The organism is Paraburkholderia nodosa DSM 21604 (assembly GCF_000519185.1).
GTDB classification, from domain to species: domain Bacteria; phylum Pseudomonadota; class Gammaproteobacteria; order Burkholderiales; family Burkholderiaceae; genus Paraburkholderia; species Paraburkholderia nodosa.
This window is the reverse complement of the sequence record NZ_JAFA01000017.1, coordinates 1-57,463: the sequence shown is the minus strand read 5'-3', so window position 1 is coordinate 57,463 and position 57,463 is coordinate 1. Positions and strand designations below refer to the sequence as shown.

Annotated in this window: 48 protein-coding genes and 5 pseudogenes (1 of these 53 cut by a window edge); 23 read left to right on the top strand and 30 right to left on the bottom strand. The window is 64.2% G+C overall.

From position 1 onward, the window contains the following. The 4 genes from A3CW_RS0123965 to A3CW_RS0123950 form a co-directional block, all read right to left on the bottom strand. Positions 1–260, bottom strand: the 5' portion of a protein-coding gene (locus A3CW_RS0123965) for an ABC transporter permease (RefSeq protein WP_028205828.1). It extends 628 nt beyond the left edge of the window; only the first 260 of its 888 coding nucleotides appear in the window; it begins with the start codon at positions 258–260; the stop codon falls past the left edge of the window. After that, positions 257–1,099, bottom strand: a complete 843-nt coding sequence (locus A3CW_RS47410; RefSeq protein WP_245623730.1) for an ABC transporter ATP-binding protein — start codon at positions 1,097–1,099, stop codon at positions 257–259. The genes A3CW_RS0123965 and A3CW_RS47410 overlap by 4 nt, the downstream gene beginning before the upstream one ends. Before the next feature lie 245 nt (positions 1,100–1,344). Further along, positions 1,345–2,400: an ABC transporter substrate-binding protein gene (locus A3CW_RS0123955; protein ID WP_028205827.1), complete on the bottom strand. Its 1,056-nt coding sequence runs from the start codon at positions 2,398–2,400 to the stop codon at positions 1,345–1,347. Positions 2,401–2,462: 62 nt separating this feature from the next. Further along, entirely contained in the window at positions 2,463–3,368 is a 906-nt protein-coding gene (locus tag A3CW_RS0123950; protein ID WP_028205826.1) for a TauD/TfdA dioxygenase family protein, read from the bottom strand. Between the two features lie 208 nt (positions 3,369–3,576). Between A3CW_RS0123950 and A3CW_RS0123945 the strand changes: the two genes are divergently transcribed. Together A3CW_RS0123945 and A3CW_RS0123940 are read left to right on the top strand one after the other, a co-directional pair. Further along, positions 3,577–5,025: a DNA-3-methyladenine glycosylase 2 family protein gene (locus tag A3CW_RS0123945; protein WP_028205825.1), complete on the top strand. Its 1,449-nt coding sequence runs from the start codon at positions 3,577–3,579 to the stop codon at positions 5,023–5,025. Next, positions 5,022–5,513: a methylated-DNA--[protein]-cysteine S-methyltransferase gene (locus A3CW_RS0123940; protein WP_028205824.1), complete on the top strand. Its 492-nt coding sequence runs from the start codon at positions 5,022–5,024 to the stop codon at positions 5,511–5,513. Before A3CW_RS0123945 ends, A3CW_RS0123940 begins: the two co-directional genes overlap by 4 nt. Positions 5,514–5,585: 72 nt before the next feature. Here the strand turns inward: A3CW_RS0123940 and treA are convergent, their stop codons facing one another. Continuing rightward, a complete protein-coding gene (gene treA / locus A3CW_RS0123935) occupies positions 5,586–7,280 on the bottom strand; it encodes an alpha,alpha-trehalase TreA (protein WP_028205823.1) in 1,695 nt (564 codons plus the stop codon). Then, positions 7,277–7,786: an SDR family NAD(P)-dependent oxidoreductase gene (locus A3CW_RS0123930; protein WP_028205822.1), complete on the bottom strand. Its 510-nt coding sequence runs from the start codon at positions 7,784–7,786 to the stop codon at positions 7,277–7,279. Before A3CW_RS0123930 ends, treA begins: the two co-directional genes overlap by 4 nt. Before the next feature lie 162 nt (positions 7,787–7,948). On the opposite strand from A3CW_RS0123930, the gene tkt reads away from it, so the two are divergent. After that, positions 7,949–10,066 (top strand): transketolase, encoded by a 2,118-nt coding sequence (tkt, locus tag A3CW_RS47405; RefSeq protein WP_051481675.1) that lies wholly within the window; start codon positions 7,949–7,951, stop codon positions 10,064–10,066. On the opposite strand, the gene A3CW_RS0123920 is transcribed toward tkt, so the two are convergent. Together A3CW_RS0123920 and A3CW_RS51165 are read right to left on the bottom strand one after the other, a co-directional pair. After that, positions 10,067–10,354: a DUF1488 family protein gene (locus A3CW_RS0123920; protein ID WP_028205821.1), complete on the bottom strand. Its 288-nt coding sequence runs from the start codon at positions 10,352–10,354 to the stop codon at positions 10,067–10,069. 126 nt (positions 10,355–10,480) lie between these two features. After that, positions 10,481–10,642, bottom strand: coding sequence for a DUF1328 domain-containing protein (locus tag A3CW_RS51165; RefSeq protein WP_028205820.1), 162 nt, complete (start codon positions 10,640–10,642; stop codon positions 10,481–10,483). Between the two features lie 176 nt (positions 10,643–10,818). Between A3CW_RS51165 and A3CW_RS53925 the strand changes: the two are divergent. Beyond that, a pseudogene (locus A3CW_RS53925) lies at positions 10,819–10,899 on the top strand (CBS domain-containing protein); the annotation flags it as partial. 180 nt (positions 10,900–11,079) lie between these two features. Here the strand turns inward: A3CW_RS53925 and A3CW_RS0123900 are convergent. Next, positions 11,080–12,498 carry a cation:proton antiporter domain-containing protein gene (locus A3CW_RS0123900; protein WP_322787965.1) on the bottom strand — a complete coding sequence of 473 codons (1,419 nt, stop codon included), beginning with the start codon at positions 12,496–12,498 and terminating at the stop codon, positions 11,080–11,082. Positions 12,499–12,543: 45 nt separating this feature from the next. Next, complete coding sequence (locus A3CW_RS0123895) at positions 12,544–13,029, bottom strand: GNAT family N-acetyltransferase (RefSeq protein WP_028205817.1); 486 nt, start codon at positions 13,027–13,029, stop codon at positions 12,544–12,546. 166 nt (positions 13,030–13,195) lie between these two features. On the opposite strand from A3CW_RS0123895, the gene A3CW_RS0123890 reads away from it, so the two are divergent. From A3CW_RS0123890 to A3CW_RS0123880, 3 genes are read left to right on the top strand one after another with little or no spacing between them, the layout of a single operon-like run. Further along, complete coding sequence (locus A3CW_RS0123890) at positions 13,196–13,585, top strand: ester cyclase (protein ID WP_028205816.1); 390 nt, start codon at positions 13,196–13,198, stop codon at positions 13,583–13,585. Beyond that, complete coding sequence (locus A3CW_RS0123885; RefSeq protein ID WP_028205815.1) at positions 13,582–13,992, top strand: hypothetical protein; 411 nt, start codon at positions 13,582–13,584, stop codon at positions 13,990–13,992. The genes A3CW_RS0123890 and A3CW_RS0123885 overlap by 4 nt, the downstream gene beginning before the upstream one ends. A gap of 23 nt (positions 13,993–14,015) precedes the next feature. Further along, positions 14,016–15,002: an alpha/beta hydrolase family protein gene (locus A3CW_RS0123880; protein ID WP_051481674.1), complete on the top strand. Its 987-nt coding sequence runs from the start codon at positions 14,016–14,018 to the stop codon at positions 15,000–15,002. 3 nt (positions 15,003–15,005) lie between these two features. Here the strand turns inward: A3CW_RS0123880 and A3CW_RS0123875 are convergent, their stop codons facing one another. Further along, the gene (locus tag A3CW_RS0123875) at positions 15,006–15,809 is read right to left on the bottom strand and encodes an IclR family transcriptional regulator (protein WP_028205813.1); all 804 of its coding nucleotides are present in this window, start codon (positions 15,807–15,809) and stop codon (positions 15,006–15,008) included. A 162-nt stretch (positions 15,810–15,971) separates the two neighbouring features. Here A3CW_RS0123875 and A3CW_RS47400 point away from each other — a divergent pair, with 162 nt between their 5' ends. From A3CW_RS47400 to A3CW_RS0123855, 4 genes are all read left to right on the top strand, one after another. Further along, positions 15,972–17,726, top strand: coding sequence for an FAD-dependent oxidoreductase (locus A3CW_RS47400; RefSeq protein ID WP_051481672.1), 1,755 nt, complete (start codon positions 15,972–15,974; stop codon positions 17,724–17,726). A gap of 52 nt (positions 17,727–17,778) precedes the next feature. After that, the gene (locus tag A3CW_RS0123865) at positions 17,779–18,546 is read left to right on the top strand and encodes an SDR family NAD(P)-dependent oxidoreductase (RefSeq protein ID WP_154678016.1); all 768 of its coding nucleotides are present in this window, start codon (positions 17,779–17,781) and stop codon (positions 18,544–18,546) included. Positions 18,547–18,588: 42 nt separating this feature from the next. Beyond that, a complete protein-coding gene (locus A3CW_RS0123860; RefSeq protein ID WP_028205811.1) occupies positions 18,589–19,953 on the top strand; it encodes an MFS transporter in 1,365 nt (454 codons plus the stop codon). 116 nt (positions 19,954–20,069) lie between these two features. Beyond that, the gene (locus tag A3CW_RS0123855) at positions 20,070–20,888 is read left to right on the top strand and encodes a sulfotransferase family protein (RefSeq protein ID WP_028205810.1); all 819 of its coding nucleotides are present in this window, start codon (positions 20,070–20,072) and stop codon (positions 20,886–20,888) included. 47 nt (positions 20,889–20,935) lie between these two features. On the opposite strand, the gene A3CW_RS0123850 is transcribed toward A3CW_RS0123855, so the two are convergent. Then, positions 20,936–22,291, bottom strand: coding sequence for a sigma-54-dependent transcriptional regulator (locus tag A3CW_RS0123850; RefSeq protein WP_028205809.1), 1,356 nt, complete (start codon positions 22,289–22,291; stop codon positions 20,936–20,938). Further along, positions 22,276–23,754: a sensor histidine kinase gene (locus A3CW_RS0123845; protein ID WP_028205808.1), complete on the bottom strand. Its 1,479-nt coding sequence runs from the start codon at positions 23,752–23,754 to the stop codon at positions 22,276–22,278. The genes A3CW_RS0123850 and A3CW_RS0123845 overlap by 16 nt, the downstream gene beginning before the upstream one ends. 348 nt (positions 23,755–24,102) lie before the next feature. On the opposite strand from A3CW_RS0123845, the gene A3CW_RS47395 reads away from it, so the two are divergent. The 4 genes from A3CW_RS47395 to A3CW_RS47390 are packed head-to-tail and all read left to right on the top strand — an operon-like array spanning position 24,103 to position 33,137. Then, positions 24,103–25,263 carry an efflux RND transporter periplasmic adaptor subunit gene (locus A3CW_RS47395; RefSeq protein WP_051481671.1) on the top strand — a complete coding sequence of 387 codons (1,161 nt, stop codon included), beginning with the start codon at positions 24,103–24,105 and terminating at the stop codon, positions 25,261–25,263. 12 nt (positions 25,264–25,275) lie between these two features. Beyond that, on the top strand, positions 25,276–28,377 hold the full coding sequence (locus tag A3CW_RS0123835) for an efflux RND transporter permease subunit (RefSeq protein ID WP_028205807.1): 3,102 nt from the start codon (positions 25,276–25,278) through the stop codon (positions 28,375–28,377). Positions 28,378–28,383: 6 nt separating this feature from the next. Further along, complete coding sequence (locus A3CW_RS0123830) at positions 28,384–31,611, top strand: efflux RND transporter permease subunit (RefSeq protein ID WP_028205806.1); 3,228 nt, start codon at positions 28,384–28,386, stop codon at positions 31,609–31,611. Positions 31,612–31,613: 2 nt separating this feature from the next. Next, complete coding sequence (locus A3CW_RS47390; RefSeq protein WP_245623725.1) at positions 31,614–33,137, top strand: efflux transporter outer membrane subunit; 1,524 nt, start codon at positions 31,614–31,616, stop codon at positions 33,135–33,137. A gap of 85 nt (positions 33,138–33,222) precedes the next feature. Here A3CW_RS47390 and A3CW_RS0123820 read toward each other — a convergent pair whose 3' ends face one another. From A3CW_RS0123820 to A3CW_RS53920, 8 genes and pseudogenes are all read right to left on the bottom strand, one after another. Further along, on the bottom strand, positions 33,223–34,617 hold the full coding sequence (locus A3CW_RS0123820) for a hypothetical protein (protein WP_154678015.1): 1,395 nt from the start codon (positions 34,615–34,617) through the stop codon (positions 33,223–33,225). A gap of 2 nt (positions 34,618–34,619) precedes the next feature. After that, positions 34,620–34,880, bottom strand: a complete 261-nt coding sequence (locus A3CW_RS0123815) for a PAAR domain-containing protein (protein ID WP_028205804.1) — start codon at positions 34,878–34,880, stop codon at positions 34,620–34,622. Between the two features lie 78 nt (positions 34,881–34,958). After that, positions 34,959–35,450, bottom strand: a complete 492-nt coding sequence (locus A3CW_RS52475) for a hypothetical protein (protein WP_154678014.1) — start codon at positions 35,448–35,450, stop codon at positions 34,959–34,961. 8 nt (positions 35,451–35,458) lie between these two features. Continuing rightward, the gene (locus A3CW_RS51155; protein WP_245623724.1) at positions 35,459–36,169 is read right to left on the bottom strand and encodes a T6SS immunity protein Tli3 family protein; all 711 of its coding nucleotides are present in this window, start codon (positions 36,167–36,169) and stop codon (positions 35,459–35,461) included. Further along, positions 36,159–38,099, bottom strand: a complete 1,941-nt coding sequence (locus A3CW_RS0123810) for a T6SS effector phospholipase Tle3 domain-containing protein (RefSeq protein ID WP_028205803.1) — start codon at positions 38,097–38,099, stop codon at positions 36,159–36,161. Before A3CW_RS0123810 ends, A3CW_RS51155 begins: the two co-directional genes overlap by 11 nt. 4 nt (positions 38,100–38,103) lie before the next feature. Next, positions 38,104–40,605, bottom strand: a complete 2,502-nt coding sequence (locus A3CW_RS47385; protein ID WP_035513756.1) for a type VI secretion system Vgr family protein — start codon at positions 40,603–40,605, stop codon at positions 38,104–38,106. Positions 40,606–41,048: 443 nt separating this feature from the next. After that, positions 41,049–41,342 (bottom strand): annotated as a pseudogene (locus A3CW_RS0123800) (MFS transporter); the annotation flags it as partial. A 1-nt stretch (position 41,343) separates the two neighbouring features. Then, positions 41,344–41,448: pseudogene (locus tag A3CW_RS53920) on the bottom strand (class II aldolase/adducin family protein); the annotation flags it as partial. A 71-nt stretch (positions 41,449–41,519) separates the two neighbouring features. Between A3CW_RS53920 and A3CW_RS47380 the strand changes: the two are divergent. Continuing rightward, a pseudogene (locus A3CW_RS47380) lies at positions 41,520–42,385 on the top strand (LysR substrate-binding domain-containing protein). Between the two features lie 103 nt (positions 42,386–42,488). After that, positions 42,489–43,508: a hypothetical protein gene (locus A3CW_RS47375; protein WP_051481670.1), complete on the top strand. Its 1,020-nt coding sequence runs from the start codon at positions 42,489–42,491 to the stop codon at positions 43,506–43,508. Positions 43,509–43,515: 7 nt separating this feature from the next. On the opposite strand, the gene A3CW_RS47370 is transcribed toward A3CW_RS47375, so the two are convergent. From A3CW_RS47370 to A3CW_RS50300, 4 genes are all read right to left on the bottom strand, one after another. Beyond that, on the bottom strand, positions 43,516–43,713 hold the full coding sequence (locus tag A3CW_RS47370) for a hypothetical protein (RefSeq protein WP_035513754.1): 198 nt from the start codon (positions 43,711–43,713) through the stop codon (positions 43,516–43,518). A gap of 157 nt (positions 43,714–43,870) precedes the next feature. Continuing rightward, positions 43,871–44,449 carry a hypothetical protein gene (locus A3CW_RS0123780; protein WP_154678013.1) on the bottom strand — a complete coding sequence of 193 codons (579 nt, stop codon included), beginning with the start codon at positions 44,447–44,449 and terminating at the stop codon, positions 43,871–43,873. Between the two features lie 142 nt (positions 44,450–44,591). Beyond that, entirely contained in the window at positions 44,592–46,073 is a 1,482-nt protein-coding gene (locus A3CW_RS0123775; protein ID WP_028205800.1) for a carbohydrate porin, read from the bottom strand. Between the two features lie 98 nt (positions 46,074–46,171). After that, the gene (locus A3CW_RS50300; protein ID WP_051481669.1) at positions 46,172–46,534 is read right to left on the bottom strand and encodes a hypothetical protein; all 363 of its coding nucleotides are present in this window, start codon (positions 46,532–46,534) and stop codon (positions 46,172–46,174) included. A 923-nt stretch (positions 46,535–47,457) separates the two neighbouring features. Here A3CW_RS50300 and A3CW_RS53390 point away from each other — a divergent pair. The 5 genes from A3CW_RS53390 (at position 47,458) to A3CW_RS0123750 (ending at position 51,829) form a co-directional block, all read left to right on the top strand. Beyond that, positions 47,458–47,598 carry a hypothetical protein gene (locus A3CW_RS53390; protein WP_169739116.1) on the top strand — a complete coding sequence of 47 codons (141 nt, stop codon included), beginning with the start codon at positions 47,458–47,460 and terminating at the stop codon, positions 47,596–47,598. Positions 47,599–47,796: 198 nt separating this feature from the next. Beyond that, the gene (locus tag A3CW_RS0123765) at positions 47,797–49,101 is read left to right on the top strand and encodes an ABC transporter ATP-binding protein (protein ID WP_028205799.1); all 1,305 of its coding nucleotides are present in this window, start codon (positions 47,797–47,799) and stop codon (positions 49,099–49,101) included. 241 nt (positions 49,102–49,342) lie between these two features. After that, positions 49,343–50,119: a DUF4118 domain-containing protein gene (locus A3CW_RS0123760; RefSeq protein ID WP_028205798.1), complete on the top strand. Its 777-nt coding sequence runs from the start codon at positions 49,343–49,345 to the stop codon at positions 50,117–50,119. Positions 50,120–50,135: 16 nt separating this feature from the next. Next, positions 50,136–51,041, top strand: a complete 906-nt coding sequence (locus A3CW_RS0123755) for an alpha/beta hydrolase (RefSeq protein WP_035513776.1) — start codon at positions 50,136–50,138, stop codon at positions 51,039–51,041. Continuing rightward, positions 51,038–51,829, top strand: coding sequence for a MipA/OmpV family protein (locus A3CW_RS0123750; protein ID WP_028205796.1), 792 nt, complete (start codon positions 51,038–51,040; stop codon positions 51,827–51,829). The genes A3CW_RS0123755 and A3CW_RS0123750 overlap by 4 nt, the downstream gene beginning before the upstream one ends. A 24-nt stretch (positions 51,830–51,853) precedes the next feature. On the opposite strand, the gene A3CW_RS0123745 is transcribed toward A3CW_RS0123750, so the two are convergent. The 4 genes from A3CW_RS0123745 to A3CW_RS0123730 are packed head-to-tail and all read right to left on the bottom strand — an operon-like array spanning position 51,854 to position 56,309. Beyond that, positions 51,854–53,086, bottom strand: a complete 1,233-nt coding sequence (locus tag A3CW_RS0123745) for an NAD(P)/FAD-dependent oxidoreductase (protein ID WP_028205795.1) — start codon at positions 53,084–53,086, stop codon at positions 51,854–51,856. Positions 53,087–53,113: 27 nt separating this feature from the next. Next, positions 53,114–53,467: a RidA family protein gene (locus A3CW_RS0123740; RefSeq protein ID WP_028205794.1), complete on the bottom strand. Its 354-nt coding sequence runs from the start codon at positions 53,465–53,467 to the stop codon at positions 53,114–53,116. Between the two features lie 2 nt (positions 53,468–53,469). Continuing rightward, positions 53,470–54,996: an amidase gene (locus A3CW_RS0123735; RefSeq protein ID WP_028205793.1), complete on the bottom strand. Its 1,527-nt coding sequence runs from the start codon at positions 54,994–54,996 to the stop codon at positions 53,470–53,472. Positions 54,997–55,022: 26 nt separating this feature from the next. Further along, the gene (locus tag A3CW_RS0123730; RefSeq protein ID WP_028205792.1) at positions 55,023–56,309 is read right to left on the bottom strand and encodes an MFS transporter; all 1,287 of its coding nucleotides are present in this window, start codon (positions 56,307–56,309) and stop codon (positions 55,023–55,025) included. Positions 56,310–56,411: 102 nt separating this feature from the next. On the opposite strand from A3CW_RS0123730, the gene A3CW_RS0123725 reads away from it, so the two are divergent. After that, complete coding sequence (locus tag A3CW_RS0123725; protein WP_028205791.1) at positions 56,412–57,077, top strand: helix-turn-helix domain-containing protein; 666 nt, start codon at positions 56,412–56,414, stop codon at positions 57,075–57,077. 53 nt (positions 57,078–57,130) lie between these two features. Here A3CW_RS0123725 and A3CW_RS47355 read toward each other — a convergent pair. Beyond that, a pseudogene (locus tag A3CW_RS47355) lies at positions 57,131–57,463 on the bottom strand (urocanate hydratase); the annotation flags it as partial.

Genomic DNA, 57,463 nt, shown 5'->3' with positions numbered 1-57,463 from the left:
GCAATGCCCTGCACGAACGCGGCAAGCGTCGCGCCAAAGGTCGGCACGAGCAGATCGTTCGCAACCACGCGCGCCGTGATCTCCCAGCCTGCAACAAGCACCAGCGCGATGAGTGTGCGGCGAAACCAGCCCGCATCGAGCACGCGCCGCGCAAGCGGCAGGGGCGCGGAGTCGGCTCCCGCCTGCACTGGCAGCAAGGGCCGCTCGTATTCCGCGCGCACGGGCGGCAAGGTCGGCAGCGTAGGGTGTGGCGTGCTCATCGGCTGGCCTCCTTTTCAGCTTCGGTTTCAATATCGGTATCGAACAACAGGCGATGGATGCGCGCCACACTTTCGCGAAAGTCCACGCCGCCCATGCTCGCATGCGAATACGCGTGACTGTTCACCTCCGCGCGCACGCGTCCCGGATGCGGCGAGAGCAGCAGGATACGGTTGCCGACCACGAGCGCCTCTTCGATCGAATGCGTGACGAACAGCAGCGTGAAGCGCGCGTCGTCCCAAAGGCGCAGCAGTTCTTCCTGCATCTTGCGGCGCGTGAGGGCGTCGAGCGCGGCGAAAGGTTCGTCCATCAGCAGGACGCGCGGCTGCATGGCGAGCGCACGCGCTATCGCCACGCGCTGCTTCATGCCGCCCGAAAGCGTGTGCGGATACGCATCGGCGAAGGCGGCGAGCCCTACCTTGTCGAGGTAATGGAGCGCACGCTCGCGCGCTTCGGCGCGCGGCAGCTTGCGCGCGACGCGCAACGGAAACGCCACGTTCTCCGCCACGGTTTTCCAGGGCGGCAACTGGTCGAATTCCTGGAACACTACGACGCGGTCCGCACCCGGCCCGCGCACCGGTTCGCCCGCCAGCGAGATCGATCCCGACACCGGCTCGATAAAGCCCGCAATCGCCTTGAGCAAAGTGGACTTGCCGCAGCCCGAAGGCCCGAGCAGCACGAAACGGTCGGCGCCGTAGACATCGAAGCTCACGTCCTGCGTGGCGCGCACGATGCGCTCGCGGCTGCGGTATTCGAGGCTGACGTTTTCGATGGCGAGCAGGCGTTCGCTGTGTCGTCCGGCCTCGACGGTACGTTCGGGTTGCGCAGGCCGCTCGCTCACAACGACGCGTTCCGTCGCGCCCGCTTCGCGGCGCGCTGCGGGAGCGCGCTCCCAGAATCTGGTGGTGGTGACGTTCACTTTTCGCAAATCCAGCGGATAAAACGTCAACATACGGGCACCCGGCGTGCCGCCCAACCAATGAATCGACATATCCAAACCAGGCCTGCTCATAAGCGCTGGCTATCCGCCACCAATGCGAACGGGCCCGAAAGGGGCCCGCTCTCCGACGCTGATGGCGCGCTGGCTCAACTGCCGTTGGCAACCGCCGGGTCGTCGAAGAAGTAATCGCGCCACGACTTCGGCTCGTTGCGGATCGCGCCGACGCGATACATGAATTGCGCGAGCGCGAGCGTATTCTGCGGCGCGGTCTTGAAATGAACCTGCGGATCGTGCAGGATCTTCAGGAGCAGATTGCGGTCGATCTTCGAGTCGTTCACGCGGATATAGATATCCGCGGCTTGCTCGGGGTGCGCTGCAATGAAGTTCGCCGCATCGGCGAGCGCCGCCACGAATGCGCGATAGGTCTTCGGGTTCTCGTCGCGGAACTTCTGCGTGGCGTAAAGCACTGTGGCCGAACCCGGTCCGCCCAGCACGTCGTACGAGTTGAGCACGATATGCGCCTTCGGGTTGGCCGCCAGTTCCTGCTGCTGGAACGGCGGATTGCCGAAATGCGCCGTGATCACACTGCTGTTCGCGATGATCGCGGCCGTGGCATCCGGGTGCGGAATCGCCTGGCTGTAGGGGTCGAGCCGGTCGAACTGCTTCTCGCCCCACTGCTTCGCTGCCGCGTATTGCAGCACGCGCGACTGCACGGAAACGCCCACGGCCGGCACGGCAATGCGGTCCTTGCTCGTGAAATCGGCAATAGTCTTCACATTCGGATCCGTGCTCACGAGGTAATACGGCAGGTTGCCGAGCGATGCCACGCCTTTCACGTTCTGCCTGCCATGCGTACGGTCCCACACCGTGAGCAGCGGTCCCACGCCCGCGCCGGCCACGTCCACCGCGCCGGAAAGCAGCGCGTCGTTCACGGCCGCGCCGCCAGAAAGACGCAGCCAGTCGACCTTGATATCCACGCCGGCCTTGCGCCCCTCCTGCTCGATGAAATGCTGGTCGCGCGCGACGTTGAGCATCAGATACACGACACCGAACTGCTCCGCAATGCGAATCTGCCCTTCTGCGCGCGCGGTTGCCGGCGCGCCCAGCCCAAACGACGCGAGCGCAATGGCGAGGGACGCACCGCCCGCACGGCGCCACACGTTCGCGTGTTTCGCGAGCGCATTACCGATGGAAAGCGACATACTATGGATTCCTTTTTATTCTGTTTAATATCGAACGCGCAAAAAGCGCCCCGCGGCGCACATCAAAACGGCGTGTCGCCTTCGATGGTGGTGCGATAAAGCTTACGGCGCAGATGATCGGGCGTGCCCGCCGCGAGATGCATGAGCGAGCGGTTGTCCCAGAACACGAGATCGTGCTCGCGCCATTCGTGGCGGTAGCAATGCTCTGCACGCACGCTGTGCGCAAACAGCGCGTCGAGCAGCGCGCGGCTTTCGTCCTCGGGTAGATCGACGATGCGTGTCGTGAAGTGCTCGCTCACGAACAGCGCCTTGCGGCCCGTTTCCGGGTGCGTGCGCACGACAGGATGCACAACGGGCTTGACCTGCGCGATCTGCTCCGCCGTGAGATTCGGCCGCCACGGGCTGCGCGCCTGAAGTTCCGCATAGCGCGCGAGATAGGTGTGCTCGGCGCACCGCCCCTCGACGGCGCTGTGCAAATGTGCGGGGAGCGTGTCCCATGCGAGATGCATGTTGGCGAACAGCGTGTCCCCGCCCTCTGCGGGCAACTCCTGCGCGTGCAGCAGCGAACCGAGGCTCGGCTTCTCCTTGTATGAAAGATCGGAATGCCAGAAGTGTCCCGCGTCGCCAAGACCGATCGGCTTGCCGTTCTCCACGATGTTCGAGACGATCAGCACCTCCGGGTGGCCCGCCAGCGCGAACTGATGCAGCACGTGGATCTGCAGCGGCCCGAAGCGGCGGCTGAATTCGACCTGCTGCTCCGGCGTGATGCGCTGGTCGCGAAACACCAGCACATGGTGATCGAGGTGCGCGCGATGAATGCGCGCGAAGTCTTCGCTCGACAGCGGCTTCGCGAGATCGAGGCCGACCACTTCCGCGCCGAGCGGCGCATCCAGGGGAAGAATGTCGAAGCGTTGGGACGCGTGCGCGCTCGATGCGGCTGAAGCGGTGAATGTGGCAGGGGTAGTCACGCAGCAAGCCTTTCAGGTAAGCAATGGCTTCAATCTACGTGATCTGCCCGCCCGCTGACAACGAAGCAAATCCGATACGTTTATCCGTTCGAGTCATAAAGGCGCTGTTAAGGCATACGGCGACACAAGTCGCAGAGGCGCACCGGGCGCGAATACTCATGTCCGAATCTGGCCAGAATCCTCCCTGAATCTGTTTTAAAGTCTCGACATGCGCCTCGATCCCGACACCTGCTACCAGACCATGCTCTCGAAGGACCGCCGTTTCGACGGCTGGTTTTTCGTCGGCGTTTCGTCTACCGGGATTTACTGCCGCCCGGTCTGCCCGGTGCGCACGCCCCGGCGCGAGAACTGCCACTTTTTCGCCAACGCCGCAGCGGCCGAGCGCGCGGGCTTTCGCCCCTGTCTGCGGTGCCGCCCTGAACTGGCCCCAGGCAACGGCCTGCTCGACGTTTCGAGCAGGCTCGCGCACGCCGCCGCCACGCTGATCGAAGAGGGCTTCCTCAACACCGGCAGCCTGGCTGACCTGGCCGCACGCGTGGGCGTAACCGACCGGCACCTGCGCAGGATCTTCGACGCGCAATTCGGCGTGTCGCTGATGGAGTTCGCTCAGACCCAACGATTACTGATGGCCAAGCGGCTGCTGACCGATAGCCGCTTGCCGGTGAACGCCGTTGCACTCGCGGCGGGATTCGGCAGCGTGCGGCGGTTCAACGACCTGTTCCTGAAACAGTACGGCCTGAACCCACTGCGGTTCCGCAAAGAAACCGATGTTCCCGATGTTTCGAATGCAGAAAGCATGACCTTGCCGCTGGGCTATCGTCCGCCGTTTTGCTGGTCCGGCATTCTCGCGTTCCTGGCACGCCGGCAGATAGCCGGCATCGAGCATATCGGCGACGAAATCTATACGCGCACCCTCGCATTGAGCCATCACGGCCGCGATATCCACGGCTGGATCAGCGTGCGGCACGCGCCACAGCGCTTCGCGCTCGAAGTGACCTTGCCGATGTCGCTGATGCCCGTCGTGGGGCAGCTTCTGCCGCGCGTCAGGCGTCTGTTCGATCTGGACTCGCGCCCCGATCTGATCGATCCGCATCTCGGCGATCTCGCGGACGGCTCACCGGGCATGCGCGTCCCAGGCGCCATGGACGGCTTCGAGATCGCAGTGTGCGCCCTGGCCGGGCAATCACCGCATTCAACGCGCACGCAAGGCATCGTTTCACGCATTGCCGAACGCTTTGGCACGCCGGTCAGTGCGCCGAACGCTTTGACCCGCGTCTTTCCCAGCGCGGCCACGCTTGCACGCGAGCCAGTCTCCGCACTCGAGGATACGGGGATGACGCGCAAGCGTGCAGAGACGATCGTTGCGCTCGCAAGCGAAGTGTCGTCGGGGCGCATCAGGCTCGAGCCCGCCGCGCCGCTGGAGGAAACGCTCCACGCACTGCGGAACATTCACGGCATCGGCGAATGGGCCGTGCAATACATCGCCATGCGCGCGCTCGCGTGGCCCAATGCCTTTCCGCCGTGCGACCTGAAGCTGAAAAAGCGGCTGGGCTACACGCGCGCATCCGCATTCGGCCGCCATGCCGAACAATGGCAACCGTGGCGCGCCTACGCAACCCTCCACATGTGGAGCCAACTCGAAGGCCAAATCAAATGACACCCGGCTACCTGATTCCCAGTCCATTGGGCGATATCGCGCTGCGCGTAGAAGACGATTTCCTGACCGGCCTCTTTTTCGTGGGCCAGAAGTACTTTCCGCAAATGTCGCTCACGCGAATCGGAACCGGAGCGCCGCCACTCGCGCTTTACGCCCAGCGCCAAATCGCGCAGTTCTTTTCCGGCGAGCGCCGGGACTTCGGGCTGCCCATTGCATTGCGTGGCACACCGTTTCAGCGACGGGTCTGGAAAGAGCTTGAAGCGATTCCGTATGGACGTGTGATCTCCTATGCGGAGGTCGCGAAGCGCTTGCGCCTGGACTCGGGGCACGCACGCGCAGTGGGGAGCGCGGTGGGCCGCAACCCCGTTTCCGTGATCGTTCCGTGCCACCGTGTCGTCGCGACAAACGGCGCGCTGACCGGCTACGCAGGCGGCGTGGATCGCAAGGCGGCGCTGCTCGAACTCGAACAGGCCGGCCCATTGGAATGAAAACTCAAATGGACCGCTTCCCGGCACTCAAGCAGCCTTAACCGCCAGTCTTGAAGCGGTCCGCTCTCACACCTACTGCCCGCCCCCGTACATATCGAGCAGCATCAGCGTCACGCCGTTGGTCCAGCCAAAGCCATCCTGCAACGGGTATTCGCCGCCCCCACCGCCGCCTTCGCCCGCGCCCTCGACGATATATTTCTCGACGAGTTTTTGCTGCGTGTTATAGACGTTCTCGACGTCGGCGAGAAAACGCGTGCCGACTGGCTGCGCTAGATCGCTGTGTCCGTATTGCTTGAGTCCCTGGATGGCGATCCAGTGCAGCGGCGCCCAGCCGTTCGGCGCATCCCATTGCTGGCCGGTGTTGTAGGTCGACGTGGCGAGGCCGCCCTGCTGCAGCAGCACGCTTTGCATGGTCTGCGCCGTCTTCTTCGCGCGCTCAGGCCACGCCACGCCCGCCATCATCGGATACATCATCGCGGGCGTCTGGTTGTCGCGCGACTTGCCGAGCTGCCAGTCATAGTCGCCGTAGTAGCCCTTGTTGTTCCAGAGGTAACGGTTGATGCCTTCGGCACGGCGCGCGGCGTAGCCGGCGAACTGTCCCACGCAGCCGAAATCGCGCGCGACCGTGCAGGCGCGCACGATCGTCGTCTCCAGATGGAACAGGAGGCTATTCAGGTCGACCGGAATGATCGACGTGGTACGCACGGTCCAGAGGTTCTGGTTGTCGCCGAACCAGCGCGAGCTGAAATCCCAGCCGCTTTCGGCCGTGGCGCGCAGGTCGCGGTAGACCTCGTTCGCGGGGCGGCCCGTGGCCTGCTGCGCGGTCTGCACGTCTTCGATATACGACTCGTCGCGCGGCGTGTCGAGTTCGTCCCAGTAGCGGTTGAGCACGGTGCCGTCGCGCAGCACGACCACGTTGCGCGTGGCCTGCCCGCGCGGCGTGCTGCTCGCCCCCTGCATCCAGTACGCGTACTCCTTGCGCAGCGCGGGCAGGTACTTCTGATACACGCTGTTGCCTTCCTTTTGCGCCGCGAGTTCCACCATGTACGAATAGAACGGCGGTTGCGAGCGGCTCAAGTAATAAGTGCGGTTGCCGTTCGGAATATGGCCGAAGGTGTTGATCATGTACGCGAAGTTGTCGAGCATGTCGTCGACGAGATCTTCATGGCCCGACTCCTGGAGCCCGAGCATCGTGAAGTACGTGTCCCAGTAATAGCCCTCACGGAAGCGCCCGCCCGGCACGACATAGGGCTTCGGCAGCGGCACGAGCGAGCTGTTGTCGGGCGCCGACGTGGTCGTGCGCGTGAGCCCGGTCCAGAGCCAGTCGATATGCTGGCGCAGGGTCTGCCCCGCCGGCGGCGTGATGCTCTGGTCCGGCGGCGGCGTGAAGTATTGATTTACGAAATTCAGCAACGAGAAGCCGGGTTGGTTCTTCTGCGCTTCGTAGAGCTGAACGATGGTTGCGGGGTCCGTGTTCGGCGTCGAATCGACGAAGGTCTTCTGGTCGGAGAAGATCTGCGCGGTCTGCACTGCCACGAACAGATCGCCATACAGAATATCGGGTGCAGGCGGCAGCGGCGCGCCCACCTGCGTGTCGGCGAAACAGTTTGCGCAGGCAAGCAAAAGCGTGACGACACTGGCCGCACTGATCGCAGTGCGAGATCGCTGCGGCGACTTTCGGGGCGGGAGTGACTGTAAGCTTGCTTGAATGCGATGCGCATCGTTTGGCGATGCGGCGTGGGTGCGAGATTGCAGCTGCGTGCTCATGTTGCCTCCTTGGTGTTGGGGCACTTCGCTGGTCTCCTCGCACCGACCCGTTCACGCCGTTTGTCTGCGGCGTGCGGATCCGGCTGGATGCACGATGGCATCGCCGTTTCCCGGGCAACGAGAGCATCGCATGATTTCGTACACCGAAGCAACTGCGGCGTGACTAGGTGGGTCGCGCGCTCGAAGTCGCGCGGCGAGATCGACGAGAGCGGCGCGAAAATGGTCGCCATGGCGACGTTCACCCACACGGCGGTTTCGCCCAGTTCGCGCTCCACGCGCGCTGCTGCCGCTTCGACGGCCTGTGCGTCAGCCACGTCGGTGGGCACCGCGAGCGCGCACACACCGCTGTAAGCGGCCTGTAACCGCGCGGCGGCGCGCGCGAGCCGCTCGGGTTCGCGCGAAAGCAGCGCGACGTCGTAGCCCGCGCGCGCGAAGGCTTCAGCAACGGCGCGGCCCGCGCCCGCGCCGGTCACGACAGCGATCTTGTGGTGCAGTTTTCGATGCATCGGCTCAGTATTCGAAACGGGAAGACGTGATAGTGTCAATCCGCAATGCCTATGCCTGTCTGGCATCGAATGCGGTGCGGGGGCCGGCACCGCATTTGCGCATCGCCCTGTTTGCGAACCGCCGCCCGCTTGCCGCGCGCCCTTGCCGAGGAGTCCCAGCTCATGTCATCGAATTCATCGTCGAATGCCAGGCCCACGAAAGCCGACCCATCCGATCTCGACCGTCTCGCCATCGACACGATCCGCACCTTGTCGATGGACGCCGTGCAAAAGGCCAATTCCGGCCACCCCGGCACGCCCATGGCGCTCGCGCCGCTCGCGTACCAGATCTGGCAGCATCATCTGCGTTACGACCCTGCCGCGCCGCTATGGCCCAATCGCGACCGCTTCGTGCTCTCGAACGGCCACGCTTCCATGCTGCTCTACTCGCTGCTGCACCTCACGGGCGTGCAAGCCATAGACGAGAAAGGCAAGCTCACTGGCAAGCCCGCGGTCTCACTCGACGATATCAAACACTTTCGCCAGATCGACAGCGTGACGCCGGGGCACCCGGAATTTCGCATGACGACGGGCGTCGAGACGACCACCGGGCCGCTCGGCCAGGGGCTCGGCAACAGCGTGGGCATGGCCATGGCCGGGCGCTGGTTCGAGCAGCACTTCAATCGCGCCGACGCCAGAATCTTCGACTACCGCGTCTATGCGGTGTGCGGCGACGGCGACATGATGGAAGGCGTCTCGCACGAAGCGGCTTCGCTCGCGGGCCATCTGGGTCTGTCGAATCTGATCTGGTTCTACGACAGCAACCGCATCACGATCGAGGGCCACACCGATCTCGCCTATAGCGACGACGTCGAAGCGCGCTTTCGCGGCTACCACTGGAACACGCTGCACGTGGACGACGCCAACGACACGAAAGCCATCGAAGCCGCCATCGAAAAAGCCCAGGCCGTGACCGACAAGCCGACGCTCATCGTGGTAAAGAGCATCATCGGCTGGGGCGCGCCGAACCGGCAGGACACGGCGGCGGCGCACGGCGAGGCGCTGGGCGAAGAAGAAGTGCGGCTCGCCAAGCGCGCATACGGCTGGCCGGAAGACGCGCAGTTTCTCGTACCCGATGGCGTGTACGAACGTTTCGCGCAGGGCATGGGCGCGCGCGGCAAGGCGGATCACGAAGCATGGAAGCAACGCTACGACGACTACGCGAAGCGCTATCCCGAGCTAGCGAAGGACCTGAGCTTGATGCTCGAAGGCAAGCTGCCCGAGGGCTGGGACGCCGACATTCCCACCTTCGAAGCCGACGAAAAAGGCCTCGCGACGCGCGAGTCGTCGGGCAAGGTGCTCAACGCCATTGCGCAACGCGTGCCGTGGATGATCGGCGGTGCCGCCGACCTCTCGCCCTCGACCAAGACCAATCTCAAGTTCGAAGGCGCGGGCAGCTTCGAGCGCGATCACTACGACGGGCGCAACCTGCACTTCGGCATTCGCGAGCACGGCATGGGCGCAGTCTCCAATGGCCTCGCGCTTTCGGGCTTGCGGCCGTTCGCGTCGACGTTCCTCATTTTCAGCGACTACATGAAGCCGCCCATCCGGCTCGCCGCGATCATGGAGTTGCCCGTGGTCTACGTGTTCACGCACGATTCGATCGGCCTGGGCGAGGACGGGCCGACGCACCAGCCGATCGAGCAGCTCGCCGCGCTGCGCAGCGTGCCAGGCCTGCTCACGCTGCGCCCTGCCGACGCCAACGAAGTCGCACAGGCATGGCGCGTGGCCCTCACGCGGCCGCACGAACCGGCCTGCATGGTGGTGACGCGCCAGCCACTGCCCACGATCGACCGCACGAAATACGCGAGTGCGCAAGGCGTGAGGCGCGGCGCATACGTGCTCGCCGACGCGCCCGATGGCAAGCAGCCCGAGGTCCTGCTGCTCGCTACGGGCAGCGAGGTTTCGCTATGCATTTCCGCCTATGAGACGCTGAAACAGGAGGGGATCGCGGCACGCGTGGTCTCGATGCCTTCGTGGGACCTGTTCGAACAGGAGGACGAGGCGTACCGGGAGTCGGTACTGCCGCCGCACATCCATGCACGCGTGGCCGTGGAGCAGGCGGCGACGCTCGGCTGGGACCGCTACGTCGGCCGCTTGGGCTCGCAGATCGTGATGCACACGTTCGGCGCTTCCGCGCCGTTCAAGGCGCTGAAGACCAAATTCGGCTTCACGCCGGAGCGCGTGGTCGAAGAAGCAAAGAAGCAGATTGCGCGCTGCAAGGCAGGCGCGGGTGAGTAGTTAGTGCCTGCCGGTGCCGTACATGCGCAAATAGCCGCTGTGAAGCATCACCGGCTTGCCGTCCGTCTCCTCGATGAGCCGGGCGGCCGCCGATTCGATCGCGGCGCGGTTACGCTGGAACGCCTGACGCAGGTCGGGCTCGCGCAGCGATCTCGCGCCGAAGCGATCTTCCAGCGCTTCAGCCGTAATGGCACAGTCCACAGCGACGGAATCCGCCACCGCGACAAAGGTTAGCGCGAATTCTTCCGTGTCGTACCCGACCGGGCCTTCTGGAAAGGAAATGTTCATGATCGTTGGACTCCTGAATTTCCTGCCAACCAACCTGCCCCTCTCGATCCATCTCATTCCTTCCCCGGCGCGCGCATCGTTCATGCCCAGATGAAGCGGTGCGCCTTGACCGACGCCGGAGAATGATTACCGCCTCGTGATGCCAAACAACAAGCTCGCCAGAAAGAGAATCACGAAGATGAAGAACAGAATCTTGGCGATGCTCGCAGCACCCACCGCAATCCCGCCGAACCCGAAGACAGCCGCGATGATGGCTATCACGAAGAAAACGATCGCGTAGTAAAGCATTGCCGGCTCCTTTGAAAGTGTCTCCCGGCGTATGCGCACCGGCTGTGCCCGAGCCGGCTTTTCGCGAGCGCACCGCCTTCACGACGTCGTTTCACTTGCCGCCGCCCGATCCGCTGGACGACCCGCAACGCCCGCCACTGCCGCCGCCGCAACCGGACGACCCGGTTCGCGAAGTGATGTCACGCGAGGTCGTCCATATCGCGCCTGACACGACGATCCGGCACGCCGCCGAACTCATGCGCGACCATGACATCGGTGCGCCGCCGGTATGCGACGGCGACCAGATCGTGGGCATGGTGACCGACCGCGACCTCGCCATGCGCGGGCTCGCCCAGGGCTGCACGGGCGAGGAAACGGTCTCGCACGTGGCGACCTGCCGTGACGCTGGATGCGGCACGGCTCAGGTCTACGTCGATGCCTGCCGCGTCACCCGCCGGCTAGTCGAATGCTTCCCTCGCGCGCACGCGGCGCTCCGCTGCCGCGAGCGCTTCCTGGCGCCGGTAATAGCGCTCGAGTACATAGCCCGCCGTCGCGCCGTGCAGCACGACGGACAGCACGATCGCATCGAGTGCCGCAGGCAGCACGGGCCGCAGCACGTCGCCGGCCTGGTCGATCCCCCACACCGCGTAATAGAACGCGCCCACGCCGCGTATGCCCATCCATGCCATCAGGGCGCGCTGCGGCGCGTCCGCGTGCGAGCCCGCCATTGCCGCGAACACGGCCAATGGCCGCGCAACGAACACCAGCACCAGTGCGCACAGCACCGCGCGCAGGTCGAGCATCTCGCGCCAATGCGCGGAAATCACACAGCCGATGATCAGCAGTACCGAGAACTCGGCCAGCCGCTCGATTTCCAGCGTGAATCCCGTCATGCCTTCGGCAAGCCAGGCGTGCGCGCGCTGTGGATCTTTCGCGACTTCGGTACGCTCGCCAAGCTGCACGCTTTCGAGCGCTTCTGCCGGGCGGCGCTCGCCCGTTGCGCGCAGTTCCTCGTGGCGCAGCGCCACGCCCGCGGCGAATACGGCCACGAACGCGTATGCGTGCAACAGCAGCGCCACGCCGTAGGTCACGGACATCAGGCCGATCGCGATAAAGCCGTCGAGCCCCACGGCTTCGCCGTAACGCGTACGCAAATGGAACACGACCCGCACGCACAGCGTGGCGAGCACGGCGCCCACGAGGAGCGCACCCACGATTCCCCATGCCACCCACGCGGCGAATGCTGCCGCGTTCTGCGTGCCGGTGCCGTGCACGCCGCACAGCGCGAGACCGAGCAGCGCGAACGGCATCGCCGCGCCGTCGTTGAGGCCGCCTTCGCCCGAAAGCGCGAATCGCACTGGCTCGGCGTCGCCGGCCTCATGGACGCGCAGCTCGTTGGCGAGCACCGGGTCGGTCGGCGCGAGCGCCGCGGCAAGAAACAAGGCAACGCCGGTGGCCGCGCCCAACGCCACGCCAAACGCGTACATCAGCCCGACGCTGAGCGCCATGGCCAGCACGCCCAGGCGCAGCGGCAAGCACCAGAGCCGGTCGCGCAGCCGCACGCGCAGGTGCATGCCGACGGAAAACAGCGAAATCACGAGCCCGGCTTCCGCCACCACGGTGAGCGTGCGCACGTTCTGCGCGAGGTCGGCGTGCACGAGGCCGAACACACCCGGCCCGACGATCACGCCCACGGCCAGATAGATCATCGCGCCCGTAAGCGGCAGGCGCGCGATCGGACCCCGCGCGAGCGCCACGAACATCAGCAGCACGCCGATCAGAAAAAACCACAGTGCTTCCTCCGGCATCGGCAGGCTTCCCTCGTCGTCGATCGTTGCGGCGGTGCGTGGGCCGCTGCCCGCGCCCGAACCCCACATTTGCGCAACCTCTGTGCCGCTCGTCGCGCGGGCGGCACGAGCGCGTCATTCGTCCGCCAGGAGCGACAGCGCCTTCGCAAAGCACCGCACGTCGCTCAGCCCGGCGCAATCCGCGAACGGCTCGGTCCGCCCGTAACCGTGCCGTTGATAGAACGCGATCGCGCGCCGGTTGGCTTCGCGCGCCTGAAGAATCACGCTGCGATAGCCCGCCCCGGCCGCCACCGTCTCGAGAAAACGAAGAATCGCCGTGCCGGTCCCCGGCCATTCGGGCCGCCGGTAGAGGCAGCGGAATTCGGCCACCTCGAACGAGAAGCGGCACAGCGCGCCGCAGCCGATCGCGAGGCCATCCATGGTGCGCGCCATGACAAAGGCGCTGCGCGCCGAACCCAGGTCGCCCAGGTAGAACTGCGGCTGCACGCTGTCCCCACGGTAGAGCGCCAGCGTGGCGCTCATCTCGTCGAGCAGAATGCGGGCGTCGAGCGTGCACGCGTTCTCTCTTCGCACCACTGCGAGTGCCGATAAGTCTTTCATTGCGCATGCCCTCCCGATCTCGTCGCATCCTGCATGCGCAAGGAGGGTGCCAGGGCGCGACGGTCCAGGCGCGCACAGTCCGCATGCCCATACGGCGCGTTCGAGGCCCCTCATGCCGCTTTCGTCTACCATCGCGTGTGCTTCGTCATCCGATCAGGAGGCCGTATTGGACGCACACGATCTCGGCACTCTTTACCGGCGCTACATCGACTGCCTGAACCGGCGCGATTGGGCTTCGCTCGGGGAATTCGTCGCTCAGGACGCGATCCACAACGGCCGCCCGCTTGGCCTCGCGGGATATCGCGCCATGCTGGAGCAGGACGTTCGCGACATTCCCGACTTGCGCTTCGAAATCGAACTGCTGGCCGCCGAGCCGCCGCTCGTTGCCAGCCGCTTACGTTTCGATTGCACGCCCCGACAAGTCTTTCTCGGCCTACCTGTCGACGGCCGGCGAATCGCGTTTTCGGAAAATGTCTTCTACGCCTGGCGCGACGGGAAGATTGCGCAGGTCTGGTCGGTCATCGACAAGGCCGCGATCGAGGCGCAACTGTCATGAAAAACCGGTTTGTACCGACGATTGCAGTGGTTTTCGGCTGGGCGATCAGTTGCGCAGTCGCGCACGCAGCAGGAAGTCAGGACGACTCACCTTGCAGTGCGGAAAGTGCCGCGCACGCCGGCTCCTCGTATCCGCAGTTCTTTCTTCCCGACCAGAACGGCAAGCCGCCGAAGCCCAGCTCGTCTGTCCATACCTTCACCACGCGGGATTGCGCTGGCGCCGTGCTGCAGGGCGAACACGCGTCCGCGCAGGTACAGGGCGATTCGGTCGAACTAAGGGACGGCAAGGTCTACGTGAACGACCTGTCGTACGGCGCCGTGACGCGCGAGCAATCGGTCGAATACGACGTCAGGCAAGACAAACGCAACTTGCTCGTGGACGGCAAGGTCCGAACGCCCGCGCACTGAGTTCACTCCCACCCGGAAGCGCCATGACAACAACCCGCAAAACACTTCCGCACGCCGCTGCTTCGATATTGACCGTGCTCCTGTGCCTATTCACCGCGGTCGCACACGCGGCAGGCTTCAAGCGCCTCGACATTCCCGCCGACGCCAACGGCCCGGCATTGAAAGCCATGGTGTGGACGCCATGCGCCGAGCCCGCGGAAGACGTGCCGTTCGGCCCATACATCCTGCACGGGCGGCGCGACTGTCCGACGGTTGGCAACAAACTTCCGCTCATTGTCATTTCGCACGGCCATACGGGCTCGTTTCTGGGCCACCATGACCTTGCCGAAGTGCTCGCCGATGCGGGTTTCGTTGTGGTCGCAATCAACCATCCCGGCGATTCGTTCGCCGATCCGAGCCGCTCGGGCGATCTGTCCGTGTTCGTCGAGCGGCCGACCGATATCAAACGCCTGATCGATTACATGCTGGGCGCCGCGCCCGACGCCGTGAACATCGACCCGCAACGCATCGGTTTCTTTGGCTTTTCGCGCGGCGGCTATACGGGTCTGGTGTTAGCGGGCGGCGTGCCGGACTTCAAGCACGCCGAAGTGCCGTGCCCGGACCCGAGGCCGCCGGTCTGCGACGAGATCGCGCGTGGCGAGGCGCCCCCGCAGCCGCTGCCAGTCGACCCGCGCATCAAGGCATTCGTGCTCGCCGATCCGCTCAACGAATTCCCCGCCGCCAGCGACCTGAAGAACGTGACGGCGCCCATGCAGGTGTGGGCTTCGCAGTATGGCGGCGACGGCGTATTGCCCCACAACGCGCCCGCGCTTGCCAAAACGCTGCCTCGCATACCCGACTATCACTTCGTGCCCGATTCGGCGCATTTCGCCTTTCTCGCGCCCTGCCCCGCTCCGATGAAAAAGAGAGTGCCGGAGATCTGCGTGGATGAGCACGGTTTCGACCGGGTCGCGTTTCATAAGCAGTTCGATGCAAGCGTGCTCGCGTTTTTCCAGGCGAATCTGCGCTAGCTTTCACGCTGCCCGGTAGCCCAGCCGCCGTGAAATCGCCTGCACGCAATCGCGCAGCGCGGTGGCAACGGTGCCGTCCCAGTCGGTGTCGAGCGTGCCGGTCGGTCCCATGATGGTGAGGGTCAGCGCAATGTTTTTCGAGTAGTCGAAGACCGGCGCGGAGAACGCCACGATGCCCGGTGTCGGATGATTGATGCTGCGCGCCATATGCCGCTCGCGCGCCTCCTCGATCATCGCCTCGACCACCGACGCTTCTAGCGGATGCGCAATGTCGGGGCCCAGCCGGATGCGGTCGTCGAGCAGCAGCGTCTCAGTGAACCTGCGCGGCAGAAACGCCGAAAAGACCCTGCCGGTCGCCGTGTTCGCGAGCGACATGACCGTGCCCGTGCGGATGTTCGTGTGGATGGGGTAGGACGCATCGATCAGGCGCACGATCACCGGGCCCAGATTGCCCCACACGGCGATCGCCACCGCATGCGAGGTCTGTTCCGACAACGTCTCCGCAAAGGGCGTGGCCTCGCGGATAGGGTTTTGCGTCTGGAGGCTCGCGAGCCCCAGCTGGATCGCCATGGGCCCGAGCAGATAGTGCCCCGTGGCTGGGTCCTGCGCGACCAGCCCGATCTTGCCGAAGCTCACCAGGTACGGATGAATCTTGCCCGACGGCATGCCTGCCGCCTTCACGAGATCGCGCAGCGCCAGGGGCCGCGCCTCATCGGCCAGCACCTTGAGGATCTCCCCTCCCACTTCGATCGACTGTATGCCGCGGCGCTCGCGCTCGGGCGCCGCCTGGCCTTCGGTGCTTTCCACGTCCGTCCCCGTTATTCAAAGGTCGACTCAGTATAGCACTAGGCATTATCTAATTCAGTTGCATAGGGTTAACTATAAGATATTCTCTAGCGAGCTAGATTTAATCTAGCGGCTACGGAGGCGACGTTGCCCGACGCCGCCCGCACCAGAACGGAGAGGTCGATGTCTTTGACGCAAGCAGAATGCGATGTGCTCGTGATTGGCACGGGCGTGGGCGGCATGTCGGCAGCCATTACCGCCGCGAGCCGCGGGTTGAAGGTGATCGTGGCCGAAAAAGCCGCGTACTACGGCGGCACGACCGCGCGCTCGGGAGGCTGGCTCTGGATTCCCAACACGTATCTCGCGCAGGCGTGGGGCCACCATGAACTGCCGGATCAGGCGCTCACCTATATCCGCAACCAGGCCGGGCGCGGCTTCGACGAAGCACGCGTGCGCGCCTTTCTCGCGAACGGCCCGAAGGCGGTGGAATTTTTCACCTCGAACACCGCGGTGCAGTTCGACATGCCGCTCACGTTTCCGGACTACCACGCCGAAGCGCCCGGCGCGGCGCAAGGCGGTCGCTCGATGGTCACGCGCCCTTACGACGCGCGTGAGCTTGGGCCGCTGCTCAAGACCCTGGGCCCGGTGCTGCCGGAATTGACGGTTTTTGGCGTCACGATCGGCTCGGGCAAGGACATCGTCCACTTCATGCGGGTTACGCGCTCACTCGAATCGGCCTGGTATGTGACGAAGCGGCTCACGAAGCACTTCCGTGAAGTGATGAAGTTCGGCCGGGGCATGACGCTCACCAACGGCAATGCGCTCGCCGCGCGGCTCGCCAGATCCGCCGCCGACCTCGACATTCCTGTGTGGCTGTCGTGCCCGGCCACGCAGCTGCTGTGCGAGGGCGGACGCGTCGCAGGCGCTGTGCTCGAACGCGCAGGAGAACGAATCGAAGTCAAGGCGCGGCACGCCGTCGTGCTCGCCACCGGCGGCTTCCCGCACGACCTCGAACGTCGCAAGTCGACCTATCCGCACGTGCAGGCGGGACACGGGCACTACTCGCCTACCCCGCAGACCAACGTTGGCGACGGTATCCGCATGGCAGAAGCGGTAGGCGCCGTGTTCGACAGAAACCTCTCGAACGCCGCCGCATGGACGCCCATGTCGCTCGTGCCGCGTAAGGATGGCTCGACGGGCATCATGCCGCACTTCATCGACAGGGCGAAACCGGGCGTGATCGCGGTGAACCTCGACGGACGGCGCTTTGCGAACGAGGCGAACTCGTACCACGACCTCGTTCAGGCAATGATCGACGCGTCGAAGGGCAAGACGGAAACGGCGTGCTGGCTCGTTGCCGACCACGCGGCCATCCGGCGCTACGGGCTCGGCTTCGTCAAGCCCTTCCCGATGCCGCTCGGCCCGCATCTGCGCAACGGTTATCTCAAGCGCGGTAAAACGCTCGAAGCGCTCGCGAAGGCAATCGGCGTGGATGCGGCCACGCTCGGCCTCACTGTGCGGCAGTACAACGAGGGGGCGCGACTTGGCCGCGACCTCGAATTCGGCCGGGGCAGCAAGGCCTACAACCGCTACCAGGGCGATGCGCTGCACGCGCCCAACCCGTGTGTCGAACCGCTCGCCGACGGCCCGTTTTACGCAATCAAGCTCGTCCCGGGCGACCTCGGCTCCTTCATGGGCCTGCGCACGAACGAACATGCCCAGGCCGTTTCGCGCGATGGCTCACCCATCACCGGCCTGTACGCCGCCGGCAACGACGCGGCCAGCATCATGGGCGGCGAATACACCGGCGCGGGCATCACGCTGGGGCCTGGCCTCACGTTCGGCTTCATCGCGGCCAACCATATTGCCGACCGCGCACGTCAGGATCACTCCGGACCGGACGCCAGGCTCGAGCAAGTCTCGCTCGCGGCACACTAAACGCCTTCTTTAGACGAATACTCCGCCGTTTCAATTATTTTATTATTCAGTCATGCAAATTAATTCGAACCCAATCCTCACCGGAAAAATTGCTTTGATCACCGGCGCGGGCCAGGGCAACGGCCGCGCCATTGCCATCGGACTCGCCGAAGCGGGCGCGTCCGTCGTCGTCTCCGACATGAACGAAGCCAACGCCCGCGAGACCGCGGCGATCATCGAAGCCAACGGACACGCAGCCTACGCCTGCCAACTCGACGTGACCGACGCCGCCCAATGCCGCGGCGTGACCGAAGACATTGCGGCCAGGCTCGGCGCAATCGACGTGCTCGTGAACAACGCGGGCATCCTCATTCGCGAAGGCATCGACAGCGAGAACGCCCTCGCCAACCTCCAGCGTGTCATGAAGGTCAATCACGAAGGCACGTTCAACGTGTGCCACGCCTGCCTGCCAGCGCTGCGCAAGACGCGCGGCACAATTGTCAACATCGCGTCGATCGCGTCGTTTTCGGGTCAGCCCAACACGCTCGGCTATTCGCCATCCAAAGGCGCCGTGAAGATGCTGACCCAGTCGCTCGCCGTGGATCTCGCGAGCGACGGCATACGCGTGAACGCCATCGCGCCGGGCGTGATTGAAACGCCTATGACCGTCTTCACGCGCGACGATCCAGCCAGGCTCGAACGCTTCATGAGCCGCATTCCCATGAAGCGGGTTGGCAAGCCGGAGGAGCTCGTCGGCGCAGTCCTGTTTCTCGCCTCGTCGATGTCCAGCTACGTCACGGGCGTCATCTTGCCGGTAGACGGCGGCTATCTCGCGGGCTGAAGCGCCCGGGTTTTTCGACAATCATTCAGGAGACAGGCGGCGATGAATCGCATACCCCACCCCATCGACGTTCAATCGTTCATCGATGCCGAGCGCTTCGCTCCATTGCACTGGCTCGTTCTCCTTTTTGGATTCCTGATCGTCATGGCGGACGGATACGATACCGCCGCCATCGGTTTCATTGCGCCGTCGCTCGTCCAGGAATGGGGCGTCGCGCGCGGCGAGCTGGGCGCCGTAATGAGTGCCGCGCTCGCGGGACTCGGCCTCGGCGCGATTCTGGCCGGGCCGGTGGCAGACCGCTTCGGTCGCAAGTGCGTGCTCGTTGCGTCGGTCGCGGCCTTTGGCATCTGCACGCTCATCGCCGCGCAAGCCCAGTCGATCGCTTCGCTCACCGCACTGCGCTTTATCACCGGACTCGGCCTCGGCGCTGCGATGCCCACAACCATCACCATGATGTCCGAATACGCGCCGCAGCGTTTGCGCGCCCTCTCCGTCAACGCCATGTACTGCGGATTCTCGTGCGGCCTCATGGCGGGCGGCGCGGCCTCGGCATGGCTCATTCCGCATTTCGGCTGGCGCAGCGTGCTGATGGCGGGCGGCGTCGGGCCACTCGCGCTGGCCCTCGTCCTGTTCGTATTCCAGCCGGAATCCGCACAATTTCTCGCGCTGCGGCCCGGCAACGAACGCCGTGTCGCACGCATTCTGCGCCGCGTTGCACCGGCCATGGACTTCACGGGATGCACCTTCGTCGCCCGCACCGCGCCTTCGGAAACGCAGGACAAAGCGCGAGGCAAACCGGCACTCGCGCTGCTGCTGGCGCACGACTATCGGCGCCGCACGTTGCTGCTGTGGCTCACGATGTTCATGAGCCTCCTGGTCTACTACTTCATGACGAACTGGATGCCCACACTGCTGCGCAAGGCCGGTTTCAGCGTGGAGCACGGCGCGTTGATGGCTTCCGTGTTTCCGCTTGGCGGCCTGATCGGCAACCTCATTGCCGGCCGTCTGATGGACCGCTTCGGCGCCAACAGGACGATCGTCGTCGACTACCTGCTCGCGGCGCTGCTCGTCGCCGTAACGGGGGCGAGCGTGGAGCATCCCATGTTGCTCGGCGTTGCGCTCTTTCTGTGCGGCTCGCTCGTCACGAGCGCGGCGACCTCGATGTCCACCTACGCCTCCATGATCTACCCAACCGAAGCCCGCACTACGGGCGTGGCGTGGATGCAGGGCATCGGTCGCGTGGGCGGCATGGCCGGTTCATTCGTCGGCGCGGCGCTGCTCGGGCTCGGGTGGAATTTCAACGCCATCTTCGCCATGCTCGCGCTGCCGGCGCTGGCCTCCGCCGGCGCGCTCATGCTGATGAAACCGCGGCGTGCATATGCTCCAGTAACCGCGTTGGAGCCGTAACCGTCGCAAGCGCTTTGTCACCCTGGCCATCGCGGCGTCAGTTTCGCGCCAGCGTCGGCAGGTAACATCGGTGCAAACGAAGCAACGGCGCAGGACGCAACAGGGGAGAGGGCAGAATGCATTCTTTTCCGCTATTCATTGTCGGCGCACCCCGCTCGGGAACAACGTTTCTTTGCTCGGTTCTCAGTGCGCACCCGCACATCCAGCTGACCAACGAATGCCGCGTTTTCGCGCTGGTCAAGGATATGCTCGATGTGGGCAGCCAGCGCCCCGATCTGCTCGGCGCGGCCTGCCGCGACCGCTTCAACGCTTATAGCCGCCGCACGCTCGGCGCCTGGGTCGAGCGCTTCTATCGTGAAGACCTCGACATGTCGGCGCCGATCTGGGGCGACAAGCATCCGCCTTACGCCGATCCGACGATTCTTTCCGGCCGCATTGGCGCCATCGAGCGCTTGCCACGCTCCGGGTCTTGCCTGAGGCTCATCCACGAGTTGCTGCCCCACGCTCGCTTCATCCATCTTCATCGCGATCCTGGCTGGGTCGCCAATTCGCTGGTGCGCAAGCACTGGATCGGGTCCGTCAACGACGGCGTGCGCGTATGGGGTCAGTATGTGACCGAAATCATCGACTTCTTCGCTGAAATCCCGGAGGAGCAGACATTGACGATCGGCTATCGCAATCTGATCGAGGATCCGGACACGACGATAGCAAGCATCAGCCGCTTCCTGGGCCTCGCGGACCCTGCGCCGATACGCGATTTTCTGCACGCCCAACGCAGTGCGCCAACGCCGTTCAGCGACCCGGTGACCGATATCGCCGATCTCTACGTCGTCCCGCCTACGCCAACGACCGACAACGCGCTCCTCGCGCTCGCGGAAAAAGCGGCGACGCAACTCGGCTATGCGGCATCGGCAACTCTTTCGGAATCCCGATAACTTGTGCGGAGCGGCGCCTGGAAGGCGCCGTTTCGCGTGGCATCCCCCTACTCGCCTTCGCCGCCCTCGATGTTCTTGTCATCGGCCACCTCGATGCCATAGCGCTTGAGCTTCGCGTAGAGCAACTGGCGATTCACGTTCAGCCGGCGTGCCGCGTCGGTCCGGTTGTTGTTGCTGTGCCTGAGCGCACGCCGTATCAGCATTTCCTCCAGACGCGCGAGTGCGGAAGGCAGGTCTTCGTCGGGCCAGTCGATCACGGGGGCGGCGCCCGAGCGCTCGCCTTCGAGAAACGCGAGGTCAGTGGCGTGCACGTACTCGCCGCGCACCATCACCGCGACGCGCTCCATGGCGTTCTTCAACTCGCGCACGTTGCCGGGCCAGCCATGACGGATCAAATGCGCCGCAGCGTCGGCGGAAAGGCGCTTGCGCGTGCCCGCGCGGGCGAGAAAATGCTCGGCGAGCGGCACGATGTCGGAAATGCGCGCCGAGAGCGGCGGCAGGTGGATCGGCACGACATGCAGCCGGTAGTAAAGGTCCTCGCGAAAGCTGCCCTCGCGCACGCCGCGCATGAGGTCGCGGTGCGTGGCAGCGATCACGCGCACCTCCACGGGCACAGGCCGGCCGCCCACGGGCGTCACCACGCGCTCTTGCAGCGCACGCAGGATCTTCGCCTGCATCGCCATGCCCATGTCGCCGATTTCGTCGAGAAAGAGCGTGCCGTGCCCGGCCTGGCGAAACGCGCCATCGCGGTCCGCGCTCGCGCCCGTGAACGCGCCGCGCACGTGGCCGAACAGTTCGCTCTCCAGCAGGTCGGGCGGAATCGCCGCGCAGTTCACGGCCACGAACGGCCCGCGATTGTGCAACCCGTGCTCGTGGATCGCGCGCGCCACCACTTCCTTGCCCGTGCCCGTTTCGCCGGTAATGAGCACGGTGGCGTCGCTGTCGGCCAGCACGCCGATGGTTTTCTGCACCGTGCGCATCGCCTCGCTCGAGCCGATCAGCGTCTCGGGCTCCACGCTCGCCGCGGGCGGCTGCGGCTCGACGATGCTGGCCAGCATGCGCTCCAGCACTTGCGCGAGATCGTCGCGGCCGATCGGCTTGGTGAGGTGATCGAAGGCGCCGAGCCGCATCGCCTCGATCGTGTTGGACGCCGTGGCGTGCGCGGTCAGCACCGCGACAGCGGGCGCCGCAGGCCGCTCGCGCAGGCGGCGCAGCACCTCGAGCCCGTCGATACCGGGCATGCGCAGGTCGAGGAACATCGCGCTCACGCTCTCGCGCTCGACCATCTCGAGCGCCAGCGTGCCGTTCGCGGCGAGGCAGACGCTGTGGCCGAGGTCGCGTACGACTTCGGCGAGCGCGTCGCGCATGGTCTCGTCGTCGTCGACGATCAGGATGTGGGCCATGGCAGCACCATTTCAAAGGTCGTTGCGCGAGCGTTGCGGGTGAAGCGCGCCACGCCGCCGTGCGCCTCCGCCACTTCGCGCACGATCGAGAGGCCGAGGCCCGTGCCGTCCGGGCGGCCGGTCACGAACGGCTCGAACAGATGGTCGAGGATCGCGGCGGGCGGCCCGGCGCCCTCGTCGTACACGGCGAACACCGCGCCTTCCGGCGCATGGCGCGCGCTCACTTCGATGCGGCTCTCAGGCGGCGCCGCGTGAATCGCGTTGAGGATCAGGTTGTCGAGCGCGCGCTGCATCTGGTCGGGATCGAAGCGGGCCTCTCGCAAGTCGCCCGTGCGTGTCATCGTAACCTGCTTCGCCGACGCCACCTCCACGTGCTGGGCGAGGCGGGCGTCGAGGAACGGCCCGACCGCGACCTGCTCGCGCTTGGGTTCGTCGTGCTCGGTGATGCTGAGCAGGCGCCGCACGAGCGCATCGAGGCGCTCGATCTGCCCGAGGATCACCTGCAGCGCCTGGGGCTGGCGCTCGGGGCCCGCCGCCACGGCGCTCTCCGCCTTCAGCCGCATGGCCGCGATGGGATTGCGGATCTCGTGCGCCACCCCCGCCGCCACGCGGCCGATCGCGGCCATGCGCTCGGCGCTCGCCATCTGGCGCGCGAGCGTATCGGCACGCTGGCGCGCAGCGGCAAGCCTGCGCGCCGCCTCGTTCAGCGCGAGCACGATGCGGTCGAGCTCGCGCTCGCGCGTGGCGGGCAGCACCGGCAGTTCGGCGACATCGTAGGCATTGAGGGCGCTTTCGATCTGCGAGACATGGCGCGACCACGTGACCGTGAGATGCGTGAGCAGCGCGGCCGCCGCGAGCACGGTCACGAGCAGCACGCCGAGGCCCGCCATCAGCTGGTGATAGCTGCGGCCCGCGAACGTGAGCGTCCAGCTCATGGTCCAGGCGGTCAGGTGCGGGATCGGCCCCGGTAGCGGGCAAGCCGACAGCAGCAGCGTTTGCGTCTGGCCGCTGATGCGCATGCTCGTCGCGCGGTCGCCCGCGAGCGCCGCCTCGTTGAGCGTGCGGATGCGCGGCAGTTCGCCGGCAGGCGGGTCCGTGCGCTGCACCGCGCCCACGTAAGTCGGATAGGCATAGGCGAGCGAGCCCGCGTCGCGGCTCCAGACGCCGCCCTGCACGCCGGGCCGCGTGCGCAGCGAGACCGCCAGCAGGTCGCTCAGGCGCTCGCGCAACGCGTCGCCTTCCGTGGCGTCGAGCGCCGCGAGCTTTTCCGGGTGCGCCGCGCTGAAAGCGCGGTACGAGGCCGCAATCGCATCGCAGGCACGGCTGTTCTCGGCGGCGGCCTGGCCGAGTTGCGCGGCCGCCGACTGGTGAAAGAGCCCAATCATCAGGATGCCGGTGGACAGCGCCGCGCCCACTAGCAGAACGAGCAGCAGGATCAGCCGGCCGCGCAGGGATCGGAGCATATCGGTCCAGTTTCCGGTTTTGGGTCGTGACGAGGGTCGGGGCATTATGCGATGCGAAAGCCATGCCAGGCCAGAACGGGCCCGCGTGCCAGCTACGCGCCAGCCACGCTCGTAAGTTGCCGCCCCTTTTTGTCCTGATTCACGACACCGCCTGTTGGCTTTCACGACAACTTCCCCGCGGCGGCGCAAGCGGGTCCGCCGCAAACCCATAGCGCATCGTCCGGCCCTCGTTGGCATAGCCCTTGCAGAGCACTATGCGCGTTTTGCGCCTCACCGCGTGGTTCAGATCGGCTGATTCAAACCCGCCTGGCGACGGCAGCGCGCACACGGGTTCCTGAACGAGGCGTTATGAAAAGAAAACACATCAGCTGGGCAGCGCTGGCCGTCGCGGTGCTGCTCATCGCTTTCGCAGCGTGGTTCTTTTATGGCCGGCGTCCTGCCGCCACCACGGCGGCCGCGCCGCGCGGCATTCCTGTTTCGGCGGTTGCCGTGAAGCTTGCCGACGTGCCGGTTTATATCGATGCGCTCGGCACCGTCACGGCCATCCGCACGGTCACGCTGATCACCCAGGTCAACGGCATTCTCGATTCGGTCAATTTTCAGGAAGGCCAGCGCGTGAAGAAAGGTCAGGTGATCGCGCACATCGACTCGCGCCAGCTCGAAGCGCAGCTTCAGCAGGCCCAGGGCACGCTCGTGCACGACCAGGCGACGCTCGCCAACGACCGTCTGAACCTGCAGCGCTACCAGACGCTCATCAAGGTCGGCTCGATCACGCAGCAAACGCTCGATACGCAGGCGGCCACCGTCAAGCAGGACGAAGGCACGGTCACAGCCGACACCGGCAACGTCAAGAACCTCCAGGTCCAGGTGGACTACTGCACGATCACCTCGCCCGTGGATGGCGTGATCGGCCTGCGCCTCGTCGATCCGGGCAACTACGTGACGACCACGAGCACCACCGGCATGGCCGTCATCACCCAGCTCGACCCCGCCACGGTGATTTTCGCGGTGCCTGAAGATTACCTCGGCCAGATTCACGCGGCGATGGCGCGCGGCCCCGTGAAGGTGTTCGCCTGGGACCGCGACAAGCGCAAGCTGCTCGCCACCGGCACGCTGCTCGCGCTCGACAACCAGGTCGACACGACCACGGGCACGGTCAAGGTGCGCGCGCAGTTCGAGCATGCGGGCGACGCGCTCTTTCCGAACCAGTTCGTGAACGCGCGCATGCAGGCCGACACGCTCGACCAGAACCCCGTGATCCCCACGGCGGCGATCCAGCACGGCACGAACGGCGACTTCGTGTTCGTGGTGGGCGCGGGCAACAAGGCCGTGCTGCGCAACGTGAAGGCGGGCCCCGTGACCAGCGACGACACCGCCATCCTCGGGGGCGGCGTGAAGCCCGGCGAGCGCGTGGTCACCGACGGCGCGGACAAGCTCGACAACGGCACGCTCGTGCGTGTGGTTTCAGCCGCCTCACCCGCATCGGCCGCCTCGTCGGCTATGCATTGACAGGGCGCACCCATGAACATCTCGCGCCCGTTCATCGAGCGGCCGATCGCCACTTCGCTCCTCATGGTGGCGGTGCTGCTCGCCGGTCTGCTCGGCTATCACCTGCTGCCCGTTTCCGCGCTGCCCGAAGTCGACTACCCGACCATTCAGGTCTATACGCAGTACCCCGGCGCCGCTCCCGACGTGGTGAGCTCCTCCATTACCGCGCCGCTCGAAGTGCAGCTAGGCGAAATGGCGGGCCTGAAGTCGATGAACTCCACGAGTTCAAACGGCGTTTCCGTCATCACGCTCGAATTCGATCTTTCGCTCTCGCTCGACGTCGCCGAGCAGGAAGTGCAGGCCGCCATCAACGCCTCGGCGAGCTACCTGCCCGCCAACCTGCCCTATCCGCCGGTCTACAGCAAGGTGAACCCGGCCGACGCGCCGGTGCTCACGCTCTCGCTCACGAGCGACACGCTGCCGCTCACGAAGATCGAGGACCTTGCCGACACGCGCCTCGCCCAGAAGATCTCGCAGATCTCGGGCGTGGGGCTCGTCACGATCAGCGGCGGCCAGCGCCCCGCGGTCCGCGTGGAGACGAACACGGGTGCGCTCAATTCGCTCGGCATGTCGCTCGACGACGTGCGCACCGCGCTCGCCGACGCCAACGTGAACCAGGCGAAGGGTAACCTGGACGGCCGCTACCAGTCGTACTCGATCGGCGCGAACGATCAGCTGCAGAGCGCCGATGCTTACACGGATCTCGTGATTGCCTATAAGAACGGTGCGCCCATCCGCCTCTCGCAGGTGGCGCACCCCGTGAACGGCGCGGAAGACGTGCGCCAGGCCGCGTGGACCAACGACAAGCCCTCGATCGTGCTCAACATCCAGCGCCAGCCGGGCGCGAACGTGATCGACGTGGTGGACCGCGTGCAGAAGGTCTTGCCGCAACTGCGCGCGAGCCTGCCGGGCACACTCAAGGTGGCCGTGCTCACCGACCGCACGCAAACCATTCGCGCCTCGGTGCGCGACGTCGAGTACGAACTCGGCGTGGCCGTGGCGCTCGTGGTGATGGTGATCTTCATCTTCCTGCGCAAGCTCGCGGCCACGGTCATTCCGGCGGTCACGGTGCCGCTCTCGCTCATCGGCACGCTCGCGGTGGCCTACGGGCTCGGCTTCTCGCTGAACAACCTCACACTCATGTCGCTCACCGTGGCGACCGGCTTCGTGGTGGACGACGCGATCGTGATGATCGAGAACATCACGCGCTACCTGGAAATGGGCGATCAGCCGCGCGAAGCGGCGCTCAAGGGCGCGAAGCAGATCGGCTTTACCATCGTTTCGCTCTCCGTATCGTTGATCGCCGTGATGATTCCACTGCTCTTCATGGGCGACGTGGTCGGGCGGCTCTTTCGCGAGTTCGCGCTCACGCTCGCCATTGCCATCGTGATCTCGGCGTTCGTGTCGCTCACGCTCACGCCGATGATGTGCTCGCGCATGTTCAAGGCGCACGATGCGGAGCACGCAAAAACGCAGCGCGCCGACTTCTTCGACAAGATCAACGCGCGTTACGTGAAGGCGCTGGGCTGGGTGCTGGAGCATCGCGGGCTCACGCTGCTTTCCGTGGCGGCGACGGCGGCGCTGACCTTCGCGATCCTGTTCCTGATGCCCAAAGGCTTTTTCCCCGAGCAGGATACGGGCCTCATCGAAGGCATCTCGCAGGCCGCGCCGGGCATCTCGTTTCCGTACATGGTGCAGAAGCAGGAACAACTGGTCGCGCAGATTCTCAAGGATCCGGCGGTCGCGAGCCTCTCGTCGTTCATCGGCATCAACCAGACGAGCCCCACGCTCAACCAGGGGACCATACTCATCAACCTGAAGGACAAGGGCGATCGCGACAGCAGCGCCGCCGTGATTCGCCGCCTCGCGGACTCCACCGCCAGCGACGCCGGCATGCGCCTGTTCATGCACCCGGTGCAGGACCTCACGCTCGACGACACGATCTCCACCACGAGCTACCGCGTGGGCCTGCAGGCGACCGACCCCGCCGTGCTCGACGTCTGGACCGGCAAGCTGATCGCCGCGCTGCGCGCGGACCCCGCGTTCGCCGACGTGCAAAGCCAGGCGATGCAGCAGGGCAACCAGATCCAGCTCACGTTCGATCGTGCAAGCGCCTCGCGGCTGGGCGTCACGCCGCAGGCGATCGACGACGTTTTATATGACGCCTACGGCCAGCGCCAGGTCTCCACGATCTATACGCAACTGAACCAGTATCACGTCGTGCTCGCGGCGGACACCGCCTCGAACTCGGTCGCGCATCTGCTCGACGGCCTCTACGTCGATACGTCATCGGGCGGCGTCGCGCCGCTTGCCTCCATGGCGACCATGAAGCTCGTGCCCGCGCCCGTCACGATCAACCGCCAGGGCCAGTTTCCCTACGCCGATGTGTCGTTCAACCTCGCGCCCGGCTATACGCTCGGCACGGCGCTCGCGCATTTGAAGGACGTCGAGCAGCGCATCGGCCTGCCGCAAACCGTGCAGGCCACGCTCGAAGGCTCGGCGGCCACGTTCCAGGCGTCGCTTGCGAACGAGGCATTTCTCGTGGCGGCCGCGATCATCGTCGTGTATTTGATGCTCGGCATTCTGTACGAGAGCTTCATCCACCCGGTCACGATTCTTTCCACGCTGCCCTCCGCCGCGCTCGGTGCGCTCGCGGCGCTCGTGCTCACCGGCACGCAGTTCGACATCATCGGGCTGATCGGCATCGTGCTCCTGATCGGCATCGTCATGAAGAACGCGATCATGATGATCGACTTCGCGTTGGAACTGGAGCGCAACGAAGGGCTCCCGGCGCTCGAGGCGATCCAGCGCGCCGCCGAGCTGCGCTTCCGGCCGATTCTCATGACCACCATGGCGTCGCTGTTCGGCGCGGTGCCGCTCGCGTTCGGCACCGGCATGGGCTCGGAACTGCGGCATCCGCTCGGCATCGCGATCATCGGCGGCCTGATCGTGAGCCAGCTGCTCACGCTCTTTTCAACGCCCGTGATGTATCTCGCGCTGCACCGCGTGGAGGACTTCTTCAGCAAGCGCGCGGGCAATGCACCCGATGCGGCGTCAGATACGGCGGCGGAGTAAGCGGCAATGAACCTCTCCGAACCGTTCATCCGCCGCCCCATCGCGACCACGCTGATCGCGGTGGGCATCGCGCTCTTCGGCATGCTCGCGTTCAAGCTGCTGCCGGTCGCGCCGCTGCCCGAGATCGACTTTCCGACCATCAACGTGACCGCGCATTTGCCGGGCGCCGATCCGAACACCGTGGCGACTTCGGTGGCCACGCCGCTCGAGCGCCAGTTCGGCCAGATCGCGGGCATCACGCAGATGACCTCGGTCAGTTCGCTCGGCGCCACGCGCATCACGATGCAGTTCGACCTGAACCGCAATATCGACGGTGCGGCGCGCGACGTCCAGGCGGCCATCAACGCGGCGCGCACCAACCTGCCCGCGAACCTCGACGGCAACCCGACCTATCGCAAGGTCAATCCCGCCGACGCGCCCATTCTCATCATCAGCCTCACCTCCGACTCGGCCACGCGTGGGCAGCTCTACGACGCCGCCTCCACAGTGCTCCAGCAAAAGCTGCTGCAAACGCCGGGCGTGGGCGACGTGACCGTGGGCGGCGGCGCGCTGCCCGCCGTGCGCGTCGAACTGAACCCCGACCGCGTGAGCCACTATGGCGTGAGCCTCGAACAGATCCGCACGGCGATCGCCAATGCGAACGCGGACTTGCCGAAGGGTTCCGCCGCCCTCGCGGGCGTCTCGTATACGATCGGCGCGAACGACATGCTGTACAACCCCGCCGACTACGCGCCGATCATCGTCAAGCGCGTGGGTAACGACGTGGTGCACATTTCCGATCTCGGCTACGTGCGCCAGGACGTGGAGAACCTGGAGAACTATGGGCTCTCAGACGGCAAACCGGCCGTACTCCTGATCGTCTACAAGGAGCCGGGCGCGAACGTTATCGACACGGTGGACAACGTCAAGGCCGAGCTGCCCTTTCTCGAAGCCTCGATTCTGCCGACCATCAAGCTGAACATCCTGATGGACCGCACGACGACGATCCGCGCCTCGCTGTTCGACGTCGAAGTCACGCTGATGATCTCCATCCTGCTCGTGACCGCGGTGACGTTCGCGTTCTTCCGCAGTTGGCGCACGACGCTCGTGCCCGCGATCGTCGTGCCGCTCTCGCTGCTGGGCACCTTCGGCGTGATGTATTTCCTCGGCTTCAGCCTGAACAACCTCTCGCTGATGGCGCTCACGATCTCCACCGGCTTCGTGGTGGACGACGCCATCGTCGTGGTCGAAAACATCATGCGGCATCTGGAACGCGGCGAGCCGCCCGTGCAGGCCGCGTTGCAAGGCGCGCGCGAAGTGGGCTTCACGGTGCTCACGATCAGCGTCTCGCTGGTTGCCGTGTTCATTCCGCTGCTGCTCATGGGCGGCATCGTCGGGCGGCTGTTTCGCGAGTTCTCGGTTTCGCTTTCCGTGGCGATCATCATGTCGATGCTGATCTCGCTCACGGTCACGCCGATGCTTGCCAGCGTGGCGCTGCGCGGAGAACACGCGGGGCACAATGAAGAGGAGTACCCCGATTCGCGCTTTCACCGCTTCTACGCCCGCACGCTCGGCTGGGTGATCCGCCATCCGCTCTTGATGGGCATCGTCACGATCCTCGTGCTCGCGCTCAATGTGATGCTCTACGTGGTCGTGCCCAAGGGCTTCTTTCCGCAGGAGGATACGGGGCGGCTCATCGGCTCGATCCAGGCCTCGCAGAGCATTTCGTACCGGCTGATGCAGCAGAAGTTCCAAGCCATTTCGAAGCAGGTGCTTTCGAATCCTGACGTTCAGGCCGTGGGCGGGTTCATCGGCGGCACGAACGCGATCAACACGGCGATACTGTTTATCACGCTCAAGCCGCTCGGCGTGCGCCATGTGGGCGCCGACCAGGTCATCGCGCAGATCCGCCGCACGCTCGGCGACATTCCGGGCGCGCGGCTCTACCTGCAATCGGCGCAGGACATCACGGTGGGCGGACGCCAGAGCGCGGCGCAGTACCAGTACACGCTGACCGCCGACGACCAGGCCGACCTCGACAAGTGGGTCCCGAAGGTGGTCGCGCAGATGCACAAGATGCCGATACTCGAAGACGTCAACACGGACCAGCAGGACAACAGCATGCAGGCCACCGTGGACGTGAACCGCGACGCGGCGGCGCGCCTTGGCGTGAACTTCAGTTCGATCGACAACGCGCTTTACGACGCGTTCGGGCAGCGGCAAGTCTCGACCATCTACCGGTCGGCCAATCAGTACCACGTCGTCATGGAACTCGCACCCGAGTACTGGACCAATCCCGCCGCGCTCAAGGGCATTTACGTGGCCGCGGGCGCGACGAGTTCGGGCCAGGGCGGCTCGAGCGGCAACGGCAGCCCAACGGGCGCGAGCGTCGCGACTTCGGCAAGCGAAGCGGCGGCGACCGCGGCAGCCGCTTCGGCCGCCGCCGTGGCCGGTCCCGGCAGCACGACGAACACGCCGTCGACCGCCGTGCTCTCGAACGGCCAGGCGCTCGTGCCGCTCGCCACCGTGGCGCACTTCACCATCGACCGCACGGCCATCTCGATCAATCACCAGGGCACCTTCCCTGCCGTCACGGCCTCGTTCAACCTCGCACCCGGCGCCTCGATCGGCGAAGCCACGCGCGAAGTCGACGACGCCGTCGCGCAGCTGCGCATGCCCGCGAGCATCACCGGCAACTTTGCGGGCACGGCACAGGTGTTCCAGCTGGCCGTGGCGAGCGAACCGCTGCTGATCGTGGCGGCGCTGCTTTCCGTGTACATCGTGCTCGGCATGCTCTACGAAAACCTCATGCATCCGCTCACGATTCTTTCGACACTGCCCTCCGCTGGCGTGGGCGCGCTGATCGCGCTGCTCGCCACGCACACGCAGCTTTCGATCATCGCGCTCGTGGGCGTGATTTTGCTGATCGGCATCGTGAAGAAGAACGCGATCATGATGATCGACTTCGCCATTACCGAAGAGCGCGAACGCAAGCTCGCCGCCGAAGAAGCCATCAAGCGCGCGGCGCTCATTCGCTTTCGCCCGATCATGATGACGACGAGCGCCGCGATACTCGGCGCGCTGCCGCTCGTGTTCGGCTCGGGCTACGGCTCGGAATTCCGCAAGCCGCTCGGCATTTCGATCATCGGCGGGCTGCTGTTCAGCCAGATGCTCACGCTCTATACGACACCCGTCATCTATCTGTGGCTCGACCGCGCCTATCAACGCTTGCGTCGCCGCAAGAAGGAAGCATGACCATGAATACGTCATCCGTTTTCGCCATGCCACCGCTGCGGCGCTGTGCGGCGGCGCTCGCGCTCGCCGCGCTCGCCGCGCTCGCCGCGCTCGCGGGTTGTGCGATCGGCCCCAACTACAGCAAGCCTACGGTGGAGATTCCTGCCACGTTCAAGGAAGGCGTGGACTGGCAGCGTGCGCAGGCCAACCCGCAGGCGGCGCTGTCGAGCAGCTGGTGGACCGTCTACGACGATCCCACGCTCACGCAGCTGGTTGAGCGCTCGCTCAAGGCCAATCAGTCGATCGTCGCAGCCGAAGCAGCCTACCGGCTCGCGCAGGCCACGGTGGATGCCAGCGTCGCCAGCCTCTTTCCTGTCGTCACGGCGGGAATGTCGGCCACGCGAAGCGGCACGGGCAAGAATGCCGCGACGGGTGGCGTGAGTTCGACCACGGGCACCGTGCCCGGCGTACACAACAGCGTTAGCGTGAACGCCGCGGCCAGTTGGGAGCCCGACATCTGGGGGCAGATACGCCGCGAGATCGAATCGAGCAAGGCAAGCGCGCAAGCTTCCGACGCGCAGCTTGCGGGCGAGCGCCTGTCGATCACCGCGAGCCTCGCCGACGACTACTTCGCGCTGCGCCAGGCCGACTTCGACATCGCTTCGCTCAAGCAGCAGCAAGCCATCGATGCGCGTCTGCTCGACATCACGCGCACCGCCTATGCGCAGGGCACCGCGTCGAACGATGACGTGCTGACGGCGCAAGATACGCTCGAGTTCGCAGTGGCTGCATTGCAGAGCACCGAGACTTCGCGCGAGCAGGACGAGCATGCCATCGCTGTGTTGATCGGCGTGCCGCCTTCGGGTTTCACGCTGGTCCCCCGCGAGGACTACGCATTCAACGCGCCGGCCGTGCCGCTCGCGTTGCCGTCACAACTGCTGGAACGACGGCCCGACGTCGTGCAGGCCGAACGCTCGGCGGCGGCGGCCAATGCGAAGATCGGCGCGGCCGAAGCGGCGTTCTTCCCGATTCTGGACCTGAGCATTCAGGGCGGTTTCGAGCACAACACCTTCGCGCATCTGTTCTCGCTGCCAAGCCGCGTATGGACGCTCGGGCCGGATATCGCCGCGACGATCTTCGACGGCGGCGCGCGCACGGCAGCCGTGCACGAAGCGCGCGCGACCTACGACGAAGCGGCGGCCAACTATCGGCAGGCGGTGCTGGGTGCGTTCCAGAACGTCGAGGATAGCCTCTCGTCGTGGAACCATCTCGCACAGCAGGAAGCCGCCTACGCGAATATTTATCAGCGCAATCAGGCCTTGTTCGCCAGCACGCAGGCGCAGCTCAGTGCGGGCACTGCCAGCGAACAAAGCTTGCTCACGCAGCAACTCACGTTGCTGCAGGCCCAGCAGAGCCTGAAGGATACGCAGTCGCTGCTGATGCAGAGTAGCGTGGCGTTGATCAGGAATCTGGGCGGCGGGTGGCAGTGGGACGACAAGGCGGGCGCGGCGGTGGTGGGCGAGAGCGATGAGAAGGGGGGGCAGTGAGCTTCTCAGGTCCAGATACGCCGCCACCGCAACGATCCAGCGGCGCGCTCTTATGTGCAAGTCTCCATAATTCAGCGCGCTTTGCTTACCACGGCAAACCGTTATAAAAATCGTTTGCTACCTGATTGCGTCTCACAATAGAAAAAATGGCGTGCACGATCAGGAGCACGATGAAACCCCCAAGCACGCCCATGAACCAGCCGACAGACGCGCCCGCGTCCTTGAATACCAGAATGACAAGTATGGCGATACAGGTTGTCATCAAGACAAAACTGATGCCAAACGGTGTAGGCAACCGCTCCTCGATATCTTCAACCGGTGCGATGGCTGTCCCTACGAGATTCAGCATCGCTCCCGCTTGGCGGGGCGTTGCCAGCAGTTGCGTACCCTGACCATGCTGCACCATGCGGGCGGCAAGCGCTTGCACGAGAAGGGTATTGACTGGTCCCGGCAAGCCAATGGCAGCGTCCAGATCGTGGGCCGCAACGTCGAGTTTTACGTCCTTGATAGCCGTCAGCGTTGCGTGCTTGCCCGGTCCGGGCAAACGCGTGAGCCATAAATGCTTGATGCGTTCCAACGGCGACTGCTGCGCCGCCAACAGCGCTTTCAGGACATCAAATACCTTGTCCATAGCAGCGGCTGCCGGGCGGAACACCCAGGCCTCAGGTTTGAGCTTTCCCTTGCTGTTCGCAACGGTCGCGCGGGACGCAAACAGCAGCGATACAGCGGCTTCAGAGCAGGTCGGTTCAGTTTCCGCCGCATGAAGCTGCCAGGCGACCACCAGGCAATATTCCGGAGCATTGCTGCTGGAAAGCCACCTCTCGATCACCCCCATATCAACCGGGTCCGCTACGCGCGAAATCTCCACAAATCCGAAATCGATCGGCACGAGTCTGCGCAGAAGGGACCGCAGATCATTGAGGTCATCGTCGCGGTCTGACTGTACGATAATGCTGAACGTATGGCGGCATGCCCCGCTGATCATGTATGGCGCGAACGGCGTAACCAGTTGCTCCAATACCCGCTGAGTGCGCGACATCGACTGCCCCTTCGCCTCTGTCGCAAGCGCCAGAGTCTTGCCCTTGTTCGTTGGGGAACTGCCCTCAAGCCCGAGCATGCGCGCGGCCAGATCATCTTCCGGCGTCAGCGTAACGCTGCCGATGATCGCCACGCGGGCCTGCGCCCACCGTCGCCAGCTAGAATAGGTCCGTTTGCACAAGTTGTTCCAGATATCGACACGCTCCACCCAGTCCTCGTGGGACAGATATAGGAAGTTGCTCACCGCGCCTCCCAGCAGTACTGGAACGAGCAGGATACGCACAAAAAACTCCGCGCTAACAATCGACCTTCCCTGTTTCCAGTTCAATACCGTGTAGACGAAACAGGTAACAAAAGCGAGGACGAGGATAACTATGTGGATCCATGCTGGCGGCGGCTTGCCATGCTCAAATTCTGGCACGTTCGGCTCGATCCATTTCATGCTCATGTGCTGTTCTTCATCCCTGAATCACTTGCGATCACCAGACTTCCGCATTGCGTACGGCACCTATCGACAACCCATTTTCGGCCACCTTCCTTGTAACCTTCGCCGTGCTCGACAATCGGATTGTCGCCATGCTCGGGACAGGTCACGATGTCGCCAAGCAGGGCTACCCTGTGACCACCGATCTTGAATGATGCGCTCGCGGTCTTGACCACGCCGGCGTGCGTGGTCTTGTCGTCTTTGCGTACTGGGTTTTTCATTGCGTCCTTCAATTGAGTTCAACGATACGCGCAACATGGTCGTGCGTCATTTAGGTACAACTGGTCCGAGACAGTTTCCTAACGAATGGCTTTGCACAACCAGTCTCTAGCGCGCCGCGATGGCCGGTCTGGTTCTATCAGAGACACGACCGGTTCACCTGAAAATTTGGCAATCGGTTTTCCCTTTCCGTCAAAATGGTCGAAGCGAAAGCCAAATAGAGTTTCCACCTCGTTGCTGTGCAGGCTGTCGCCGCACCAAAAAGCAACGCCCTCAATAGATGAGGCATATTTGAAATAATTGACACAGTTTGTTCTATGTTCTTCGGAGGTATCGGATGTCGCCCCAAGATCATTTTCTGAGCAGTTTTGTTTGTTTACCAAAATTACTGCCTTGATGGCGTTATCTTCATTGTTTCGCGACACGTTATTCTCATCAAAAAACACATCATCACCACCAAAACTTCGCCCGATATACTTCCACTTGACTTCACGCGAAGTATCGTCAGCACCCTTCGCACTCAAGCAAAAGAACACAGAAAACAAGCACAGAAGCAGATATTTCTCTTTCATCTTCTCTATCATCTCAGAACAGCATCAGGGTTGGTCGGCTTGATCGAGGCGTCGCATGTAATGTGATCTTGACCAGATGGAGTTTGCATGCCTACCGGAGCAGGGACGCTACGCTCAACGTGAATTCCAGCCGGCAACGTTTCTTTTGAAAAATATACGAATCCAGGGCGCATCGGATACTTCGTCGTTGTTGTTTTGCTGGTTGTGTCACCGAGCTTCCGAGTAACATAAACTGCATCAGTTGTCGCGGTGATGATGAAATCCTTCGATTCTTCGTGGGGGTTGAAACTTCCCTTTATATAGGTCATGGCATCAAACGTTCGTCCGCCGTCTGTTGAGTAGACCATCGTTGGATTGCAGCCGCGTTCGCCATTGCCGCATACGGTATGCGGTGGAGTCGCCGCCGGAAACACCAGATTCCTGCCGGTGGGATCAGCGTTGATAACGCGCCCCTGAAAGTTCTCAACAGTGCCACGACCGAGATAGCTATGGATTCCGGACTTCGTGTCGTTGTAGAACGTATTGCCGTAGTTACAGTCCCGGTAATGCTCCAGGGTCACGAAGCGATGGTCGTCAATACGATAGATCACCTGCGGTGGCGAGTCGTAGGGTAGTTCCTTTGCGGAGAGAAAGTCAGCGAGGTTGAAAGACCATGGCTGCTTCGCAGCACAGCCGAGAGCAGCGACCGAAAGGGTCAGTACGATGAGCTTACGAACCACGATAATTTTCCCCGTATTGAATGCGTTTCGCTTCCGCCTTGCTGGTTTCCTCCGCAACAGTAGTCCAGTCAATCGTGGCAGGCTTTTCAACCTCATCAAATGTTCCGTAATCAAAGTAGGTATCGTGACCACTCGTCCACTCAGCCGCCTTGACTAGATCAAACCAGAACTCTCTGTCCTCGAAGGAGTCGCAAAGACCTACTGGAAGGTCCCATGCGACAACACGCGACATGAACTCGGGATGCGACGGAAGCGTGCTGTGATTGGTTGGCTCAGGCTTGTATTTTGAAATTCGATTGATCACTTCCTCGCCCGATTCAATCGTTCTCTGCCGTCCGGAATTGCTGTACACAGCATCGCGCCTAACACATTCTTCCGGCTCGTATATTGACGCGTAGTACAGGAAAGTTTCGTCTTCGAACGCACCCTGATCCGGATTTTTCGGATCGACATTGAATTTTCCGTATTCCGGCGCGTACTTTCGTGACTTCTCAAATGGCACCATTTCTTCCGCAGTCAGCGGGTTTGGCACCTTTTCCGCGTTCACCGTCACCGTCTGATTTGCGTTCGGTATTGCCCAGATATTCGAGAGACCGAAAAGCCCACCCATCACGCCTCGATTGCCGTTCCAAAAATCGGTGGGTTTCGCGCCGGGCACGAGTTGATCCTCGGCAATCCGCGGCAACGTACCAAACTTGCGCACACCCGGCTCGTCACCAACCGCCATACTGCGAGCAAGCATGCGCTGTTTGACGGTATCACCCAGCTCATCAAGCAACTTGTCGCTCACGCCCTGCCAGCCGATGCTTTGCAGGGGCACCGCGCCCATCACGCGATCATGGGGCGTAAAGTAGACGTACAGTCGCCCGTGGTTATCCCGCTCCGGTGCGCCATAGTTCAGTTTCAGGTCGGGTCGCCAGAAGTTCATGTCCTGGGAAGCGCCGACATGCAACTGCTGCATCATTTCTTCGGTATAGACCTGCTTGTCCTGTTTGATGCGGTTGGCGACAGCCTTGAAGGTCTTTACACGGGCTTCAGCAGTTGGCCGCTCGCTGCCGCATGTCAGCGCATCCGTCATCTTGTCGTCCAGCGCGAAGGGCGAGTTCATCACGAACACGGCATCGGGTGCGCGTTCCTTGCAGAGCAAGGTCGCGGCCATTGCGATCATGGTGCCCTGACTGTGCGACATCAGCGTAATGGTGTCGCGCGGATTTTTTTCGCGAATCTTGTCGATGAGTTTCGCGAGGCGCTGCGCTGCATGCGAGTAGTAAATGCGCGGCGGTGCATCCTGCAACTGCCGATCAACTTCTGTGTTGAGGTGTTGCATGTCGAAACCATAGATGTAGCGCGAAAAGCCCTTGTTACTCCACAACTGCTGCAGGTTGTTTGTGCCGTTCTGGAACGCGCCGCCACCCCAATACCACGGGCCACCATCCTTGCTGCATGCTGGTGCCCATCCGTTGTCACCGTGGAGATTGCGCAGAGGCACCCACCAGCGTTTCAGGTCTTCGTAGTCACTGCGATACCCCCAATAGAAACGGATCACGGGAGAGTTATTAAACTCAACTACCTGACGCGGATTTACACTTTTGCCTTCTTGATCGTCGTCGCTATAGACGTTAGCCGTCAATGAAGTTGAATCAGTGCGACCGAGCCTAACATTGAGTCCATCACAGACCGCCTTTTCCGCGAGCCGATACCACTCCCCCTCCGAATTCACCCCATGCACGAAAATGATGATGCCAGGCATATGCGGCGGCACGCGCGCTTCGGCGCGCACTTGATAGCCTGCCGGTGACTGAAATGACTCCCAGAAAGGCCGACCAAGGTGGTCACGCTGCATCGGCACGACGTTGGTCATCACATTGTGCTGATACGGTCCTGGCTGCGCGTTACTCTGGGTATCCGGCTGGTTGTTCTGCTCTTCCATCGAATCAGGCCCCCTTGATTTTCGAAAGCATCAACTTGATGCCTTGCGCAACGTCGTTCTGTGTCAGTGAGGTTTCGCCCTTTTCAGTCGTGACGCCTTCCACGATGCGACCGTCTGTCATCTGAATCTTGTACGCGCGATTCACGAGCGATCGGCCCGTAATACCGTCACTGAGAATGAACCGCTCATCGCTCGGTGCATCGGTCTGACTGAATTTCGGCAAGGGAAGCGACAGCGACCCCGGTCCCTGTTTATCCATATCGGGGACCTTGATGATAAGGTCCCCAGCGCCGCCAATTTCGACGTTATCTCCGTGAACCTTGATGTACGCCGAGCCGCCACCGTTCAGGACAACGCCGTTCGCTGCATTGGCAGTAAGCGTCCCGGCGACGCTGGAGAATTTCATGTCTAATTGCGAAGCAAGTTCCATCGCATTCGACTGCGCCTGAATCTGCACCTTGCCGCGCATTGCCGCGATAAAGATGCCAGTGCGTTGCGCGAATAGCGAAACCGTCTCCACGGCGGCCAGGGCAATGTTCTTCAGGGCATTGACGTTAAAGCCCGACGAGGTCGCAAAGCTCGTATCCTTGCCCGTCGATACCATCATGCGCTGCGGCGTCGCGATCCCGACGCCGTTTGGGGCTGACAATGCGAGCACCGCCTTCTTCAGGCCCACCAGTTCGCTTTTTAGCCATTCATTCTCGGCCTTGAGATCGGCGATCTCGGCCTTCGCCATCGTTGCAGCCGCGGCTAGTCCCTGCGCTTGTGCCTGGGTAATGTTGAACTGGCTCGATACGGCGTCCATGTCCGTAAGCTGGCCCTGCGCCTTCTGCTGCTCATTGGCGGACAGAAGCAGGCCGCCGCCTGCGCGGACATGCCCCTTGAGGTCCGTACGAAGCTCAAAGCCTTTGCCTCTTTCCTTGTTCTGGCGGTCTACTGCATGACCCAGGTTGAGCTGAGATTTGCCGCACTCGGTCGCGATCTTGATATGCTCCTCGCCGCTGCGGTCGTCCATCTGGAGCGTGTTGTTGCTGCGCGTGCGTATCGTGTGCCGCATAGCCCATGGATGCCCGACAACGAGCGGGTCCGTGTGCAGTGCCGTATGCAGTACTTGAGATATGAATGGCCTGTCAGGATTACCCCACAGGAATGCCACAGTCACGACGGTTCCGGGTTCAAGGCCGAAGTGAAAGCCCGTTTGCCCTTCTCCCGCAAATGGCTTTGCCAACCGCATCGGGCAGCTTTCGACGCCCGGCGTGCGCGGGTCGCGATCCGGATGGAGGTTGACGATATAGCGCCCCTGGTCGTCCAGGTATGGCCCCACGTAGCCTTTCGTCGAAGCAATCGTGCCAGTAACCACGCCCTCAATGCGAGGCCACGTTTCTTCCTTCAGGGGCATCCGGTATTGCCGGTCGCTCGGAATGGCCGAGAATTCGACGTTGTAGCCTTCGTTGCGCGACGCGCTGCATGTCATGCTGACAATCAGCAGCCCGTACTTAACGTCAGGCAGATCGCGGTTTGACAGCTTCAGCACGCAGGAAGGCCACGGCTCCAGCATGTCTCCCGTCCCGCGGTAGACGACCTGTTCCGCGATTGCCGCCTCCTGCCTGAGTTCCGTCTCGCGCGCGGCGTCATTTTCGTCAACCAGGTCGAGCCCCCACATGTAGGTCTCGCCGTAGGTCGTCCGGTCCCCGTTGATCGCCTTTGCACCGTTGATCCATTCGTTGTTCGGCTGCTCGGGGCTGTAGCTGCGCACCGAGAATTTCGCGGGTTGCATCGTGGCGCGCATCTCGAGAGACCGCACCGACTCGCGCGCGACCGTATGCAGGCCGTTCAGCTCCCGGTACGGATACGTGAAGCGCGCGTTGTCGTGGATGTACTTCGAGTAGTCGTCCCCGAAGCGCACGACCTCACAGCGCTTGCCCGTTTCGCATACGAACCAAATGCCGGTCCGCCTGCACAGGCGCGTAATGAAAGCAAGATCATCCTCGCCCCACTGCGCGATGATCGCGCGCTTGCGGTAGGTGCGGTAGAGGCCGAACTGGTAATCCGCGAAAATCTGGTTGAACTCGTGTTCTCTGAGAATCTTCTCAATTACCTCGGGTTCGCTCATGTCGAAAAAGTAGCGGACGCGTGGCCTGTTGCGCAGCAACGCAAGGCGCGATTCGAGGGTGACCTCGTACAGGGATTGAGCGTGATTGCTGGCGATCTGTGCAAAGGCGGTAATCATCCCCTGGATGCGCTGCGGCACCTCAGGCTCGCTCCAGCGGCTTACAGGCGGGGGCTGGATGACGAACGAGGCCATCCGGTTAATGTAGTCGGTACGCGAGAGATCATGCAGGGGATGGCTGAACTGGATTGTGTATTTCGTCGGCTCGCCGACGGCGCGCGTGCCCGTGAACGAATAGATATCGGCCAGAGCCGAACTCGCAGACGAAGGTATGTCGAGGCTGTAATACTGGTGAATGTCGATACCGGGACGCACCAGCGGATCGCGTGAATTCAAGGATTCAACTCCTTTGAACGGCGACGGACTATCCGGCACCAGCGCTTATCCTTTTTCAGAATTCGAGACAGCGCAATCGAATAAGTCCGAAAAATGGATCAACGCCGATGCGCGATGTATTAACTCGGCCCGGCTTGACATTCGACAAGGCAGCCTTGAACTACCCAAGTCGGTGGATGCCCCGAAAGCGGTAAGAGTTTTCCTCGCTTGCACACGCGTCCTGCGAGGGCACGACGCAATTGCGTGCGGTGCTTGCGCTCATCGAGCAGGCGGTGCGGCCGAAAGCGGCCTTCTTGCTGGGGATCGTTGGCGAGATGCTGGACGCGAAGCCCCGGCGGCGGCGCCGCTCAACGGGCGGTGCTGTTCACCGTGCTGCCCTGCATCGCGATGATGATCGCGCTGGGGCGAGTGCAAGCGGCGGATCTACCCGCCGCGAGCACCGAGCCCACCAGCCCGTGCGTGCCGCTCATCGAATGCAGGATCCAGCCCGAGAACGGGCCGCCGAGCACGCCCGAAATGGGAACGCCGGTCATGAAGAGCGCGATGATCTTGCCGCGGCGCTCGGGGGGAAACCAGTAGGTTAGGTACAGGGTCACGCCGGGGGAGAGCCCCGCTTCCGCGAGACTCAGCAGAAAGCGCAGCGTGTAGAACATGGCGGCGGTCTTCGCGAACATCATGAGCCCGGAGATGATCGCCCACGTGATCATCTCCCGCGCGATCCAGATGCGCGCGCCGACCCACGGTGAGGTGCCCCACGAAGCCGTAGCCGTAGCCGAAGCCCTGCAACGCGAACGCGCGGCACGCGGCGACGAGCCGCGCCTTCAGGTGCTGCCTGTGCTCGGCATGATTCGCGCGCGACAAACGATGGATGTTCATGAAAACATGAGCCGCATTCACCTATCTCGGGGTCGAACGTGCGCAAAATTCCGAATTTTGTGCTGCTGCGCGCGTTTGAAGCCGCGGCACGGCTCCAGAGCTTCGCGCTCGCGGCGATCAGCCATCAGGTCAAGGAACTCGAGGCGTATTTCGGGCGACCGCTCTTCATCCGGCGCAATATCGCCGCATCGATCCGACCCCCGAGGCGCTGCGTCTACTCGACAGCCTGAGCCGCGTTTTCGACGTCATCGAGTCGGCCTGCACCGAAGTCTCGCTTGCGCCCCAAGCGCAGGTGCTCGCCGTATACAGCGCACCGAGTTTCGCCGTGAAATGGCTCGGGCCCAGGCTCGCCGACTTCGCGCGCCATCACCCCAACATCACGCTGCGGCTTTCCACCGGACCGGAGCCGCTTGACCTCACGCGCGCTCAGGAAATCGACGTGGCGATTTCGTACGGCGGCGCGCTCGAGCGGCCGGGCGTGGAGACGGTGGCGCTCGGCGTCGAACCGCTCGTGCCGATGTGCTCGCCCGCATTGCTGGCGAGCGCGGGCTCGATAGAAGCATTGATGCAGGAGGCCACGCTGATCGACAGCCCATTGAGCCGCGTGACCTGGCGCGACTGGTTCGCCGCGAACGGCCTGCCGTTGACCGACCGGCCTCGGCCCTCGTTCGATCGTGCGGCGCTCGCGATTTCGGCGGCGGCCGACGGCATGGGCGTCGTGCTCGAAAGTACCCGCCTCGCCGAGCGCGAGCTTGCGCGCGGCGATCTGGTGGCGCCAGGCGCCGACCGCTTCACCCGCTTTTTACGCGAAACGCATTTCGTTTCGTGCCGCACGATCGACATCAGGCAGAGCCGCCTGGCCGCATTCCGGGAGTGGTTGCTGGGGCAAGCGTCGCCGGGTTGAGCGCTTGCGTTCGGCTGCATACCCAGGGGGTTTCCCGCCGCTTGAATGTCACAAGCCGCGTAGTACGATGAAGTCATCGAAAAGCAGAATTAGAGGTCCCTCCATGGACACGACCGCACGGCACGCGACGGCCATCGCATTGCTTGCAACGGGCTGCGCAGTATCGGCAGCGTCCCACGCCTATAGCAAGGAAGACGACGCCGCGGCGCAGGACCGCGAAGTCCAGGCGGCCTATGACCGGGGTTACAAGGCAGCCAGGGAGGAGATGGCGCAGGCGGCGGCTCCCGCCGCTGCGCCTGCTACGGCGCCTGCGAAGAAGGCAGCGGGCGCGGCGGCGCAGAAGCCCATCCTCGACATCAAGCACACGTATAGCGACGCGGGCGAGGTCTCGACGGTCATGACCGTGCCGGTCGTGGTCAAGCCGCTCGCGGATGCGCAAGGCGCGCAAAGCGAACAAAGCGCGCAGGAGACTCAAGAGGCGCAAGACGTCCAGGATTCCACTGCCGCGGCGCCGGCCGCAGCGGCAGCGCCGGCTCCCGGGCAGACGAACGCGCGCGCCACCGTTGCGAAAGCCGCCGACGCTGCGCCGGCTGCGGCCGCGCGGCAACCGCAAGCGCAGCCGCACGCCTACGCGCAGGCGAGCGCGAACCATCGCGCCGTTGCGGCAACGCCGCCCGCGCAGGACGACGTCGCGCCGCCGGAGTCGCTGGCGAACGACGAAACCGTCGACGAACCGGAGCCGCCGCGCTCCGCGCAGATCTACTCGACGCAGGGCCAGGGTTACGCCCAACCCTACTACCAACCGGCGCAGCCACGGGTCCAGCAACAGATCCCACCGCAAGCCCAGCAATACGCGCCGCCGCCCCAGCCGTCTGGCTATGCCCAGCAGCCGGCGTATGCACAGCAGCGGCCGGCCTACGCGCAGCCGCCCGCCTATGCGCAGCAGCAACCGGTGTATGCGCAGCAATACGCCCAGCAGCAATACCCGCAGCAGCAGCCCATGTACGCGCAGCCCCGGCCCGCTTACTACCCGCCGCCCGCACCGTGGGGCGCGCAGTACCAGCAACCGCCGGCGCGCTGGGTGTACTGGTCGCCGCAGTACGGGCGCTGGATGTACTACTGAGCGCCGGTTACCAGCGCGCGTCGTTCATCTGGCAGGCGAGCAGGCAACCCAGGGCGGAGATGGTACCGACCGAGCCGATACCGAAACCCAGGGCAAGATTTTCCGCGGTCGTCGCGCAGCCCTGCAGCATCAGCGTCGAGCTGAGCAGCACGGGGAGCAGGAGCTGACCCAGGATGCGCGAACAGGTTGGGCGTCGTTGTGACATGGGGCGTGGGTCCGGGGAGGATCTTTTTTGCGGTAGTTGAGCTTGTCAGCTTACTGACTCGCCTCATTCGCATTCCCGGGAGCAACGTGTCACAACGGCAATGCCTTACCAATTACCTCGCGGCGGTAAGGAAGCGGGTGACAGGGGGATTTTCGTTCTAGAAGCCGCGCCGGGCACTAATCGCCGCACCGGTGTCATGCGAGCGCGTCAACGGCAGATGCGCGTCGGCCGAGAGATCCCAGTCGCCGACGGTGACGAGCGGCGGCGTTTGCGGATGAAGCGCCTGGTTCGGCACGCCATTGCTGTCGACCTGAGCGCCCGGCGTGCGCGTCCCGCTCGCGCCCGGATCGAGCGTGGCGTCGGTATCGTCCGGAATGCCAGGCGTTGCGGCGGTGGTTTTCGCCAGATGCGCGTCGTACTGCCGTTCAAACGGCGACTGGTACTCGAAGCGCTTCGCAATGGCGGGCAAAGAGACGGATGGCGCCGCCGCCGGCGCTGGTGCGGCCGCAACGGCGTGTTTCGGGGCGTGGCCCCTCGCGTCCTTCTGGACGTGCTTTTGGACGTGCTTCTGGACAGGCTTCTGGGTGTGCGCCGCCTTGGCGGGTTCGGCCGCCGAGACGCTGGCAAGCGCCAGAAGAGAGACACCCAAAAGCCATCCCTGGATCGGATGCTTCATGGAACGAAATCTGCGTTTGGAAACTGGTGCCGCATCGAAAAGCTGCGCAGCACTCGCCACTGGAGTCTAGATCAATCGCAAGTCCGACCAATCGGGGTCTTCCCTCGTCTTTCGCTCGTCTCTTCATATGCGTAACGCAGCATTTCGTCATCCTGCACGTTCCTGCCGCCGCCAATCCGGCGGCAGGAACGGCGTTTTCCAATCAGAACGCGACTGTCGTACGCAGGCCGAGCACCGCCTCGTCGCCAATCCGCCGCGACGGATTCTGCGGGTCCGGGATGCCGCCGGCCGGCCGGAAGAAGTACTGAAAGTCCGCCTGCAATTGCCACCACGGCGCGATCTGATACTGGTAAGTCGCTTCCAGAACCGTCTCGGCGCTGCGCGACGGGTAGCCGGGCGTCGAGATCGCCTGGGCGCTCGCGTAGTCCTGCGCATGCGAGCCGATGTGCGCGTAGCCAACCGCCAGGCCGGCCACGTCGTTGTCGCGTCCCTTGAACGGCGCCTTGAGCGTCACGCCCGCGTTGACCCCGAGGTCCACCAGGTTGCGGTCGCCGGGTGCGCCCATCACGCGCGCGAACACCCCCACCGACTGCGGACTATCGGCGCTCGGACGCCACACCATCTGGTCCGCCACGGCATAGATGCTGTAGTTGCCACGATGGCTAACCGGGCCGCCCACGCCCGTCACGCCCGTTGCCGGATCGGCGAAACGGTTGCTGTTGTACCAGAAGCCAAGCTTGTAGGTGCCAGGCATTCCGCTTGGTTTGGGATCCGAATTATTGGCGGGCGGCTGATTGATTGCATATTGAATTTCGCCGATCACCAGAGCCCCGTTGCCCAGGTTGAAATTCGTGCCGCTCGCGTTGAGCTTTTGCGGGTCGCCCTCGCCCGGCGCCGGGTTGCCGTCGAATACGCCGCCGAGCACGGTAATCGCGTCCGTAGGCGTAGCGCGCACGCGCACGCCGAGCGACGAAAGCGGATACGCGGGGCCGCCCGCAGGCAGATCGACGGACGGCAGCGCCGACCAGCCGAACGTCGCGTTCATGAACGTATTCGCGTACTGGCTGACCATGAACTCCTGGTCGAGGCTTTGCTGACCGACCTTGACGTCGACCTTGCCGCCGGGCAGCGTCTGCTGGTACCACAACTCCCACAGGCGGGTCGAGGCATCGGCCTCGATGCCGCTCGCGTTCTGCAGCGTTTGCAGGTTGCGCGCAGTCAGGCTCGTGCCGTGAATCTGGAAGCCGGACACATTGAAGATGCCGCCAGGCAAACCGAACGCCTTCTGCGTGTCCATGCCGAGGCTGAATTCGGTGACGCCTTGATAGGCGCCTCCGCGACTCGTTCCGCCGCTCACGTTGCCCATGTATTCACTGGTTTCCTGCAGGCCGAACGACAAGCCGTACTGCGCGAGCCAGGGCCGCAAGCCGCCCATATCGCCAAAGAGGTTCGAGCGTTCCCAAAGGCCCGTGGGCGCGGCTGCGTTCTGATCGGCAGCGGGCGCTTGTTGCTGATCCGCTGCGCCGGATGACGAAGCCGGTGAGGCAGGCGAAGCCGGTTGAGCGGGCGCATTTTCGCCGCTGGTCTGCGCGAAGGCGGCAGGCACGACGCCCAGCGAGAGGACAGCGCTCAGCGTAATGGGGCCGCGCGAACCGAGCAGCCTGCTCTTGAGGATTTTCTTCATAGTATTTGTGGGGCTGTAGTAAGTTGCGGACGAGTCCGCTATTCAACGCAGAGCGTGCCTGCGAAGCTTGATGAAACTGTGTCCGGCGCGCAGGTTTTCTACGCGAAGCGCAAACGCGGCCATAAAGGATGCTCCGGCTCAGTGTCGGACGCGGACGCGCACAGCAGCGAAACCAGCGCGGCTGCCGCTACGGTCGCGCCGAGAAGCACGTAACCCGTGGGCGTGAGCGGATGCCCCGCGTGAACGGTGCGCAGCGCGCCGCGTGCCGCCATCTGCGCCGCGCGGCGTGCGAGGTGCATCGAACGGCGGCGCACGCCGGCGGGCGTGGCGCGAACCGCAGCCGCGAAAGCGAAGCCGTGCAGGCAGGCGAGCGCCGCTGCAGCCACCAGAACCCGTGCGCGACGGCAGACAGCCCGCAACGCGCGCAGTTGAAAGACAGGAAAGAGAAAGACGAACATCATCCCTCCGCGTTGGCCGCTGCGATAAGCGGACGAAATGCGAAAGCGCAGCCATTTCTGCAAGCAAGCTTGCAAATGGCAATCAATCAGAGGGAGCGTGCTGCTGAGAGACTGGTCGCAAAGGCGACTGAGACCAGTCGGTAACGAAGCGCGCTAACCCGGCGTAAGCGAGTTAGCGGCGAAGGAGTGAACCTGCGGCGACTATCTCGCGGTTGTGCTGCCGGCGCTGGCCGGCATCGGACTTCCACTGCTAGAACATGCGTCCACGGAGGACTCCTTTGCTATGACGGGGCGGATTGTATTGGGCACGCAGATAAAAAAGCAAGTAAAAAAAGCATAAACACGAGGCCGGCCAGCGACAGCCCCGCAGACTCCAATTTCTTTCAACGGCGTTTCTTCAACCTTCAGAATTGAATCTCTGCTCTGCTTAGCAATTTTGGTTGACTTAGTGTTTTTACCGAGACTAGAATTCGCCCGTCTTCTCAATGGGGCCGATGCCTTGGACAGTAGTAGTAGTCGATCTTCGAACCGTTTCGCTGCCTGACCGGCAGGACATCCGCTCCCTTTCCCGAGCCGCCGTCCTGCCAGCAGGCAGACGGTGCGCGCCGTAGCAATCTTCCTTCGTGCACCCCAAACCATAGCGCCATGCCGACGCGGGCTCCGCACGCGTTCGCCTTGGCGCGACCCGGCGAGCGCTTGCGCTCGCGGCCGCCGTTCGCCTGTAACCCGCTTTGCGCCGGGGCGCTGGCGTGCGCCCAGCATGAACAGGAGCCGACATGCCCGACAGTGACAGTTGCCCTTACCGCTTGCCTTCAAGCTTGTCCGAGGAAAGCACGTAGACCCATGCAACCGCGCCGACTGCGCGGCGACCGAACGTCTGCGGGCTTTGCACTCGCCCATACACGCCAGACGTCCGGAGAAACATCATGATGTTCGGTCTGCTTTTGTCGCATTTGCCTCATGTCAACGAGGCGCACTCACACTACGAAGCGTTGCTGTCGCTCGAACCCGTTCGCCGTCACCCATGGAAAGGCCTGTGGCGCCGGATCAAGTCCCGGCTTTCCTAAGTTCTGCCAAACTCCGGTCACGAAGATTCGCCATCGTTGAAAAAGCGAGGCGCTCCCTGATCGTGGCCGTGAGTTGAACATTCCCTTTCACGCGCTTTTCGTTTCGCCGAATCGGCTGTTGTACGCGTATGCCGAGTCCTGCCTTCGTCTTGATTGAGTATCAATCTCATGCAAAACCTCAAAACGACCACTCCCGACATGCCGCAGACGCGGCCCCGCATCGGCCAGGAAGTGATGTGCGTCCAGCACGTATGCCGCGGTTTCGGCAAGAACCCGGGCGAGCAACTGGTGCTCGACGACGTGGACGTCACGCTGCGTGAAGGCGAGATCGTCGGCTTGCTGGGCCGCTCGGGCTCCGGCAAGTCCACGCTCCTGCGTATCATCGCCGGCCTGATTCCGCCCACCAGCGGCAACGTGAACTACCTCGGCAAGCCGCTGCGCGGTCCGGCGGAAGGCGTCGCGATGGTGTTCCAGACCTTCGCGCTGTTCCCGTGGCTCACGGTGCTGGAAAACGTCGAGGCCGGACTGGAGGCAATCGGCGTCGGCCCGCACGAGCGGCGCAAGCGCGCGCTCGCCGCCATCGACCTGATCGGTCTGGACGGCTTCGAAAACGCCTATCCGCGCGAGCTTTCGGGCGGCATGCGCCAGCGTGTGGGCTTCGCGCGCGCGCTCGTGGTCGATCCCACGCTGATGCTGATGGACGAGCCCTTCTCCGCGCTCGACGTGCTCACGGCCGAAACGCTGCGCACCGATCTGCTCGACCTGTGGACGCAAGGCCGCCTGCCGATCAAGTCGGTGCTGATCGTCACGCACAATATCGAGGAAGCGGTGTTCATGTGCGATCGCATTCTCGTGTTGTCGTCGAACCCGGGCCGTGTGGTGGCCGAAATTCCGGTGCCGTTCAAGCATCCGCGCAATCGTCTCGACCCGGTGTTCCGCACGCTCGTCGACGACATCTACGCAAAGATGACCGCACGCCAGGCGGGCGCGCCGGCGAAGCCCGAACTCGAGCCGGGCAGTTCGCTGCCGGGCGTGTCGGTCAACCTGATGGCGGGCCTGATCGAAACGCTGGCCGCCGCCCCCTACAACGGCCGCGCCGACATGCCGGAAATCGCGCGAACGCTGCAACTGGAAATCAACGAGCTCTTCCCTGTCGCGGAAATGCTGCAGCACCTCGGCTTTGCGGAGGTCAGCGAAGGCGACGTGGTGCTCACGCACGCGGGCAAGACCTTCAACGAATTCAATACGCAGGAGCGCAAGCTGATGTTCGCCGAACACCTGCTGCGCAACGTGCCGCTCGCCGCGCGGATCAGCACGGTGCTCAATGAGCGCCCCGGACATCGCGCCCCGCGCGTGCGCTTCGAACAGGAACTGGAGGACCTGCTTGCCGACGACGCCGCGCAGGAAACGCTCGACGCCGTGATCGCCTGGGGCCGCTACGCCGAGATCTTTTCGTATAACGACAAGACCGGAATATTCAGCCTGGCCGATGTCGAATCCTGACGTCTGAATCCCGAGACGGTCTCCCGGCGGCTTTTTATCGCCGATCCGATGTTTGTAAACAGTGGTAATATTCGGGACTCGAAAAAATCGTCAGAGCGCTGACGGTGACAGGCCGGTCACCGCCGCGCCGTTCTGCCGTTCCTGTCGAATTCCTTGCACTGCTTACAACTAAAGCGTCAGCGATTGCCCGTGCGCAATACGCGCGCGACGGCCCGTCACGCGGCGGGCGACCCGGGAAACCATGAAAGTTCGTAACGCCCGCCTCTGGGCGCCAAGAGGCCCGCGCCGGTGGTGCATTGCCGCTGGCGCGCTCGCGCTCGCGAGCGCCATCCGCTTCGCACTGCATCCCCTGCTCGGTCCGATGATGCCGGGCACGACGTTCTGTATCGCCGCTTCGCTGGTCGAATACTTCCTCGGCCTCGCGCCTGCGCTGACCGTGATGGTGCTGGGTCTCGCCATTGCGGACTATATGTTCGTGCCTCCCTACAATTACATTACGTTCCTCGACACGCGCGATGTGATCCTGATGGTGTCCTATCCGCTCGTCACGATCATCGTGATCACGCTGATCGAGCGTCTGCGGCGCGAGCAGTTTCGCGCGCAGTTGATCACCTCGGTCGCGCAGTCCCGCTACGAAATGCTGCTGCGTCACGACAACGAGCGCGCGCTGGCGCGCCGCGCCGTCGATGAAACGCATCGCCTGCTGCGGCATCTCGCGCAGCATCACGAAGGCTTCATCCTCATCAAGGGGCTCGAGCGCAATGCCGCCCAGCGCGCAAGCGTGGGACAGAGCATGTCGCAAGCGCTGCCGGCCGCCGCCGAAGTCGCGCCCGGCCCGCTCTTCGACGCGCTGCATCCCGACGACGTGCAGCGCCTCACGCACGCCCTGTCACCGGGCCATCATCGCGTGCGTCTGCGCAGCGAGCAGCACAAGCGCGAGTACCGGCACATCAATTGCAGCTGCGAACGCTTCACCACTCACGCGGGCGATTTTCTCGTGCTGCGCACGGAGAGCTGACATGGCGACGCTCGACATGGAGCTGGCCGCTCCCGAAACGACAGCCGTGCAGTCCACGCGCTTTTTCTGCGAAGGCGACGGCCACGCCGTGCTCATGCTTCACGGGCTCTCCAGCTCGCCGATCGAACTGCGCTATCTCGCGCGCTATCTGCAGGGCGAAGGGTTCACGGTATGCGCGCCCGTCATCGACGGTTATAGCGCCGGCACCGGCCAGCTGCCGATGGAACAATGGGTCGAAAACGCCGCGCGCGAGTTCGACGCCCTGGCGGCGCGCTACGAGCGCGTCTCGATCTGCGGGCTTTCGATCGGCGGCGCACTTGCGCTGCGTCTGATTCGCGAGCGGCCCGCCGCGCAGTCGCTCGCGCTGCTCTCGCTCACGCTCGCCTACGACGGCTGGGCGATCCCGTGGTATCGCTTCCTGCTCGACTGGGCGTACTTCACGCCGCTGCGCCACCGCTACCGCTATCGCGAGGCCGAACCGTTCGGCGTGCGCAACGAAGCGCTGCGCAAGAAAATCGCGCGCGCCATGCAGCGCAGCGATTTCAGCGAGGTCGGCCCTTCGACGATCGCGCTGCCCGCGCTGCATCAGGCGCTGCGCCTCGCACGCGCGGCGCGCAAGGATGTCGCCGCGATCGAAAACGACACGCTCGTGATCCACGCGATCGACGACGAAACGTCGAGCCCGCGCAACCCGCGCCACGTGATCGACCGCATCGGCTCGAACTTCCTGCGCACGCTGTGGCTCGACGATTCGTATCACATGATCACCTCGGACAACGAACGCGAGATCGTTGCGCGCGAAACGGCCCTGTTCCTGCGCGAAAGCGAAGTCGCGCGCGGCGCGAAGGACGCGCCGGTCGTCTCCAAGGCGCTCGCCCGGCGTCTGCGCCAACTGGCGGCAGTGGGAAGGAAAAATACGTGAAGCAATCCGCAGTACTGAAAGGGCTGGCGTGCGTCGCCGCGCTGACCCTGGCCTCGCACGCATGGGCCGATACCGACACCGCCAGTACCGCAACAACCGACTCGCCGTGGAAAATCTCGATCGGTCCGGGCGCCTATTTCGCGCCCGAGTATCCGGGCGCGCGCCACATGAAGGTCTATCCGTTCCCGTCGCTCGACATCTCGTACCGCGACCGCTTCTTCTCGCAAGGGCCGGACGTGCTGGGCGTGAACGTGATTTCAGCGGAGAACTACCATGTGGGCGCTTCGCTGAGCTTCGACTTCCAGTCGCGCACCGTGTCGGACGACCCGCATCTGCACGGCCTGAGCAATGTCGATGACGGCCCGAAGCTGCGCCTCTTCGCCGATTACACGCTGTGGGCGTTCACGGGCGCCGTTGCGATGTATCAGGACATCAGCGGCCACGGGCAAGGTACGACCGCAACGGCGGACCTCTATGTGTCGCTGCCGCTCACGGGGTGGCTGTTTTCGGTGGGACCGGGGCTCACGTGGGCCAACGGCGTCTACACGCGCACGCTATTCGGCGTGACGCCGGACGAGAGCGCGGCATCCGGCTTGCCGGCGTATGCGCCGGGCGCGGGCATTCGCGATCTGCACATGACGTTCTACATGACGCACGACTTCTCGAAGCACTGGGTCGGTTCGGTGAACGCAACGTTCGGACGCCTTCAGCATTACGCCGCCGACAGTCCGATCACCGAGAGCCGCCGCGAGATCACGGCGTTCGCGGGGCTCAATTACCGGTTCTAACCACGTGCGCCGGTGCGCGCCAAGTCAGAACCGCTCGACGCGGAATGGCCGGGGGTCCACCACCGTCGGCGCGCCCGTCATCATTTCCGCGATCAGGCGCCCCGTGACCGGGCCGAGCGTGAGACCGTGGTGTGCGTGACCGAAAGCGAACCACAGGTCGTCGTGCTTCGGCGCAGGCCCGATGATCGGCATCATGTCGGGCGTGCAGGGGCGGCGGCCCAGCCACGGCTCGGCATCGAGCCGCGCGCCCAGCGGGAAGATATCGCGCGCGAGCGGCTCCACGGCTTCGAGCTGAACGGGCGTTTTCGGCGAATCGCGCAAGCCGAGTTCGACGCCGGTCGTGAGGCGCGTGCCGCGCACCATGGGCGTAATCAGGAAGCCTGCTTCGGCGTCGAGCACCGGCTGGTTCAGCTTCGCCCCATTCGTGAGCGCGTAATGCATGTGATAGCCGCGCTTCACGGCGAGCGGCAATTCGTAGCCCAGCCGCGCCGTGAGATCGCCCGACCACGGCCCCATGGCAATGACCGCCGACTTCGCCAGCACGGGGCCATCTTGTGTCATGACGCGCCACGACGGCTCGAGCGTCGCGGCGTCGCCAATCAGCACGCGGCCGCCTAGCTGCTCGAAGAGCTTCGAGTAGGCCGTCACCAATCCATTCGGATCGCTAACCGAATCGGAATCGGTGTAGCGCACGCCGCCCACCAGCGCGTGGCTGAGCGCGGGCTCGGCGGCGCGCAGCGCCGCGCCGTCCAGTGCCTCGTGGCCCACGCCGTACTCGCGCTGCCAGCGCCGCGCCTCGGCCACCGTGGCGTCCATGGCGGCGGCGCTGCGAAACACCTTCATCCAGCCGTTGGTGCGCAACAGCGCCTGTGCGCCCGCCGCCTCGATCAGCGCGCGATGCTCGGTCACGCAATGCTCGATGAGCGTGGCATACGCGCGAGCGATCTCGGCGTGCCGGTCGGCGCGCGAATGGTGCCAGTAGCGATAGAGAAAAGGCAGCAGCTTCGGCATCGCCCCCGCGTGATAGCGCACGTCCGTCGAGCGGTTGCGCGCGTAGCGCAGCAGCATGGCAAGCTCACGCGGAAACGCATAGGGGTAGACGCCCTCGCGCTGAATCAATCCCCCGTTGCCGTGCGATGTTTCGTTGCCTGGTGCCCTGCGGTCCACGAGCGCGACCGAGAGGCCGCGCCGCTGCAACTGCAAGGCCACGGAAACGCCGACAATACCGCCGCCAAGCACGACCGAATCGAATTTCATCACGCAATGTTCCTGGCTCGAAGGCACTCAGGCGAGCGCGGTGACGGCCACTTCGACGTCGAGGCCCGGGCGCATCAGCAAGGCCTGCACGCAGGCGCGCGTGGGTGCGTGCCCCTGCGGAACCCAGGCGTCCCATACGGCATTGAACGCCTCGAAATGCTTCGGGTCGCTCAGCCACACGTTCGCGGTCAGCACGCGCGTTTTGTCCACGCCCGCCGATGCGAGCAGCTTGTCGATCCGCGTGAGGATTTCGGTAGCCTGAACGTCGATCGGCGCGCCTGCGGTATCGGGCACCTGGCCCGAGAGATACACCACGCCATTGGCGATCACCACCTGGCTCATGCGCGCGTTGGTTTGCAGTCTTTGGATGTCGTTGCTCATGTTCATACCGCCGATAGGCCGGCAGCGTCGCTACCGGCTGGGTCGTGAATGGGAGGCGCCGTGACGATGGACGTCAGCGCCGGATTGGCTTGCGTCAGGCGCGCGAGATCGGGGCGCGGGCGACGCAGAAGAGGATACGCTGAAAACGCCGTTTCCAGCGCCTGCGAGACGGCGAGCGTCTTCATGTCGCCGCGGAACGGACCTACGATCTGGAGTCCGAACGGCATGCCCGCGTGATCGACGCCGCATGGCAGCGCGAGCGCAGGATGCGTGGTGAGCGTCACGACGTACGTGAGCGCGAGCCAGCGGTAGTAATTCTCTTGCGCGCGGCCGTCGATCTGCGCGGCATACAGTTCGGTCCACGGGAACGGCGTCACCGGCGTGGTGGGCGAAACGATCACGTCGTAGCGCGCGAACGCGCTCTGGAAGCGCTGGAAGATGCGCGTTTGCTCCGCTTGCGCCCACGCGCTGTCCGAGAGCGACATCTTCGCGCCCATTTCGTAGTTCGCGCGCGTGTTCGGACCGAGCGCACCTGGGTCACGCGTATAGGCGGCATGCAGGCCCGCGACGAAGCTCTCCGCGCGAATCACGTCGAAGCAGCGATGCACGTCGCCAAGATCGAATTCCACCGGCTCGCAGGTGTGGACGATGCGCTTGAGTTCCGCCATGCGCGCGCGGAATACGGCGCGAATCTGCGGGTCGACGTCGCAGCAGCCGAAGTCTTCGGTATAGCCGATACGTAGCGTCGACGGATCCATGTGCGCAGGCAAGGCAAACGCGTTGGCATCCACGGCATAGCTCAGCGGATCGCCAGCCGATTCGCCCGCGGTTGCCGCGAGTTGCAGCGCCGTTTCGGCAACGTCGCGCCCCATCGGCCCGACCACCGAGATCGGCGTCCAGCCGAGCAGGCGGCGCGAATTGGGCACGAGCCCAGGCGACGGGCGGAAGCCCACTACCCCGCACTTCGCGGCGGGAATGCGCAGCGACCCGCCGGTGTCGGAGCCCGTGCAAACCGGCAGCATGTCGCACGCGAGCGCCGCCGCCGAACCGCCCGACGAACCGCCCGCATTGAGTGCGGGGTTGAACGGATTGCCTGTTGCACCCCATACCGGGTTGCGCGTATTCGCGCCCGCACCTAGCTCCGGCACGTTCGTCTTCGCCACGAGAATCGCGCCCGCCGCGCGCAGGCGCTCCACGAGCACCACGTCGCGCGAGGGCACGTGGCCGCGCGACATCGGCGAGCCGTAGGTCGTGAGCAGGCCCGCCGTGTCTTCGAGATCCTTTACGCCGAGCGGCAGGCCGTGCAGCAGGCCGAGCGGTTTGCCGTCCATGACGGCCTGCTCAGCCACTTTGGCCGCTTCGCGCGCGGCGTCGAAACACGTCGCCGTAATCGCGTTGACGGCCGGATTCACGGCTTCGATGCGCTCGATGCAAGCATCGAGCAGTTCAACGGGCGAAATGGCTTTCGCGCCGATCAGACGGCGCAGTTCGACGGCGGACAGGCCGACCAGTTCGGTGTTGTTGGACATCGTTCGGTTTCCTGATGAAGTGGTGATCAGCCGATGGCCTCGCCGGTGCGGTCGCGCAGCCAGACGAGCGGGATCAGCGAAATGGCGCAGGCAGCCGCGACATACCAGGCGGGCGCGAGCGGATTGCCTGTGCGCGCGACGATCCAGCTTGCCACAAGTGGCGAAAATCCGCCGAAGATCGAGGCGCTCACGACGTAGGTCAGCGCAATGCCGGTGGCGCGTACTTCGCGTGGGAAGAGTTCGGGGATCATCACGAGCACCGGCACGACCTGCCCCGCCACGAACACGGAGAGGAAGGCGGATACCGCGCAGAGCAGCGCCATGGAAGGCGCGGCGGAAAGCCATGCGAACGCCGGATACACACTGAGCAGCAGCACGACGCGCGAGATCACGAGCACGCGCTTGCGGGTGTAGCGGTCGGCGAGCTTGCCCACGAGCGGCGCGGCTATGAACAGCACGAGCGAGCTGACCACGCCCGACGTGACCGCCGCCGTGGAGGAAAGATGCAACACGCGCACGGCGTGGTTCGGCAGAAAAAACGCCGTGATGTAGATGGACACCGAGCCGCCGAGTTCGGCGAAAGTCCCGAGTATCGTCAGTTTCAGATGCGTGGTGAGCGCCTCCTTCAGTGCGCCGCTTCGTGGCGCGCCGTGCGCGGGCGCCGCGCTCAGCGTCTCTTCGAGGCGGCGACGAATCAGCATGCCCACGGGCGCCGCCACGATGCCCACGAGGAATGGAATGCGCCAGCCCCAGCTGTCGACCGCTTCCTTGGGCAGCAGCACGTTCACGAGCGTGGCGACCGTCGCGCCAAGCGCGAGGCCCAGCGCCGTCGCCGCGAAGTTCCAGCTTGCGAAGAACGCGCGTGTGTTGTCGCTCGCATATTCCACGAGCAGCGTCGTGCCGGGGCCGAACTCGCCGCCCGCCGCGAAGCCCTGGATCAGGCGCGCCGCAAGGACGATGAGTGGCGCGGCGATGCCCGCCACCGCGTACGGCGGCGCACAAGCGATCAGCGCGCAGCTCAGCGCCATCAGCATGATGGTGAGCACCATGGCGCGCTTGCGCCCGGCGCGGTCCGCATAGGCGCCGATGACGATGCCGCCGAGTGGACGCACCACGAAGCCCACGCCGAACAGGCCGATGGAAAGGAGGAACTGGTTGACCGGCGAGGCAGAGGGAAAGAACAGCTTGCCGATCTGGATCGCGAAGAAGCTGTAGATCGTGAAGTCGTAGTACTCGAGCGCCGTGCCCAGCGTCGTCGCGGCAATGACCTGGCCCTTCGAAAGACCCGTTTTTCCCAGTGCAATTGAGGCCACGACGCTGCTCCTTCAAAAGGGAGTCGAGATGCGAGTTATCATATACGAGAAAAAATCATTTCTCGTATACGACAAAACCCGTAACCGGGAACCGTCCCTTCCATGGCAAAGAGCGCAGCACAAAATCACGCAACCGGACAGGCAACCAGGCAGGCAACCGGACAGGCGGCAACGGAGATCGATCATGCGGCCGTTGGCGCGCGTTTGCGCGAAGCGCGCAAGGCGCGCGAGCTGACGTTGATGCAGCTATCGGAGTTGTCGGGCATCGCCGTCTCGACGATTTCGAAGGCCGAGCGCGGCGACATTGCGCTCACCTATGACAAATTCGCGGCGCTCGCGCACGCGCTGAACGTGGACTTCGACACGATTTTCGGGCGCAGGAAGCGCAAGGCGGCCGGCCCGATGAAGCCGTCGCTCACGCGCGCGGGCAAGCAGATGATCTACGACACGCCGAACTACGAGTACGGCATGATCGCCAACGACCTCACGGGCAAGCGCATGGTGCCGATGCGCGGACGCATCCACGCCCGCACGATGGACGCGTTCCCCGATTACATCCGCCACAGCGGCGAGGAGTTTTTGTTCCTGCTCGGCGGGGAGCTGGAACTGCATTTTGAAAACGGCACTGTCTTCAGGCTGTCGCCCGGCGACAGCCTCTACTTCGACAGCGCCGTGGGGCACGTGTATCTGAGCACGGGCGCCGAGGATGCCGAGGTGCTGGTCTGTTGCGTAGACAACGACTCACACCGGCTGCCCGAAACGCTCTGAGCGAGCGCTCGCAAGCGTGACGCCGCCGCGTTTGAACGGCGGCGTCACATCGCTCATCGGCCGAGCATCGGCAGCTTGAGACCCGCCTCGCGCGCGGTTTGCTGCGCGAGTTCGTAGCCGGCGTCCGCGTGGCGCATCACGCCCGTGGCCGGATCGTTGTGCAGCACGCGGCCCAGACGCTCGTGCGCCGCCTGCGTGCCGTCCGCCACGATCACCACGCCCGAGTGCTGCGAGAAGCCCATGCCCACGCCGCCGCCATGGTGCAGCGAGACCCACGACGCGCCGCCCGCCGTGTTCAGCAGCGCATTGAGCAGCGGCCAGTCGCTCACCGCGTCCGAGCCGTCCTTCATCGATTCCGTTTCGCGGTTCGGGCTCGCCACCGAGCC

What these genes read in the sequence shown, in the direction of transcription:
- A3CW_RS47400 (WP_051481672.1), top strand. Translation starts at nt 15,972, where the DNA reads ATGTCTTTGACGCAAGCAGAATGCGATGTGCTCGTGATTGGCACGGGC.
- A3CW_RS0123880 (WP_051481674.1), top strand. Translation starts at nt 14,016, where the DNA reads ATGACAACAACCCGCAAAACACTTCCGCACGCCGCTGCTTCGATATTG.
- A3CW_RS0123895 (WP_028205817.1), bottom strand. Translation starts at nt 13,029, where the DNA reads ATGAAAGACTTATCGGCACTCGCAGTGGTGCGAAGAGAGAACGCGTGC.
- A3CW_RS0123885 (WP_028205815.1), top strand. Translation starts at nt 13,582, where the DNA reads ATGAAAAACCGGTTTGTACCGACGATTGCAGTGGTTTTCGGCTGGGCG.
- A3CW_RS0123745 (WP_028205795.1), bottom strand. Translation starts at nt 53,086, where the DNA reads ATGAAATTCGATTCGGTCGTGCTTGGCGGCGGTATTGTCGGCGTTTCC.
- A3CW_RS0123940 (WP_028205824.1), top strand. Translation starts at nt 5,022, where the DNA reads ATGACACCCGGCTACCTGATTCCCAGTCCATTGGGCGATATCGCGCTG.
- A3CW_RS47375 (WP_051481670.1), top strand. Translation starts at nt 42,489, where the DNA reads ATGGACACGACCGCACGGCACGCGACGGCCATCGCATTGCTTGCAACG.
- A3CW_RS0123855 (WP_028205810.1), top strand. Translation starts at nt 20,070, where the DNA reads ATGCATTCTTTTCCGCTATTCATTGTCGGCGCACCCCGCTCGGGAACA.
- A3CW_RS0123760 (WP_028205798.1), top strand. Translation starts at nt 49,343, where the DNA reads ATGAAAGTTCGTAACGCCCGCCTCTGGGCGCCAAGAGGCCCGCGCCGG.
- A3CW_RS0123735 (WP_028205793.1), bottom strand. Translation starts at nt 54,996, where the DNA reads ATGTCCAACAACACCGAACTGGTCGGCCTGTCCGCCGTCGAACTGCGC.
- A3CW_RS0123860 (WP_028205811.1), top strand. Translation starts at nt 18,589, where the DNA reads ATGAATCGCATACCCCACCCCATCGACGTTCAATCGTTCATCGATGCC.
- A3CW_RS47390 (WP_245623725.1), top strand. Translation starts at nt 31,614, where the DNA reads ATGAATACGTCATCCGTTTTCGCCATGCCACCGCTGCGGCGCTGTGCG.
- A3CW_RS0123820 (WP_154678015.1), bottom strand. Translation starts at nt 34,617, where the DNA reads ATGAAATGGATCGAGCCGAACGTGCCAGAATTTGAGCATGGCAAGCCG.
- A3CW_RS0123930 (WP_028205822.1), bottom strand. Translation starts at nt 7,786, where the DNA reads ATGCATCGAAAACTGCACCACAAGATCGCTGTCGTGACCGGCGCGGGC.
- A3CW_RS0123725 (WP_028205791.1), top strand. Translation starts at nt 56,412, where the DNA reads ATGGCAAAGAGCGCAGCACAAAATCACGCAACCGGACAGGCAACCAGG.
- A3CW_RS0123755 (WP_035513776.1), top strand. Translation starts at nt 50,136, where the DNA reads ATGGAGCTGGCCGCTCCCGAAACGACAGCCGTGCAGTCCACGCGCTTT.
- A3CW_RS52475 (WP_154678014.1), bottom strand. Translation starts at nt 35,450, where the DNA reads ATGAAAGAGAAATATCTGCTTCTGTGCTTGTTTTCTGTGTTCTTTTGC.
- A3CW_RS0123845 (WP_028205808.1), bottom strand. Translation starts at nt 23,754, where the DNA reads ATGCTCCGATCCCTGCGCGGCCGGCTGATCCTGCTGCTCGTTCTGCTA.
- A3CW_RS0123955 (WP_028205827.1), bottom strand. Translation starts at nt 2,400, where the DNA reads ATGTCGCTTTCCATCGGTAATGCGCTCGCGAAACACGCGAACGTGTGG.
- A3CW_RS51165 (WP_028205820.1), bottom strand. Translation starts at nt 10,642, where the DNA reads ATGCTTTACTACGCGATCGTTTTCTTCGTGATAGCCATCATCGCGGCT.
- A3CW_RS0123775 (WP_028205800.1), bottom strand. Translation starts at nt 46,073, where the DNA reads ATGAAGAAAATCCTCAAGAGCAGGCTGCTCGGTTCGCGCGGCCCCATT.
- A3CW_RS0123740 (WP_028205794.1), bottom strand. Translation starts at nt 53,467, where the DNA reads ATGAGCAACGACATCCAAAGACTGCAAACCAACGCGCGCATGAGCCAG.
- A3CW_RS0123810 (WP_028205803.1), bottom strand. Translation starts at nt 38,099, where the DNA reads ATGGAAGAGCAGAACAACCAGCCGGATACCCAGAGTAACGCGCAGCCA.
- tkt (WP_051481675.1), top strand. Translation starts at nt 7,949, where the DNA reads ATGTCATCGAATTCATCGTCGAATGCCAGGCCCACGAAAGCCGACCCA.
- treA (WP_028205823.1), bottom strand. Translation starts at nt 7,280, where the DNA reads ATGAGCACGCAGCTGCAATCTCGCACCCACGCCGCATCGCCAAACGAT.
- A3CW_RS0123920 (WP_028205821.1), bottom strand. Translation starts at nt 10,354, where the DNA reads ATGAACATTTCCTTTCCAGAAGGCCCGGTCGGGTACGACACGGAAGAA.
- A3CW_RS50300 (WP_051481669.1), bottom strand. Translation starts at nt 46,534, where the DNA reads ATGATGTTCGTCTTTCTCTTTCCTGTCTTTCAACTGCGCGCGTTGCGG.
- A3CW_RS53390 (WP_169739116.1), top strand. Translation starts at nt 47,458, where the DNA reads ATGATGTTCGGTCTGCTTTTGTCGCATTTGCCTCATGTCAACGAGGCG.
- A3CW_RS0123815 (WP_028205804.1), bottom strand. Translation starts at nt 34,880, where the DNA reads ATGAAAAACCCAGTACGCAAAGACGACAAGACCACGCACGCCGGCGTG.
- A3CW_RS0123830 (WP_028205806.1), top strand. Translation starts at nt 28,384, where the DNA reads ATGAACCTCTCCGAACCGTTCATCCGCCGCCCCATCGCGACCACGCTG.
- A3CW_RS0123865 (WP_154678016.1), top strand. Translation starts at nt 17,779, where the DNA reads ATGCAAATTAATTCGAACCCAATCCTCACCGGAAAAATTGCTTTGATC.
- A3CW_RS47370 (WP_035513754.1), bottom strand. Translation starts at nt 43,713, where the DNA reads ATGTCACAACGACGCCCAACCTGTTCGCGCATCCTGGGTCAGCTCCTG.
- A3CW_RS0123945 (WP_028205825.1), top strand. Translation starts at nt 3,577, where the DNA reads ATGCGCCTCGATCCCGACACCTGCTACCAGACCATGCTCTCGAAGGAC.
- A3CW_RS0123900 (WP_322787965.1), bottom strand. Translation starts at nt 12,498, where the DNA reads ATGTGGGGTTCGGGCGCGGGCAGCGGCCCACGCACCGCCGCAACGATC.
- A3CW_RS0123850 (WP_028205809.1), bottom strand. Translation starts at nt 22,291, where the DNA reads ATGGCCCACATCCTGATCGTCGACGACGACGAGACCATGCGCGACGCG.
- A3CW_RS0123835 (WP_028205807.1), top strand. Translation starts at nt 25,276, where the DNA reads ATGAACATCTCGCGCCCGTTCATCGAGCGGCCGATCGCCACTTCGCTC.
- A3CW_RS47395 (WP_051481671.1), top strand. Translation starts at nt 24,103, where the DNA reads ATGAAAAGAAAACACATCAGCTGGGCAGCGCTGGCCGTCGCGGTGCTG.
- A3CW_RS0123765 (WP_028205799.1), top strand. Translation starts at nt 47,797, where the DNA reads ATGCCGCAGACGCGGCCCCGCATCGGCCAGGAAGTGATGTGCGTCCAG.